This window comes from Streptosporangiales bacterium, from assembly GCA_009379955.1.
In the GTDB taxonomy this organism is placed as follows: Bacteria; Actinomycetota; Actinomycetes; order Streptosporangiales; family WHST01; genus WHST01.
This window is the reverse complement of record WHST01000030.1, coordinates 1-56,995: the sequence shown is the minus strand read 5'-3', so window position 1 is coordinate 56,995 and position 56,995 is coordinate 1. Positions and strand designations below refer to the sequence as shown.

The 56,995-nt window shown below is 70.1% G+C and carries 46 protein-coding genes, 4 pseudogenes and 1 riboswitch; of the genes and pseudogenes, 34 read left to right on the top strand and 16 right to left on the bottom strand.

Annotation, left to right across the window (positions count from 1 at the left end):
• Nucleotides 1-347 precede the first annotated feature (347 nt).
• Genes ilvD through GEV10_11720 form a run of 3 tightly spaced genes read left to right on the top strand, consistent with a single transcriptional unit; the run spans nucleotide 348 to nucleotide 3,590 of the window.
• Nucleotides 348-2,204: a dihydroxy-acid dehydratase gene (ilvD, locus tag GEV10_11730; GenBank protein ID MQA79125.1), complete on the top strand. Its 1,857-nt coding sequence runs from the start codon at nucleotides 348-350 to the stop codon at nucleotides 2,202-2,204.
• 4 nt (nucleotides 2,205-2,208) lie between these two features.
• Nucleotides 2,209-2,736, top strand: a complete 528-nt coding sequence (locus GEV10_11725) for a MarR family transcriptional regulator (protein ID MQA79124.1) — start codon at nucleotides 2,209-2,211, stop codon at nucleotides 2,734-2,736.
• 47 nt (nucleotides 2,737-2,783) lie between these two features.
• Nucleotides 2,784-3,590: a methyltransferase domain-containing protein gene (locus tag GEV10_11720; GenBank protein ID MQA79123.1), complete on the top strand. Its 807-nt coding sequence runs from the start codon at nucleotides 2,784-2,786 to the stop codon at nucleotides 3,588-3,590.
• Nucleotides 3,591-3,606: 16 nt separating this feature from the next.
• Here GEV10_11720 and GEV10_11715 read toward each other — a convergent pair whose 3' ends face one another.
• From GEV10_11715 to GEV10_11705, 3 genes are all read right to left on the bottom strand, one after another.
• Nucleotides 3,607-3,777, bottom strand: coding sequence for an HTH domain-containing protein (locus tag GEV10_11715; protein MQA79122.1), 171 nt, complete (start codon nucleotides 3,775-3,777; stop codon nucleotides 3,607-3,609).
• 250 nt (nucleotides 3,778-4,027) lie between these two features.
• Nucleotides 4,028-4,576 carry a hypothetical protein gene (locus tag GEV10_11710; GenBank protein ID MQA79121.1) on the bottom strand — a complete coding sequence of 183 codons (549 nt, stop codon included), beginning with the start codon at nucleotides 4,574-4,576 and terminating at the stop codon, nucleotides 4,028-4,030.
• A 98-nt stretch (nucleotides 4,577-4,674) separates the two neighbouring features.
• Complete coding sequence (locus GEV10_11705; GenBank protein ID MQA79120.1) at nucleotides 4,675-5,307, bottom strand: response regulator; 633 nt, start codon at nucleotides 5,305-5,307, stop codon at nucleotides 4,675-4,677.
• Between the two features lie 173 nt (nucleotides 5,308-5,480).
• A riboswitch (TPP riboswitch) is annotated at nucleotides 5,481-5,590 on the top strand.
• A 37-nt stretch (nucleotides 5,591-5,627) separates the two neighbouring features.
• On the opposite strand from GEV10_11705, the gene GEV10_11700 reads away from it, so the two are divergent.
• The 4 genes from GEV10_11700 to GEV10_11685 are packed head-to-tail and all read left to right on the top strand — an operon-like array spanning nucleotide 5,628 to nucleotide 9,260.
• A complete protein-coding gene (locus tag GEV10_11700; GenBank protein MQA79119.1) occupies nucleotides 5,628-6,233 on the top strand; it encodes a hypothetical protein in 606 nt (201 codons plus the stop codon).
• Nucleotides 6,230-6,817 carry a thiamine ABC transporter permease gene (locus GEV10_11695; GenBank protein ID MQA79118.1) on the top strand — a complete coding sequence of 196 codons (588 nt, stop codon included), beginning with the start codon at nucleotides 6,230-6,232 and terminating at the stop codon, nucleotides 6,815-6,817. The genes GEV10_11700 and GEV10_11695 overlap by 4 nt, the downstream gene beginning before the upstream one ends.
• Nucleotides 6,814-8,463 carry an ATP-binding cassette domain-containing protein gene (locus tag GEV10_11690; protein ID MQA79117.1) on the top strand — a complete coding sequence of 550 codons (1,650 nt, stop codon included), beginning with the start codon at nucleotides 6,814-6,816 and terminating at the stop codon, nucleotides 8,461-8,463. The genes GEV10_11695 and GEV10_11690 overlap by 4 nt, the downstream gene beginning before the upstream one ends.
• Nucleotides 8,394-9,260, top strand: a complete 867-nt coding sequence (locus tag GEV10_11685) for an energy-coupling factor transporter transmembrane protein EcfT (GenBank protein MQA79116.1) — start codon at nucleotides 8,394-8,396, stop codon at nucleotides 9,258-9,260. The genes GEV10_11690 and GEV10_11685 overlap by 70 nt, the downstream gene beginning before the upstream one ends.
• Nucleotides 9,261-9,277: 17 nt before the next feature.
• Here the strand turns inward: GEV10_11685 and GEV10_11680 are convergent, their stop codons facing one another.
• The gene (locus tag GEV10_11680) at nucleotides 9,278-9,703 is read right to left on the bottom strand and encodes a hypothetical protein (GenBank protein ID MQA79115.1); all 426 of its coding nucleotides are present in this window, start codon (nucleotides 9,701-9,703) and stop codon (nucleotides 9,278-9,280) included.
• A 236-nt stretch (nucleotides 9,704-9,939) separates the two neighbouring features.
• Here GEV10_11680 and GEV10_11675 point away from each other — a divergent pair, with 236 nt between their 5' ends.
• From GEV10_11675 to lysA, 3 genes are read left to right on the top strand one after another with little or no spacing between them, the layout of a single operon-like run.
• Entirely contained in the window at nucleotides 9,940-10,203 is a 264-nt protein-coding gene (locus tag GEV10_11675) for a hypothetical protein (GenBank protein ID MQA79114.1), read from the top strand.
• Entirely contained in the window at nucleotides 10,200-10,736 is a 537-nt protein-coding gene (locus GEV10_11670) for an AsnC family transcriptional regulator (protein MQA79113.1), read from the top strand. Before GEV10_11675 ends, GEV10_11670 begins: the two co-directional genes overlap by 4 nt.
• Nucleotides 10,733-12,076 carry a diaminopimelate decarboxylase gene (lysA, locus tag GEV10_11665; GenBank protein MQA79112.1) on the top strand — a complete coding sequence of 448 codons (1,344 nt, stop codon included), beginning with the start codon at nucleotides 10,733-10,735 and terminating at the stop codon, nucleotides 12,074-12,076. Before GEV10_11670 ends, lysA begins: the two co-directional genes overlap by 4 nt.
• 18 nt (nucleotides 12,077-12,094) lie before the next feature.
• On the opposite strand, the pseudogene GEV10_11660 reads toward lysA, so the two are convergent.
• A pseudogene (locus GEV10_11660) lies at nucleotides 12,095-14,668 on the bottom strand (DUF4118 domain-containing protein).
• 145 nt (nucleotides 14,669-14,813) lie between these two features.
• Between GEV10_11660 and GEV10_11655 the strand changes: the two are divergent.
• The 4 genes from GEV10_11655 (at nucleotide 14,814) to GEV10_11640 (ending at nucleotide 19,387) form a co-directional block, all read left to right on the top strand.
• On the top strand, nucleotides 14,814-16,199 hold the full coding sequence (locus GEV10_11655) for an MmgE/PrpD family protein (GenBank protein MQA79111.1): 1,386 nt from the start codon (nucleotides 14,814-14,816) through the stop codon (nucleotides 16,197-16,199).
• The gene (locus GEV10_11650; GenBank protein MQA79110.1) at nucleotides 16,196-16,672 is read left to right on the top strand and encodes a hypothetical protein; all 477 of its coding nucleotides are present in this window, start codon (nucleotides 16,196-16,198) and stop codon (nucleotides 16,670-16,672) included. Before GEV10_11655 ends, GEV10_11650 begins: the two co-directional genes overlap by 4 nt.
• Nucleotides 16,673-16,757: 85 nt before the next feature.
• On the top strand, nucleotides 16,758-18,338 hold the full coding sequence (locus GEV10_11645) for a tripartite tricarboxylate transporter permease (protein ID MQA79109.1): 1,581 nt from the start codon (nucleotides 16,758-16,760) through the stop codon (nucleotides 18,336-18,338).
• A gap of 35 nt (nucleotides 18,339-18,373) precedes the next feature.
• Nucleotides 18,374-19,387, top strand: coding sequence for a hypothetical protein (locus tag GEV10_11640; GenBank protein ID MQA79108.1), 1,014 nt, complete (start codon nucleotides 18,374-18,376; stop codon nucleotides 19,385-19,387).
• Nucleotides 19,388-19,396: 9 nt separating this feature from the next.
• On the opposite strand, the gene kdpC is transcribed toward GEV10_11640, so the two are convergent.
• From kdpC to kdpF, 4 genes are read right to left on the bottom strand one after another with little or no spacing between them, the layout of a single operon-like run.
• A complete protein-coding gene (gene kdpC / locus GEV10_11635) occupies nucleotides 19,397-19,990 on the bottom strand; it encodes a potassium-transporting ATPase subunit KdpC (GenBank protein MQA79107.1) in 594 nt (197 codons plus the stop codon).
• Nucleotides 19,987-22,083 (bottom strand): potassium-transporting ATPase subunit KdpB, encoded by a 2,097-nt coding sequence (gene kdpB / locus GEV10_11630; protein MQA79106.1) that lies wholly within the window; start codon nucleotides 22,081-22,083, stop codon nucleotides 19,987-19,989. The genes kdpC and kdpB overlap by 4 nt, the downstream gene beginning before the upstream one ends.
• A gap of 44 nt (nucleotides 22,084-22,127) precedes the next feature.
• On the bottom strand, nucleotides 22,128-23,783 hold the full coding sequence (gene kdpA, locus GEV10_11625) for a potassium-transporting ATPase subunit KdpA (GenBank protein MQA79105.1): 1,656 nt from the start codon (nucleotides 23,781-23,783) through the stop codon (nucleotides 22,128-22,130).
• Nucleotides 23,783-23,872, bottom strand: a complete 90-nt coding sequence (kdpF, locus tag GEV10_11620; GenBank protein ID MQA79104.1) for a K(+)-transporting ATPase subunit F — start codon at nucleotides 23,870-23,872, stop codon at nucleotides 23,783-23,785. Before kdpF ends, kdpA begins: the two co-directional genes overlap by 1 nt.
• A 342-nt stretch (nucleotides 23,873-24,214) precedes the next feature.
• Here kdpF and GEV10_11615 point away from each other — a divergent pair, with 342 nt between their 5' ends.
• From GEV10_11615 to GEV10_11550, 14 genes are all read left to right on the top strand, one after another.
• The gene (locus tag GEV10_11615; GenBank protein MQA79103.1) at nucleotides 24,215-24,925 is read left to right on the top strand and encodes an FCD domain-containing protein; all 711 of its coding nucleotides are present in this window, start codon (nucleotides 24,215-24,217) and stop codon (nucleotides 24,923-24,925) included.
• A 4-nt stretch (nucleotides 24,926-24,929) separates the two neighbouring features.
• Nucleotides 24,930-26,471: an aldehyde dehydrogenase family protein gene (locus GEV10_11610; GenBank protein ID MQA79102.1), complete on the top strand. Its 1,542-nt coding sequence runs from the start codon at nucleotides 24,930-24,932 to the stop codon at nucleotides 26,469-26,471.
• Nucleotides 26,472-26,667: 196 nt separating this feature from the next.
• Complete coding sequence (locus GEV10_11605) at nucleotides 26,668-27,312, top strand: hypothetical protein (GenBank protein MQA79101.1); 645 nt, start codon at nucleotides 26,668-26,670, stop codon at nucleotides 27,310-27,312.
• Between the two features lie 69 nt (nucleotides 27,313-27,381).
• Nucleotides 27,382-29,154, top strand: coding sequence for an ATP-binding cassette domain-containing protein (locus GEV10_11600; GenBank protein MQA79100.1), 1,773 nt, complete (start codon nucleotides 27,382-27,384; stop codon nucleotides 29,152-29,154).
• Nucleotides 29,129-29,953 carry a hypothetical protein gene (locus GEV10_11595; GenBank protein ID MQA79099.1) on the top strand — a complete coding sequence of 275 codons (825 nt, stop codon included), beginning with the start codon at nucleotides 29,129-29,131 and terminating at the stop codon, nucleotides 29,951-29,953. The genes GEV10_11600 and GEV10_11595 overlap by 26 nt, the downstream gene beginning before the upstream one ends.
• A gap of 38 nt (nucleotides 29,954-29,991) precedes the next feature.
• The gene (locus GEV10_11590; protein ID MQA79098.1) at nucleotides 29,992-30,429 is read left to right on the top strand and encodes a cupin domain-containing protein; all 438 of its coding nucleotides are present in this window, start codon (nucleotides 29,992-29,994) and stop codon (nucleotides 30,427-30,429) included.
• Between the two features lie 61 nt (nucleotides 30,430-30,490).
• The gene (locus GEV10_11585) at nucleotides 30,491-31,495 is read left to right on the top strand and encodes an amidohydrolase family protein (GenBank protein MQA79097.1); all 1,005 of its coding nucleotides are present in this window, start codon (nucleotides 30,491-30,493) and stop codon (nucleotides 31,493-31,495) included.
• Nucleotides 31,492-32,670 carry a monooxygenase gene (locus GEV10_11580; protein ID MQA79096.1) on the top strand — a complete coding sequence of 393 codons (1,179 nt, stop codon included), beginning with the start codon at nucleotides 31,492-31,494 and terminating at the stop codon, nucleotides 32,668-32,670. Before GEV10_11585 ends, GEV10_11580 begins: the two co-directional genes overlap by 4 nt.
• A gap of 223 nt (nucleotides 32,671-32,893) precedes the next feature.
• Nucleotides 32,894-34,246: an amino acid permease gene (locus GEV10_11575; protein ID MQA79095.1), complete on the top strand. Its 1,353-nt coding sequence runs from the start codon at nucleotides 32,894-32,896 to the stop codon at nucleotides 34,244-34,246.
• A gap of 45 nt (nucleotides 34,247-34,291) precedes the next feature.
• A complete protein-coding gene (locus GEV10_11570) occupies nucleotides 34,292-35,989 on the top strand; it encodes a methylmalonyl-CoA mutase (GenBank protein MQA79094.1) in 1,698 nt (565 codons plus the stop codon).
• A 64-nt stretch (nucleotides 35,990-36,053) separates the two neighbouring features.
• Nucleotides 36,054-36,977, top strand: a complete 924-nt coding sequence (locus GEV10_11565; protein ID MQA79093.1) for a tetratricopeptide repeat protein — start codon at nucleotides 36,054-36,056, stop codon at nucleotides 36,975-36,977.
• A gap of 103 nt (nucleotides 36,978-37,080) precedes the next feature.
• Nucleotides 37,081-37,806, top strand: coding sequence for an enterochelin esterase (locus GEV10_11560; protein MQA79092.1), 726 nt, complete (start codon nucleotides 37,081-37,083; stop codon nucleotides 37,804-37,806).
• A complete protein-coding gene (locus tag GEV10_11555; GenBank protein MQA79091.1) occupies nucleotides 37,796-38,539 on the top strand; it encodes an esterase in 744 nt (247 codons plus the stop codon). The genes GEV10_11560 and GEV10_11555 overlap by 11 nt, the downstream gene beginning before the upstream one ends.
• A gap of 10 nt (nucleotides 38,540-38,549) precedes the next feature.
• Nucleotides 38,550-39,815, top strand: coding sequence for a hypothetical protein (locus tag GEV10_11550; GenBank protein ID MQA79090.1), 1,266 nt, complete (start codon nucleotides 38,550-38,552; stop codon nucleotides 39,813-39,815).
• Nucleotides 39,816-40,151: 336 nt separating this feature from the next.
• Here the strand turns inward: GEV10_11550 and GEV10_11545 are convergent.
• Nucleotides 40,152-40,367: pseudogene (locus GEV10_11545) on the bottom strand (excalibur calcium-binding protein).
• A 298-nt stretch (nucleotides 40,368-40,665) separates the two neighbouring features.
• Between GEV10_11545 and GEV10_11540 the strand changes: the two are divergent.
• The 3 genes from GEV10_11540 to GEV10_11530 all read left to right on the top strand — a co-directional run bounded on the left by GEV10_11540 (nucleotide 40,666) and on the right by GEV10_11530 (nucleotide 44,059).
• Complete coding sequence (locus tag GEV10_11540) at nucleotides 40,666-42,105, top strand: aldehyde dehydrogenase family protein (protein ID MQA79089.1); 1,440 nt, start codon at nucleotides 40,666-40,668, stop codon at nucleotides 42,103-42,105.
• A 110-nt stretch (nucleotides 42,106-42,215) separates the two neighbouring features.
• Complete coding sequence (locus tag GEV10_11535) at nucleotides 42,216-43,280, top strand: isocitrate/isopropylmalate dehydrogenase family protein (protein MQA79088.1); 1,065 nt, start codon at nucleotides 42,216-42,218, stop codon at nucleotides 43,278-43,280.
• 68 nt (nucleotides 43,281-43,348) lie between these two features.
• Entirely contained in the window at nucleotides 43,349-44,059 is a 711-nt protein-coding gene (locus tag GEV10_11530; protein MQA79087.1) for a hypothetical protein, read from the top strand.
• A 147-nt stretch (nucleotides 44,060-44,206) separates the two neighbouring features.
• Here the strand turns inward: GEV10_11530 and GEV10_11525 are convergent, their stop codons facing one another.
• The gene (locus GEV10_11525; protein ID MQA79086.1) at nucleotides 44,207-44,788 is read right to left on the bottom strand and encodes a dihydrofolate reductase; all 582 of its coding nucleotides are present in this window, start codon (nucleotides 44,786-44,788) and stop codon (nucleotides 44,207-44,209) included.
• Between the two features lie 66 nt (nucleotides 44,789-44,854).
• Nucleotides 44,855-45,700: a helix-turn-helix domain-containing protein gene (locus tag GEV10_11520; GenBank protein ID MQA79085.1), complete on the bottom strand. Its 846-nt coding sequence runs from the start codon at nucleotides 45,698-45,700 to the stop codon at nucleotides 44,855-44,857.
• Nucleotides 45,701-46,002: 302 nt separating this feature from the next.
• Here GEV10_11520 and GEV10_11515 point away from each other — a divergent pair.
• Nucleotides 46,003-46,364: pseudogene (locus GEV10_11515) on the top strand (transposase).
• Nucleotides 46,289-46,629: pseudogene (locus GEV10_11510) on the top strand (hypothetical protein). The pseudogenes GEV10_11515 and GEV10_11510 overlap by 76 nt, the downstream one beginning before the upstream one ends.
• A gap of 172 nt (nucleotides 46,630-46,801) precedes the next feature.
• Here the strand turns inward: GEV10_11510 and glgB are convergent.
• The 4 genes from glgB to GEV10_11490 form a co-directional block, all read right to left on the bottom strand.
• On the bottom strand, nucleotides 46,802-48,994 hold the full coding sequence (glgB, locus tag GEV10_11505) for a 1,4-alpha-glucan branching protein GlgB (protein MQA79084.1): 2,193 nt from the start codon (nucleotides 48,992-48,994) through the stop codon (nucleotides 46,802-46,804).
• Nucleotides 48,994-50,343: an aminoglycoside phosphotransferase gene (locus tag GEV10_11500; protein ID MQA79083.1), complete on the bottom strand. Its 1,350-nt coding sequence runs from the start codon at nucleotides 50,341-50,343 to the stop codon at nucleotides 48,994-48,996. The genes glgB and GEV10_11500 overlap by 1 nt, the downstream gene beginning before the upstream one ends.
• Before the next feature lie 101 nt (nucleotides 50,344-50,444).
• Nucleotides 50,445-52,145, bottom strand: a complete 1,701-nt coding sequence (gene treS / locus GEV10_11495; protein ID MQA79082.1) for a maltose alpha-D-glucosyltransferase — start codon at nucleotides 52,143-52,145, stop codon at nucleotides 50,445-50,447.
• A 16-nt stretch (nucleotides 52,146-52,161) separates the two neighbouring features.
• Complete coding sequence (locus GEV10_11490; protein MQA79081.1) at nucleotides 52,162-54,189, bottom strand: DUF3416 domain-containing protein; 2,028 nt, start codon at nucleotides 54,187-54,189, stop codon at nucleotides 52,162-52,164.
• 65 nt (nucleotides 54,190-54,254) lie between these two features.
• Here GEV10_11490 and glgP point away from each other — a divergent pair, with 65 nt between their 5' ends.
• Entirely contained in the window at nucleotides 54,255-56,861 is a 2,607-nt protein-coding gene (glgP, locus tag GEV10_11485) for an alpha-glucan family phosphorylase (GenBank protein MQA79080.1), read from the top strand.
• Nucleotides 56,862-56,995 lie beyond the last annotated feature (134 nt).

Below are 56,995 nucleotides of genomic sequence, written 5' to 3'. Positions count from 1 at the left end.
GCGGCTCGACGACGGGAGCCGTGTGACGCGAGAGTGTCACGCACGGTTCTACGAGCGGCGGCGGGTGCAACTCCCGCCGCCGACTCACCACCGGCTCAAAGACGAGAACACCGGCTGGTCCCTGAAGGCCCACCCCGACGGATCGGTCACCTGGACCTCACCCGCGGGCCGCGAGTACACCCAACATCCCCACGACTATGGCGACACCTGACGCGGTGCCACCGCTCGTGTTGTCGGAGTCCGCGTACGTCGGGCTGCCGGTCTTGCGGGGATCGTCAACGGCTCCCGATCATCCGGAGTGCGAGAATGGCGTCTCAGGGTCCGGTCAACGTCAGAAGGGAACGACCTTGCCCCCGCTCCGCTCCCGCACGGTGACGCATGGACGCAACATGGCAGGCGCGCGTGCGCTGTGGCGCGCGACCGGCATGACGGACGACGACTTCGACCGTCCGATCGTCGCGATCGCCAACAGCTACACACAGTTCGTGCCCGGTCACGTGCACCTGCAGGCGGTCGGCGAGGTCGTCGCCGGTGCGGTGCGTGAGGCGGGCGGCGTGCCGCGGGAGTTCCATACGATCGCGGTCGACGACGGGATCGCCATGGGGCACGGCGGCATGCTGTACTCCCTGCCCAGTCGGGAGGTGATCGCCGACGCGGTCGAGTACATGGTCAATGCGCATTGCGCGGACGCCCTGGTGTGTATCTCGAACTGCGACAAGATCACGCCGGGCATGCTCATCGCGGCCATGCGGCTCGACGTCCCGACCGTGTTCGTGTCCGGCGGGCCGATGGAGGCGGGCAAGACCGTCACCGTGAACGGTCGTGCCACGCACAAGCTCGACCTGGTCGACGCGATGTCGGCGTCGGCCGATGCCGAGGTCAGCGACTCCGACCTGCGGCGTATCGAGGAGTCGGCGTGTCCGACGTGCGGGTCGTGCTCCGGAATGTTCACCGCGAACTCGATGAACTGCCTCACCGAGGCGCTCGGGCTGGCGCTGCCGGGCAACGGCACGACGCTCGCCACCCATGTCGCGCGACGCGCGCTGTACGAGGACGCCGGGCGTACCGTCGTGTCGCTGGCGCGGCGCTACTACGAGGACGACGACGCGACCGTGCTTCCGCGGGCGATCGCCACGCGTGAGGCGTTCGACAATGCGATGGCCCTCGACGTCGCCATGGGCGGGTCGACGAACACGGTGCTGCACCTGCTCGCCGCCGCGCACGAGGCGGGCGTCCACTACGCGTTGCCCGACATCGACGAGGTGTCGCGTCGCGTGCCGTGCGTGTGCAAGGTCGCGCCCAACTCGCAGAAGTACCACATCGAGGACGTCCATCGGGCGGGTGGCATCCCGGCGATCCTGGGTGAGCTGCGTCGCGCAGGCGTGCTGCACGACAAGGTGCACACCGTGCACGGCGCGTCGCTGGGGGAGTACCTCGACCGCTGGGACGTCCGGGCCGAGGAGCCGGCGCCCGAGGCCGTCGAGCTGTTCCACGCCGCGCCGGCCGGTGTGCGGACGACGGAGGGCATGAGCCAGGACGTCAGGTGGGGGTCGCTCGACCTCGATGCCGAGAACGGGTGCATCCGCGACGTCGCGCACGCGTACTCCGCCGACGGCGGTCTCGCGGTGCTGTGGGGCGACTTCGCCGAGGACGGCTGCGTCGTGAAGACCGCGGGCGTCGACGAGTCGCTGCTCACGTTCACCGGGCCGGCGAAGGTGTTCGAGAGCCAGGACGCCGCGGTCGAGGGCATCCTCGGTGGCCGGATCGAGCCTGGCGACGTGGTGGTCATCAGGTACGAGGGGCCGCGTGGCGGGCCAGGGATGCAGGAGATGCTCTACCCGACGGCGTTCCTCAAGGGCCGTGGGCTCGGCAAGACGTGCGCCCTCGTCACCGACGGCCGCTTCTCCGGCGGTACCTCGGGCCTGTCGTTCGGACACGTGTCGCCCGAGGCCGCGGCGGGCGGCGTCATCGCGCTCGTCCACGACGGGGACCTGATCACGTTCGACATCCCGCGACGCCGGGTCGCTCTCGACGTCGACGCCGCGGAGCTCGACCGCAGGCGCGAGCGGCTGCTCGCCGAGCTCGGCGGCTACCGCCCGCGTGACCGTGATCGCCCGGTGACGGCGGCGCTGCGCGCCTACGCTGCGTTGACCACGTCCGCGTCGACGGGGGCGGTCCGCGACGTCGCCCAGGTGGAGAGCTGACGCGATGGCGCGCAAGGAGCTCGGGCTTCCCTTCGACCCGATCGCCGTCGCCGGCGAGCACTGGCGGCACCACTTCGGACAGTCGAGCGCGATGCGCGTCGCGACGTCCATCATGCGGGCACAGCAGCTGCTGCTGACCAGGTACGACGAGCTGCTGCGGCCGTACAGCCTGACGTTCGCCCGCTACGAGGCACTCGTGCTGCTGGTGTTCAGCCGCACCGGCGAGCTGCCGATGCGCGTGATCGGTGAGCGGCTGATGGTGCACCCGACGAGCGCGACCAATATCATCGACCGGCTGGCGAAGCAGGGCTACGTCTCGCGCCGCCCCAACCCCGCGGACGGTCGCGGCGTGCTCGCGTCGGTGACGTCCGAGGGGCGCGACGTCGTCAGGCACGCCACCAAGGAGCTGATGGGCATCGACTTCGGCCTCGGCGCACTCGACGACACCCACCGCACCGAGGTCTTCGACGCCCTGCGTGTGCTCCGGGTCGACGCCGGTGACTTCCAGCCTCCCGCGGCGGCGTCCGAATAACGAGACGATCTCTCCCGAACTCTGAGACGTTGTCGTAGACTCCGGGCATGCCGCAGCATCAGGTCTACACACACGGTCATCACGAGTCGGTGCGTCGGTCGCACGAGTGGCGTACCGCGGCCAACTCGGCCGCCTACCTGACCGACCGGCTCCGGCCGGGGGCGTCGCTACTCGACGTGGGCTGCGGCTCGGGCACGATCACCGCGGACCTCGCGGCACTCGTCGCACCGGGCACGGTGACGGCGATCGACGCGTCCGCAGACATCCTCGAGGCGGCCGAGCGGGTGGCGGCCGGGCGCGGTCTCACGAACCTGCGCTTCGAGGTCGCCGACGTCCACGCCCTCCCGTACGCCGACGACGCCTTCGCCGTCGTCCACGCCCACCAGGTGCTGCAGCACCTCGCCGACCCGGTGGCCGCCCTGCGCGAGATGCGCCGCGTGGTCGCGGCGGACGGCGTCGTCGCGGCGCGCGACGCCGACTACGCGGCGATGACCTGGCACCCGGACGTGCCCGAGCTGGACGAGTGGCTCGCCCTGTACCACCGGGTCGCCACGCACAATCGCGGCGAGCCCGACGCCGGCCGCCGTCTCCAGGTGTGGGCGCGCGCGGCGGGCTTCACCGACGTCGCCTGCACGGCGTCGGCATGGTGCTACGCGAGCCCAGACGACCGGGCACGGTGGAGCGGCACCTGGGCGGAGCGCGTCACCCGTTCCGCGTTCGCGGAGCAGGCCGTCGGTTACGGGTACGCGACCGCGGCGGACCTCGACCGGATCGCGGCGGGCTGGCGTGTCTGGGGTGCGGAGCCGGACGGCTGGTTCGGCGTCCTGCACGGCGAGGTGCTCTGCCGCGGCTGAGTGGTCAGGGACCTGGTCACACCCGGATCCAGCCGTGCACGGCGGCGCGCGCGACGAGCTGGATCCTGTTGGCGGCGCCGAACCGGTCCTCGAGCTCCGCGACGCGCCTGCGCACCGTGCGCGAGCTCACGCCGAGCGTCCGCGCGATCGCATCGTCCTTGAGGCCGGCGCCGAGCAGCTCGAGCATGCGGCAGGCGGCGGCGTCGGGGCGGCCTGGCGTGGGTCCCGAGACGGGCCTCGACCAGGCGGCGTGCGGGCGTTCGAGTGCGGGTGCCGTGGTGGCGACGCTCGACGCGGTGATGGTCACGATGCTCTCCTCACGAAACCGTGGTGCCGTCCGGTGGGAGGGCCTCGTCCGAGGTGGCCCACCCACCGGTCAGCACGTTACGAGTCGGCCGCTAACCCGCCGCTAACTCGACTGTCGTGGAGGGAGGTCGTCAGCGTACCGGCCGCACCCCCGTCGCCGTCGCCCGCAGGTCGCCGGGGCCGAAGCGGTCGGGATCGGCGCTCACCCAGACGCCCACGCCGGGACGGACGAGCCAGAACACGTCGCCATCGCCCAGGTAGCCCGCATGACCCCCGACCCGGACCGGATCGAGCGGCCAGTCGGCACGCTCGAGATACGTGGTGAGGAAGCGACGCATCGCGGGGGCACTGGTGAGGGTGTCACCGCGCAGGACGTGGGCCGTGAGGTCGACGCGGTAGCCGCCGGACGGGTTCGCGGACTCCCAGACCTTGCTGCGCAAGCCGACCCCGCCCCACTCGTAGGAGAAGTCGGACACCTGCGGGCCGAGCCCCGGCGGCAGGTGGGTGAGGCGGAAGCCGTCGACGGTGGGCGCGGCGGCGCCGAGGGCGGGAACCATGGTCGGCCCGCGATCAACCGCGGCCCGGGCCTGGTGGGAGCTGTGGACGGCGTGGCCGGTCGCGGCGAGCACCGCGAGGGCCACCGCGACGGTGACGAGGGAACGGCGGGCGAGTGTGGTCATGCTGCCTCCGAGGTCGGATCGTTCGGTACGACCTGGATGTCGGCACGACGAGCCCGCTTCTCGACCCTCGAGGAGCAGATTGTGGACCGCGGGTGCGGTCAGGGCACGAGGCGATAGCCGATGCCCGGTTCGGTGATCAGGTGCCGCGGGCGGGAGGGGTCGGGCTCGAGCTTGCGGCGAAGCTGGGCCAGGTAGACGCGCAGGTACTGCGTCTCCTTCTCGTAGCCGGGACCCCACACCTCGGTCAGCAGTCGCTTCTGTTCGACGAGGCGACCCGCGTTGCGCGCCAGCGCCTCGATCAGCCGCCACTCCGTCGGGGTGAGGCGCACCGCGCGCCCGTCGCGGTCGACCTTGCCCGCGGCGAGGTCGACGGTGAACGACGCCGTCCGTACGACGGGCTCCTCGTCCCGCGCGCTCGCGGCCGACCGCCGCACCGTGGCGCGGAGCCTGGCGAGCAGCTCGTCCATGCCGAACGGCTTGGTGACGTAGTCGTCGGCCCCCGCGTCGAGCGCGTGTACCTTGTCCGTGGACGCGTGACGCGCCGACAGCACGATGATGGGCACGGCGGTCCAGCCGCGCAGGCCCTTGATGACGGTGACGCCGTCGAGATCGGGTAGGCCGAGGTCGAGGAGCACGACGTCGGGGTGGCTGCGCGCGGCGACGTCGAGGGCGCTCCTACCGTCGCGTGCGGTCACGACGTCGTAGCCGCGGGCGCGGAGGTTGATCCGCATGCTCACCAGGAGACCTGGCTCGTCGTCCACGACCAGGACCCTCGTCGCGACCCCACCCGCCGTGCGCTCGCCGGCGGGTGCCGACGGCGCCGTGTCCCCCAGTGCGTTCACTCTTGTCAGGCTCCTCACGTTTCCTACGCTCCGGTGCACCCATCAGCCTAGACTGCTGCGGACAGAAGCCCCCGGGGAGCGCACGAGCGCTGAGAACGTGGTGTACGAACCACGGACCCGTGGAACCTGACCCGGTTGACACCGGCGTAGGGAGCAGGGCGAACGCGGCATCTTCGCTCTCCGGGTGCGCCAGCGTCGAGAGGAACGCCATGGCCCAGGAGAGCTCTATCCCTTCACCGCATGAGTGGGGCGTCGGCTGCAGATTCTCGCTCTACCCGATGTGCGACGACTTCACCGGCGTGATCCTTGGTGCGTTACGCGAGGCCGACGGTACCGGCCTGGAGGTCGAGACCGACGACGTCAGCACGTACGTCGGCGGCGACGAGCGGGCGATCCTCCGGTACGTGTGCGACGTCGTCGCCGCCGCGTCGAGGCGCACCGGCCACGTCGTCGCGCACCTCCTGCTGTCGCGCGGCTGCCCCGGCGAGGTGACCTGCGAGCTCGGTGACGACGACGCGCCACCACCGGCATCCGCTCTCCCCGCGCTGCCGCCGACCGGCGTACGGGCCGCTGCGCACTGGTCGCTGTATCCCCTCGGCGTGACCGGGCACATGGACACGATCGCTGCCGCCGTCACCTCCGCGGACACGCTCACCGGCAGCGTGCACTACGCGAGCCGGCTCGACGGCGACCTGGCCGAGGTGTTGACGACGATCGGCGCCGGCTGGGTCGAGGCGGGCGCGCACGTCCGCCACGTCGTCACTCACGCGACCGTCTCGGTGGGCAGCCCGACCGTGCGGGAGGTACTGGCATGAGCACGGGATGGCGGTTGCGCGACATCGTCCTGCTTGCCGTGCTCGCGGTCGTGTTCGGCTTCCTCTACCGGCTGCTCGTCTTCGCCTGGGGTCCGCTGCAGATCGCGATGGGTCCGCTGGGCGACCTGGCGCAGAACGTCCTCATCGGCGGCTGGATGGTCGTCGCACCGCTCGCCCTGTACATCCTGCGGCGCCCGTTCGCGGGCATCGTGGCCGAGATGATCGCGGCGTTCATCGAGGTCGTCTTCCTCGGCTCGCCGATCGGTCCGCTCCTGCTGCTGACGGGCCTCGTGCAGGGCGTGGGCGCCGAGCTCGCGTTCGCCGCCACGAGGTACCGCTCGTACGGCTGGCCGGTCTTCCTCTGCTCGGGACTGCTCGCGGCGGCCTTCAGCTTCGGCTACGCCGCGATCAGGTTCGGCTGGTGGGGTCAGGACCTGTTCGCCGTGCGGCTCGGCATGCACCTCGCGAGCGGGCTGATCCTCACCGGCGTGCTCGCGAAGCTGATCGGTGACGCGCTCGCCCGTACCGGGGTGCTCGACGAGTACCCGCTCGGCCGTGCCAGGCGGCGCGTGGGCGCCGGGTGACGGTCGCCGTCCGCGGCCTGTCGGTCCGCTATCCCCACCGGGCCGACGCGTCCCTGCGCGACCTCGACCTCGAGCTGCGGCCGGGGGAGCGCGTCCTCGTCCTCGGACCGTCCGGCTCGGGGAAGAGCAGCCTGTTGCGGGTGCTCGCCGGAGTCGTGCCCCAGTCGGTCACGGCAGACGTCACCGGTTCGGTACGGGTCGCCGGCCGTGATGTGGCGGACGTGCCCGTGCCCGAGCTGAGCCGCGACGCCGGCCTGCTGCTGCAGGACCCGGCGAGCCAGCTGTGCCTGCCGCGGGTCGACGAGGAGGTGGCGTTCCCGCTGGAGAACCGGGCGGTCCCGCCGGCGGCGATCGGCTCCGGTGTCGGACGGGCGCTCGCGCGTTCGGGCGCCACGGGATTGCGCGAACGCCCGACGCTCGCCCTGTCCGGTGGCGAGCAGCAACGCGTCGCCCTCGCGGCGACGCTGGCGGCGGAACCCCCGCTGCTGCTGCTCGACGAGCCGACGGCACTGCTCGATCCGGCCGCCGCGGCGGGCCTCGGCGAGGTCCTGCTCGGCCGCTCCGAGGACGCGTACCGGCCCACGGTCGTCCTCGTCGAGCACCGCCTGGACGAACTGCCCGTGTTGCCGGAGCGGCTGCTCGTGCTCGACGGAGCGGGCCGCGTGACGGCGCAGGGCGGGACGCACGCGTTGCTGCGCGAGCACGCCACGGCACTCGCGGACGCGGGCGTGTGGCTGCCGCTGGGTACGGAGCTCGCCGTGGCGGCAGGACGTCACGAGGTCGCGACCGCGACGCCACGTACGGCGTTGGCGGATGCGGCGGTCGCCTCCAGCCTCCGCACGCTCGGCAGGCGGACGCCCCCGCCGCCGGCGGTACGCGGGACGGTCGCGCTGCATGCTCGCGACGCCGCCTTCGCGGTCGACGGGACGCGAGCGGGCTGTGCCGTGCGGACGGGTGCAGAGCTCGCACTGCGCGCCGGCGAGGTGACCGCGGTGATCGGGTGCAACGGGAGAGGCAAGACCACGCTGTTGCTCGGCCTCGCCGGCCTCACGCGGCGGGTGTCGGGTGCGGTCGAGGGCGGACCCGCGGGCATGGTCTTCCAGCAGCCGGAGCACCAGTTCCTCGGCCGGTCCGTGGTGGCCGAGATCGGTTACGGCCTCGACGGCTTCGGCGTGCACGGACAGCAGCGGCGCGCCCGCGTCGACGCCGCGCTGACGGAGTTCGGCCTCTCGCACCTCGCCGACGCCGACCCGTTCCGGCTCAGCGGGGGAGAGAAGCGCCGCCTCTCCGTCGCGGCGATGGCCGTGCTCGACCACCCGGTGCTGCTGCTCGACGAACCGACCTTCGGGCAGGACCGTGCACACGCCCTGACGCTCGCCGACCATCTGCGGGCGACGGCGGACGCCGGACGCGCCGTCGCGTTCGCCACGCACGACCTGCGCCTCGTCGGCCTGGTGGCCGACCGGGTGGTGGTCGTGCACGGCGGACGGGTCACCGCCGCGGGGCCCACGCACGAGATGCTGGCGGACGCACGGTTGCTCGCCGCCGCGGGACTCGTCCGTCCGCCGCTGCTCGACTGGTGGGCCGAGCAGTCCGGCGTCGGCCTGCGTCCCCTGCTCCAGGGGCTCCGCGAGGCGCTGACGTGAACACGCTCGTCCCCGGGGTGCGCGACGGCGACAGCTTCCTGCACCGGCGCAACCCGGTCGCGAAGTTCGTCGCCGTGTTCGCCGTCTCCGCCGCACTCCTCGGCGTCTTCGATCCCGCCACACCCGCGCTGCTCTACGCGCTCGCGCTCCTCGCCGTCGGCGTGCTCGGCCGGGTCGGGATGCGGGTGCTCGCCGCGGCGCAGCTGCCGTTCTTCGCGTTCGCGGTCAGCCTGCTCGCGGTGAACGCGGTGAGCCGCGGCGGCACCGTCATCGTCTCCGCGGGCTGGTTCAGCATCACCGACGACGGGCTCGCGGTCGGGACGTCGCTCGCGCTGCGGACCATGGTGATCGGCACGTGCTCCGTCGGGTTCGTGCTCACGACCGATCCGGTGCGCCTCCTCACCAGCATGCAGCGCCAGCTGCGGCTGCCTCCACAGGTGGCCTACGGCATGCTCGCCGGGTACCGGCTGCTCGGCATGCTCCCGGGGGAGTGGCGCTCCATCCGCCGCGCGCACGCCGTACGCCAACCGCGCACGCGGCACGGTCGCGCGCCGCGCACCCCGCGTGCGCTCGCCCGGGCGGCGATCACGTTGCTGGTGCTCGCGTTGCGGCGCGGTGAGCGGCTCGCGGTCGCCCTGGAGAGCAGGGGCCTCGGGGCAGGCGAGCGGACGGTGTGGCGTCCCGTCGTGGTGACCGGAGGCGACGTGGTGTTCCTCGTCGCGGTCGCCCTGGTCGTGGCGGGCACGTTCGCGGTCACGGCGTGGGCCGGGCTGCTCCGTGGGCCGGGAGCGCTGTGACGGCGGCGCCCTCGCCGTCACGTTCCTCGCCGTCCTCGACGGGTCTTGGCTGGATCGAGGTGGCGTGGATCCCGAGTTCTGTGTGGCCGGATACGCAGGAGGTGTCCGCAGAGCGCTCCGACGACGGCGGCACAGGCGAATACACCGACCCGCGTCGGTTCGGTGGTGGTCTGCCAGCCCAACTCGCCGAACTGGTGGATGATGAACCCGTTGGTGAACAGCCAGCCGAGCACGGCGAGCGGGATGGCGTCGCGGAGGCGGGCGTTTGCCGCGACGCCGGTCGTGATGCTGACCATGACCACGATTCGCTCCGGCTGGGAGTGCTCGGTCTGTCCGGTGAGCGCGGCCGCGGCAACCAGCAGTGCGGCAAACCCGATGGGCAGGGCGAACGGCGACGCGACTGGCCGGGCGCAGTGAGAATCCGCTGGTCGCGCGAGCATCATGTGGCCATTGCATGCACAACGCCCTATCTCCGCGCGGGATCTTGACGCGTTCTTGACAGCGGACCGGTTCGTCTTGACGCCTTCTCTACGACAGCCGGCGCTCCCGAGGTGTCAAGACTGCGTCAGGGCGCGTATGAAGGGCGCAAGCGGAGGTTCGTGCCCGTTCCCCGCGCTCGTAGGTTCGAGGTCGTGAGTATCTCGTCGGAGAGCGGGGAACGGGCAAGGTGCACAACTCGGTGAGTCACAGATGGATGCATGTACCCGTGCGTGGCACCGAGGTGCCCGCCGTCCGACTGGGTGTCGACCGCGTCGGTGAACGAGTGGGTCTCGCGTTCACGACCGAGGACCGCCTGCAGCTGGCGATGGGTGCCGAGCAGCACTGGATCACGTTGGACGAGTCGGCGCTGCGGGAGATGCTCCGAGCGCTGGGGATCAGCCGTATCTCCGTCGACCCCACGATGGTGCTGAGCCGTCCCCGCCTCCACGAGAAGTCGGCATGACGACCACGTCCAGACCGAGGCGAGGCGAAGCGATGACCGTGAAGACCCACACCGATGCTGACAGTGCCGCATACCTCGACGAAATCGACCGCTGCATCCTGCGCCACCTCGCCGACGACGGCCGCGTCCGACTACGCACGCTCGCGTCGTCGACAGGGCTCAGCGAGTCCGCCGTGTCGACGAGGATCCACCGACTGCAGGCGAACGGCATGGTGGTCGGCTATCACGCTCGGCTCGATCCCACCCGGCTGGGTCGGCCGGTCCAAGCGGTCGTCAGGTTGCGCCTGACCGCAGGCGTCGAGCCGAGCGCGTTCGAGGATCTCCTGCGCTCCCTGCCGACCGTCGTCAACGCGTGGCAGATCGCCGGCGACGCCGACTACGAGGTCTGGCTCGCCTGCCGCGACGTACCGAATCTCCACGCCACCCTCGTCGCGCTCCACGGCGGCGGCTCCACGGACCGGGTCACCAACCTCGTCCTGAACCAGGTCCCCGGCTTGACGGGATCGCGCCTGGTGGAAGCACCCGCACCATGACCGCTCAGCTCTCGGCCCGACCCGTCTCCACGGTCCCACCGGATGACGCTGTGTGGCCACTGACCAGCCAGACCACCGAGGACGGCGACCTCACCGTCGGCGGTGTCCGGCTCACCGACGTGGTCACCCGCTACGGAACCCCCGCATACGTCATCGACGAGTACGACGTGCGCACGCGCTGCCGCCGGTTCAGGCGCGCGTTCCCCGACGCCGAGATCGCCTACGCCGGCAAGGCGTTCCTGTGCAGAGCAATGGCACGGTGGGTCGCTGACGAAGGTCTGTCTCTCGACGTCGTGTCCGCCGGAGAGCTCGCGATCGCCCGATCGGTCGGGTTCCCCGCGGAACGGATCCTGCTGCACGGCAACGCAAAGTCGCCACAGGACCTGCGCGCTGCTCTCGACTACGGCGTGGGCAGGATCGTGGTCGACTCCGCGACCGAGGTGGCACGGCTCGCCGCCGCGACCGGCGGTCGTCACCGCCAGCCCGTGCTCCTGCGCGTCATCCCTGGCGTCGACGCCGGAACGCACCAGGCTCTGACGACAGGTGTCGAGGAGCAGAAGTTCGGCCTGTCGCTCGACTCCGGTGCGGCCGAGGACGTCGTCCGCCGCATCCTCGGGCAACCCGACCTCGAGCTCGTCGGACTGCACTGCCACGTCGGCTCACAGGTCACCCGACCGGACGCCCACGCGACCGCCGCACGTCGCCTGGTGACCGGACTCGCGCGGATCCGCACCGAACACGACATCACCCTGCGTCAGCTCGACCTGGGCGGCGGCTTCCCCGTTCCCTACACCTCCGCCGAGCCCTCCTTCGACCTACCCGGCCACGCCCGCGAGCTGCGAGCCGCGGTTGCCCGTACATGCGCGCTGCACCGTTACCCGACGCCGAAGCTCACCATCGAACCCGGCCGCGGCATCGCGGCCACCGCCGGCATCACCGCCTACCACGTCCTCGCCGTCAAGCACACCAGCGCCGGAAACACCTACGTCGCGGTCGACGGAGGTATGGGCGACAACCCCCGGTGCAGCCTCTACGGCGCGCGTTACACCGTCCGGCTCGTCGGCCGACGAGCCAAGACCCGCGAGACCCGACCGACCACGGTCGTCGGACGCTTCTGCGAAACCGGTGACATCATCGCCGTGGACGCCCCACTACCGGCCGACCTCCACCCAGGCGACGTCCTCGTGGTCGCCGTCACAGGCGCCTACCACCACTCGATGGCGTCGAACTACAACGCCATCGCCCGACCACCCGTCATCGCCGTGCGCGACGGCAGAGCCCGCCTGCTCATCCGCCGCGAAGCAGACGCCGACATCAACACCCGCGACGTCGGCTTGTGAACGAGCCGGCCCTCGCGCTCACGGCGTGAGCAGGGCTGCTCCGGAGGTCGGAAGAGCTGTGACGTCCTCGTCCGGCGGCTCCCCGTCGTCCCGTGCGGGAACGTGGACGGGGATCGTGAGCACCATCGTCAGCCCGCCGCCGGGGGTGTGCTCGGCGGTCAGGTCGCCGCCGACCGCCCGGGCGAAGCCGCGCGCGACCGCGAGACCGAGCCCGACGCCGTCGCCTCCCGGCACGTCGCCGAGACGCTGGAACGGCTCGAAAATCTCCTCGATCTGGTCGTCCGGGACGCCGCGACCGCGGTCGACGACCCTGATCTCCACGCGCTCGGCGTGGGTGCTGGCCGCGACGGTCACCGGCGCGTCGGGAGGTGAGTGACGCAGCGCGTTCTCGACGACGTTCGCCAGCGCGCGTTCGAGCAGGCCGGGGTCGGTGTGCAGGAGCGGGAGACCGGGCGTGACCTCCCATCGGACGGCGCCGACCTCCGCGGGCACCACGGCCGAGAGCAGCTCCTCGACCGATGCGGCGCGGTGCAACGGCGTGACCGCGCCGGTGCGCAGGCGGCTCATGTCGAGCAGGTTGGCCACCACGCGGTCGAGCCGGTCGGTGGCCTCGGCGACGGTGGACAACAACGTGTGGCGGTCCTCGGCCGAGAAGTCCACGTCGCCGGCGAGCAGGCTCGACACGTTCGCCTTGATCGTCGCCAGCGGCGTCCGCAGGTCGTGGCTGACGGCGGCCAGCAGCGTCGTGCGCATGGCGTTGCCCTCGGCGCGCCTGGTGGCCTCGGCGGCCTCGGCGCGCAGCCCGGCGCGTTCGACGAGCACCGCGACCTGCGCGGCGTACGCATTGAGGACGCGGACCTCCTCGGCGGGCAGCGGACGTCCGCGCAGCGCGATCGCCAGCCGGTCCGTGACCGACACCTCGGCCTCGGCCTCCTCCGGCCTGCGGCACGGGTCGTCGCCGGACGCCGCCACGAGCCGCCACGGCGACCGATCGTCGTCGCGCTCGAGCAACGCCGCGCTCGTCACGCCGAACGTCTCGCGTAACCGCGCCAGCATCGCCTCGACGGTGTCCTCGCCGCGCAGCACCGCCCCACTCAGCAGGAACAGCGTGTCGGCCTCGCGGCGGGCGGCCGCGGCCAGCTTGGCGCGCCGCGCGGCACGGTCGACGACGGTTGCCACCGCCACACCGACGAGCACGAACACCACGACCGCGAATGCGTTCTCCGGTTCGGCGATGGTCAGGGTGTACAGGGGCGGTGTGAAGAAGTAGTTCACGATGAGACTGCCCAATGCGGCCGTCACGATCGCGGGCCGCATCCCGCCGACGAGGCCGACGACGACCGTCAGCGCGAGGAACATCATCAGCTCGGTGGGCAGGCTGTGCAGGTCCCGGGTGTGGGCGAAGCCCCAGGCGAGGAGCCATGGTCCGAGCACGGCGAGCGCCCATCCCGCGGCGAGCCGGCGGCGTCCGAGTAGGAGCCGCGACGGCCTGCGTGCGTGTCCTCCGGTCTGCTCGTGGGTGACGACGAGCACGTCGATGTCGCCCGAATCGCGGATGATCGTGGCGCCGACGCCGCGGGACAGGAACCGCGAGAACCGCCCGCGCCGGCTCTCGCCGATGACCACCTGGGACGCGTTGACGCCGTGGGCGAACTCGAGGATCGCCTTGGAGACGTCGTCAGCGACGACGTTGTGGAAGGTGCCGCCGAGGCTCTCGGCGAGGTGCCGCTGCTCCTCGAGCCGCCGTGGGTTTCGCGCCGGTGAGATCGTCGCCGCGCGCGACGGAGAGCGCCAACAGCTCGGTGCCTGCGCCCCTCGCCGAGATGCGCGCGGCCCTGCGGATCAGCGTCTCGCCCTCCGGCCCGCCGGTGAGAGCGACGACGATCCGCTCCCTTGCCGGCCAGGTCCGCGCGATGCCGTGCTGCTCCCGGTAGTCCTCCAGGTGCTCGTCGACACGGTCGGCCAGCCAGAGCAGGGCGAGCTCGCGTAACGCGGCGAGGTTGCCGACCCTGAAGTAGTGCGACAGCGCCGCGTCGACCTTCTCCGGTGGATACACGTTGCCGTGCGCCATGCGCCATGCGCCGCCGCAGGGCGTCGGGGGACATGTCGACCAGCTCGATCTGGTCTGCCCTGCGGACGACGGAGTCGGGGATCTTCTCGCGCTGGTCGACGCCGGTGATCGCCTCGACGACGTCGTGCAGTGACTCGAGATGCTGGATGTTGACGGTGGAGATGACGTTGACGCCGGCGGCGAGCAGCTCGTCGACGTCCTGCCAGCGCTTCTCGTTGCGCGAGCCAGGCACGTTGGTGTGGGCGAGCTCGTCGACGAGTGCGTACGCCGGTTTGCGTGCGAGTACCGCGTCGAGGTCCATCTCGGCGAACTCGACGCCGCGGTAGGCGAGCGTCCGCAGTGGGGACGGCGGGGAGGCCTTCGAGTAGCGCCGCGGTCTTGGCCCTGCCGTGCGTCTCGGCGAACGCGACCACGACGTCGGTGCCCCGGTCGAGCCGGCGGTGACCCTCGCCGAGCATGGCGTACGTCTTGCCGACGCCGGGTGCGGCGCCGAGGTAGACGATGAGCTTGCCTCGGTTCACGGTTCCATCATGGCGCGCACAGATGGTGGCGAGTCGGCAATTCCCGGCGATCCCTTGACAGTGCGTGCCGACCCTCGTAGCTTGTCCGCAAAACGAGAAGCCATCCCGTATTGCGGGAAGCTTCCAGGAACGGACGAGTGTCGCGATGTCGCTGACGGAAGACGTAGCAGACTTCACGGTCGGCCTGCGGTTCGACGACATACCCGACGCAGTACACCGGACCGCGATCGAGCACGTCCTCGACGGGTACGGCCTCGCCCTCAGCGGCGCCGCCGAGGAGAGCCATCGGATCATGCGGCGGTACGTCGAGAAGGTCGCGTGCGCCGACGAGGTCGCCGTGCTCGGCACGTCGCTGCGGACCTCCGCCGAGCTCGCGGCCCTGACCAACGGCCTCGCCATCCACGCGATGGACTACGACGACACTCAGCTGTCCACCAACCCGGAGAGCGTGTACGGCCTGCTGACGCATCCCACCGCTCCCGTGCTCGGTGCGACCGCCGCGATGGCGGAGCTCATCGGCGCGAGCGGGCGTGACCTGCTGACGGCCTACGTGACGGGAGTGGAGGTCGCGTGCCGCACCGCGGACGCGTCGAACCCGCGCCACTACCAGAAGGGCTTCCACTCGACAGGGACTTTCGGGGCGATCGGAGCGGTCGCGGGCGCGGGCAAGCTCCTGGGGCTGTCGAAGGAGCAACTCCTGTACGCGTTCGGTGTCGCGGCGGCACTGTCCGGTGGCTACCGGGAGAACTTCGGGACCATGACCAAGCCGCTGCACGCCGGGAAGGCAGCCGAAGCAGGCGTCTTCGCCGCACGCCTCGCAGGTGACGGTTTCACGGCGGCGACGAACATCCTCGAGGCCAAGCGAGGGATGTACGCGGCGTCGAGCGACGGCTATGAGCCGTCGCGCATCCAGGGCAGGCTCGGCTCGCCGTTCTTCTTCGAGGACCCCGGCGTCTCCATCAAGCCCTATCCGTCCGGTTCGTTGTCGCACCCGGGACAGGACGCCGTTCTCGATCTCGTGCGAGAGCACGACATCGCGCCCGACGAGGTCGAGGAGGCGATCGCCGGCACGAACTCGGCGATGCCGAACGCACTCATCTACCGCACGCCGACGACGGCACTGGAGGCGAAGTTCTCGTTCCCCTTCTTCCTGGCGATCGCGATACTGCGGCGCAAGGTCGGGATCGAGGAGTTCCACGACGACGTCGTTCGCAGTCCCGAGGTGCAGGACATGCTGAAACGCTGCCACCACGTGGTGGACGAAGAGATGGACGCAAGGGGATTCCAGCACATGAACACCCGCGTCACCATTCGCCTGAAGGACGGCCGTGTCTTCGAGCGAGTCGAGGCCTTCGCGACCGGCCATCCCGAGAAGCCGATGTCGCGCGAGCAGTTGGAGGCGAAGTTCTTCGAATGCGCTGATCCGGCGATCGGCCGAGACCGGGCGCGGCAGGCGGCGGACATCATCTGGGACCTCGATGAGCTCGACGATGTCGCGACGTTGCACAGGTCGCTGGATGGTTCGCCGTGAGCAGGCCGTCCGCGCTCCGGCAGGTCGACGTCCTCATCGGCGCCGCCCTCGTCGTTCTCGGCGTCTTCGCGTTGTTCCAGAGTCTTCAGCTGGACTTCTACGATGGCGAGGTTCCCGGGCCGGGCTTCTTCCCCAGTCTTGTCGGGATCGCATTGATCCTCTCGGGCGTCGCAGTCGCCCTGATCCGGCTGAGGACTTCGAAGGGCGTCGGTGGCGAGTTCGAGCCGCCGAGCCGACAGCAGGCGATGCGGTCGCTCGGACTGTGGGCCGCGGTCTTCGTGGCCGCGCTCGCGGTGGGTTTCCTGGGCTTTCCCCTGACGATGCTCCTGCTTGTCGCGGTGATCCTCTTCGTCATCGAGGGGCGCCGTAGCGTCGGGGCCGTGATCGCGACCATCGTGATCCCGTTGGTCACCTGGATGCTGTTCGCGTTGCTGTTACAAGTTCCCCTTCCCACCGGACCGTTCGGGTCCTGAGCGCGTTCTTGGAGTTGGCGACAGTGGCGGGCACGGTCAGAACACGACGGAGGCGATGGCTGTGACCGAGGCACTCCAAGGTCTCATGGGCGGCTTCGCCGCCGCGCTCACCCTGACGAACCTCTTCTGGGTGATCTTCGGGGTGACCGCGGGCACTCTCATCGGTGTGCTTCCCGGGCTCGGCACGCCCGCGACGATCGCGATCCTGCTCCCCCTCTCGGTCAACCTGGATCCCGCGACCGGGCTCATCATGATGGCGGGCATCTACTACGGCTCGAAGTACGGCGGTTCCACCACCTCGATCCTGCTCAACATCCCGGGCGAGGACGCCTCGGTCGTCACCGCGATCGACGGCTATCAGATGGCCAGACAGGGGCGCGCCGGTCCGGCACTCGGCATCGCGGCGATCGGGTCGTTCATCGCCGGAACCGTCGGCCTGATCGGGTTGACTTTCCTGGCTCCGGCCGTGGCTCAGGTCGCCGTCATCTTCGGCCCGCCCGAGTACTCCGCGCTCATGGCACTCGGGCTCAGCATGGTGCTTCTCCTGGCCGGGCGCTCGAAGGTCAAGGCACTCGTCTCCGCGCTGGCCGGATTCCTCCTCTCGACCATCGGCATCGATCTCTTCTCCGGGTCGGCACGCTTCACCATGGGACAGATTCAGCTCGCCAATGGGGTCGAGTTCGTCGCACTCTGCATCGGCCTGTTCGCCATCGCCGAGGTGATGATCAACACCGAGGACAGGTCGGGCCACTCGCTCTTCAAGGTCCCCAGCAAGCTCAGGGAGCTCTTCCCGACCAGGAAGGACCTCGTGGAGTCATCGGGGGCGATCGGTCAGGGCTCGATCGTCGGGTTCTTCGTCGGCGTGTTGCCCGGAGCGGGCTCGACCGTCGCCTCGTTCGTCTGCTACACGCTCGCCAAGCGGTTGTCCCGGCACCCCGAACGCTTCGGCAAGGGAGCCATCGCCGGGGTCGCGGCGCCCGAAGCGGGGAACAACTCGGCGACCGCCGGATCGTTCGTGCCGCTCCTCACCCTCGGAATCCCCGGATCGGCGAGCACGGCCATCATGCTCGGCGCTCTGTTCATCTACGGGCTCCAGCCCGGGCCCCTGTTCTTCACCGAGAACTCCGACGTCGTATGGCCCATCATCGCCAGCATGTACATCGGCAACCTGGTGCTGGTGGTGCTGAACCTTCCCCTCGTGCCGGTCTTCGCGAGCATTCTGCGGATCCCGTACCACTACCTCTATCCAGGCATCATCGTGGTCTCGATCGTCGGCGTGTACAGCATCAACAGGTCGTTGTTCGACGTCGTGATGCTCGCCGTCTTCGGTCTGCTGGGCTACGTTATGCGTAAGGCCCATTTCCCGGCCGCGCCGATGGTGCTGGCGTTCGTACTCGGTCCACTCTTCGAACAATCCGTCCGCCGGTCACTCGTGATCTCTCAGGGGGACCCGACGATCTTCGTCACGCGCCCCTGGGCCGTCGTCTTCCTGGTGCTCACCGTGCTGCTCTTCGTCGGCCCGGCGATCTCTCGCCGGAGGAGGCCAGGAGCGGCCGACTCGGCTCCGGTGCCGACACCGGAGTCCCCCCCGGGGCCGGAGGCGCAGCCGGAGCGGAAAGAGGCCGACATCGTCGATGCCGTCGTCGAGGAGCGGAACGAGCGGTGATCGGCACAGTCAACGGGGATCCAAAGGAGGATGCCATGTCCGGCAATCGATTGGTACGCGCCCTGGCGTCGTGCGTGCTCGTGACACTCGTCGTCGCCGCCTGTGGCCTGAATACGGGTTCGTCAGGCTCGGGGAGCGGAGACGAGGACTTCGAACCCAAGAGCCCCGAGTTCCTCGTCCACACCGGACCGGGTGGCGGGAGCGACCTCTTCGTGCGCGACGTCATCGCGATGATGCGCAAGGAGAAGCTCATCTCGTCGAACTGGCCGGTTCGCAACGAGAAGGCCGGTGAGGGTTCGGGCGCGATGTCGTACCTCGTGAGCAAGAAGGGCGACACCGACACCATCTCGGCGATGACCACGACGTGGTTGACGACTCCGCTGACGATCGAGGGAGCGACCGTCACCACCAATGACCTCACGGCGGTCGCCGGCCTCATCATCGAGCCGGAGGTCATGGCCGTGAAGGCCGACTCTCCGTACGAGTCGCTGACCGACTTCGTCGAGGATGCCAAGAAGAAGCCCGGCAAGCTCGTGCAGACCGGAGGGTCGACGACCGAGGTCGGAGCGCTCAACGGCAAGGCGCTCCAGACCGAGGCGGGCACGAGCTGGAAGTTTCTCTCCTTCGAGGAGGTGGGACAGCGCCTCACGTCCCTGCTCAACGGCGACGCGGACATGATGTTCGGCAGCGCGTCGGACTTCGCCGCACAGGAGAGGGCCGGAAAGCTCAAGATCATCGGCAGCATCAGCCCGAAGACCTCGCCCATCTATCCTGATGCGCCCACCACGAAGGACGAAGGGTTCAAGACCGAGCTCGTCTCGCAGGTGCGGGGAATCATGGCCCCACCGGGCATGCCAGAGAACGCCCTCACGTACTACCAGGACACGTTCAAGAAGCTGCTGGAGACCGACTCCTGGAAGCAGTACGCGAAGAAGAACGGCGTCGTGACCCAGTTGCTCGTCGGTGAGGAGTGGGAGAAGTATCTCGCCGAGCAGAACGCCCTGGTGAAGAAGTCCCTGAAGGACTCGAACCTGCTGAAGGGCAGCTGATCTCCCGAGTCACGATGCTCGCTCCAGGGCGAGGTTGAGCTCCAGGACGTTGACGCGGGACTCGCCGAGGAAGCCGAGGATCCGGCCCTGGGTGTGCTCGTCGACGAGCGTGCGTACTTCGGCGTCGGTCATGTCCCGCGCGGTGGCGACCCGGTGGACCTGCAGGTCCGCGTACGCCGGGCTGATGTGCGGGTCGAGGCCGCTGCCCGACGCTGTGACGGCGTCCGGCGGGACGCTCTTCGGCGGCACGCCGTTGTCCTTCGCGACCTGGGCGCGCAGCTCCTTCACGGACCTGACCCGGTCGGGGTTCTCCGGGCCGAGGTTGCTCGCGGACGACGACTGGGCGTCGTAGCCGTCGTCGCCGCCGGCGGACGGCCTGCCCTGGAACCAGTCGCTCGCGGTGAACTTCTGGCCGATGAGCGACGAGCCGACGACACGGCCGTTGGCGTCGCGGACGAGCGAGCCGTTCGCCTGGTCCCGTGCGACGACCTGTCCCACGCCCCAGACGGCCGCGGGATAGGCGAGGCCGAGCACGAGGGTGAAGAGCAGGAGGATGCGCAGGCTCGCGAAGAGCTGGCGCGCGATGGCGTTCAACGAGGTCACCCGATTCCAGGGATGAGCGAGACGAGCAGGTCGATCAGCTTGATGCCGACGAACGGGGCGACGATGCCGCCGAGCCCGTACACGAGCAGGTTGCGACGGAGCAGCGAAGCCGCGTTCGACGGCCGGTAACGCACCCCGCGCAGGGCGAGCGGGATGAGCAGCACGATGACGGCCGCGTTGAAGATGACGGCCGAGACGATGGCCGACTCCGGTGTGGCGAGACGCATGACGTTGAGCGCGTCGAGCTGCGGGAAGACGCCCATGAACATCGCCGGGACGATGGCGAAGTACTTGGCGACGTCGTTCGCGATCGAGAACGTCGTCAGGGCACCACGGGTGATGAGCAGCTGCTTGCCGATCTCCACGATCTCGATGAGCTTCGTGGGGTTGGAGTCGAGGTCGACCATGTTGCCGGCCTCCTTCGCGGCGGAGGTGCCGGTGTTCATCGCGACACCGACGTCCGCCTGGGCGAGCGCCGGGGCGTCGTTGGTGCCGTCACCTGTCATCGCGACGAGGTTGCCGCCCTCCTGCTCCTTCCTGATGAGCGCCATCTTGTCCTCGGGCCTGGCCTCGGCGAGGAAGTCGTCGACGCCCGCCTCGTCGGCGATGGCCTTGGCGGTGAGCGGGTTGTCGCCGGTGATCATCACCGTCCTGATGCCCATCCTGCGCAGCTCGGCGAACCGCTCGCGCATGCCGTGCTTGACGACGTCCTTGAGGTGGACGACGCCGAGGGTGCGGCTCGCACCGTCCTCGGAGCGCTCGGCGACGACGAGCGGGGTGCCGCCGGACGAGCTGACCGCCTCGATGTCCGCGGTGATGCCGGGAGTCGGGGTGCCGTCGTTGCGGCGTACCCAGTCGAGCACCGCGCTCGCGGCGCCCTTGCGTACCTGGCGCCCGCCGTCCATGTCGACGCCGCTCATCCGCGTCTCCGCGGTGAACGGCACGAAGTGGACGTGCGGCATGACGCCCTCGTCCCTCGCCCGCAGGCCGAACACCCGCTTGGCGAGCACGACGATCGACCGACCCTCGGGAGTCTCGTCGGCGAGGCTGGCAAGCTGTGCCGCCTCGGCGAGCTCGGCCTCGTCCACCCCGGCGACCGGGCGGAACTCGGTCGCCTGGCGGTCGCCGAGGGTGACCGTGCCGGTCTTGTCGAGCAGCAGGACGCCCACGTCACCGGCCGCCTCGACGGCACGTCCGGACATCGCCAGCACGTTGCGCTGGACGAGCCGGTCCATGCCGGCGATGCCGATCGCGGAGAGCAGTGCGCCGATGGTCGTCGGGATCAGGCACACGAGCAGGGCAACCAGCACGATGACCGATTGCTTGCCGCCCGAGTACGCCGCGAACGGCTGCAGGGTGACGACCGCGAGCAGGAAGATGATCGTCAGGCTGGCGAGCAGGATGTTGAGGGCGATCTCGTTCGGCGTCTTCTGCCGTGACGCCCCCTCGACGAGCGCGATCATCCGGGACAGGAAGCTCTCGCCCGCACGCGCGGTGATCTTGACGACGATCCGGTCGGACAGCACCTGCGTGCCGCCGGTGACCGCCGACCGGTCTCCGCCGGACTCGCGGATCACCGGAGCCGACTCGCCGGTGATCGCCGACTCGTCGACGCTGGCGATGCCGTCGACGACGTCACCGTCACCGGGGATGACCTGGCCCGCCTCGACGACGACGAGGTCGTCGACGTCGAGCAGCGTGCCCGCCACGGGCTCCTCGCTGCCGTCGTCACGGAGCCTCCTGGCGACGGTCTCCTGCTGTGTCTTGCGCAGGCTGGCGGCCTGTGCGCGTCCGCGGCCCTCGGCGACGGCCTCGGCGAGGTTGGCGAAGAGGACGGTCGCCCACAGCCACGCGGTCACCGTGATCGAGAACACGGACGGGTCGATCACGGCGAAGACCGTGGTAACGGCGGACCCGACCTCGACCACGAACATGACCGGGTTGCGCATCAGGTGCCGCGGGTCGAGCTTGCGGAACGCGTCCGGCAGTGACCGGCCGAGCTGCCGCGGGTCGAACAGACCCGCGCCGACGCGGCCGCCCGTCGTCCCCTCGGGAACGGACGTGACGGGTGTGGTGGGCTCTTCCGGCGCCACGACGGTACGCGGGCTCAGTGCATCCACGCGCCCGCTTCCTGCGCTCACTGCAGTGCCTCCACGATCGGTCCGAGAGCGAGCGCCGGGAAGAAGGTCAGGCCCGCGACGATGACGACGACGCCGGTGACGAGACCGGCGAAGAGCGGTCCGTGTGTCGGCAGGGTGCCGACGCTCGCCCGCACCGGCTTCTGCTCGGCGAGGGCACCGGCCAGCCGGAGGACGAACACGATGGGCAGGAAGCGTCCGAGGAGCATCGCGAGTCCGAGCGCCAGGTCGTAGAACCAGGTGTTCACGGTCAGACCGGCGAACGCGCTTCCGTTGTTGTTCGACGCCGAGGCGAAGGCGTAGAGCACCTCGGACAGGCCGTGCGGTCCCGCGTTCGCCATCGCCTCACGGGTTTCGGGGAACGACACGGCGAGGGCCGCGCCGACGAGCAGCGCGAACGGCATCGCGAGCACGTAGAGCGCGACGAGGGTGATCTCGCGACGGCCGATCTTCTTGCCGAGGAACTCGGGCGTGCGGCCGACCATCAGGCCGGCGAGGAAGACGGCGAGCACGGCGATGATCAGCAGGCAGTAGAGACCCGATCCCACCCCGCCGGGGGACGCCTCGCCCAGCATCATGTTGACGAGCGTGACGCCGCCGGCGGCCGTGTACGAGTCGTGGAACGAGTTCACTGCGCCCGTGGACGTCCCGGTGGTGGAGGCGGCGAAGAGCGTCGAGGCCCAGACGCCGAAGCGTGTCTCCTTGCCCTCCATCGAGGCGCCGGCGAGCTGCGCGGCCGTGCCGTGGTTGGCCACCTCGGCGGCCGTCACCGCCACGACCGAGGCGAGCCAGAGAACGCCCATGACGGCGAGAATCGCGAGGCCCTGCTTGCGGTTGCCGAGCAGCGTGCCGAGCGCGCGCGGCATGACGCTAGGGATGAGGAGCAGCAGGAAGACCTCGAAGAGGCTGCTCAGCGCGTGAGGATTCTCGAAGGGATGCGCGGAGTTGGCGTTGTAGAAGCCGCCGCCGTTGGTGCCCAGCTCCTTGATCGCCTCCTGGCTGGCCACGGGGCCGCCGGGGAGCGTCTGCGTGCCGCCGCCGAGCGCGGCGACGTCCGTTCCTCCGGAGAAGTTCTGCACCACGCCGGCGACGATGAGGAGGACCGCCGCGACGAACGCGAGCGGGAGCAGGATGCGGATCGTGCCGCGGGTCAGATCGACCCAGAAGTTGCCGATCTCGCCGGTCTGCCTGCGGGTGAACCCGCGGACCAGGGCGACGACGACCGCGATGCCGACCGCGGCGGAGAGGAAGTTCTGCACCGTGAGTCCGGCCATCTGGGTGAGGTGGCCGATCGTCTCGCCGGAGTACGACTGCCAGTTGGCGTTGGTGACGAACGACACCGCGGTGTTGACGGCCTGGTGCGCGCTGATCTCGTCGGTGCCGTTCGACAGCGGCAGCAGGTGCTGGAACCGCTGGAGCAGGTAGAGGAAGACCAGCGAGACCGCAGAGAAGGAGAGCAACGAGAGGACGTACGTGCTCCACGGCTGCTCGGTGTCGGGGTTCACTCCACCGAGGCGGTACCCCACCCGCTCGACGGCGAGGTGGCGGGTGGAGGTGAAGACCCTGGCGACGTAGTCGCCGAGGGGCTTGTGGACGAGGGCGAGCGCGGCGACGAGCGCCGCGATCTGCAGGACCCCCGCGGTGGTGGTCGACATCAGAACCTTTCCGGGAACAGCAGCGCGACGAACAGGTAGACCGCCAGCGCGATGCCGAGGACGAGACCGACGACGTCGGCGACGCTCATCTGCTCCTCACCTCTCTTGTCGGGTGTCCGGTGCGTCCGGGAGGCGACGTCATCGGCGCTCCAGCCCGCGAGCGAGGATCGTCAGGACGACGAAGAACGTCACGACGATCGCGACGCAGACGACGTCGGCCACGGGGCCCTCCTCCATGGATGTGCGCGTGGATGTGCTCACGTCCGAGTGAAGTCCGCGGACCGGCGAGTGCCCAGCGCTCTTGACGCACCCCTGACGCCCGCCGGGGCCGTCTTAGCGCGTCCTTGACGGGCGGCCGCCGAGCGAGCCTCACTGATGGATACACGGAAGCGCTATTGACAGTGCAAATGCAGATTCTGTATACAAGCGTCATGAGTGCGGTCGAGCTCGTCGTCGAGCGGTTGCGGGAGGCGATCCTGTCGCACGAGATCGCGCCCGGCACCCGGCTGACCCAGACCGAGGTCGCGACCAGGTTCGGCGTCAGCCGCATCCCGGTGCGCGACGCGCTGACCGAGCTGGCCGCGGAGGGTCTCGTCGTGTTGTCGGGTCGCAGCGGAGCGGTCGTCGCCGGCCTCTCGCTCGACGACCTGCAGGAGCTGTACGAGCTGCGCGGCTCGGTCGAGCCGCTGGCGAGCCGGCTCGCGGTGCCCAACGTCGGGCGCGCGCAGATCATGCGCATGCACGAGTGTTTCCGGCGGATGGAGCAGACCGACGAGCGGCGGGTCTGGCTGGCGGCCAACGCCGAGTTCCACGCCCAGGTCTACGGGCAGTCGGGCCGACCGCGCATGATCACGCTGATCGAGACCCTGCGCAAGCAGACCGACAGGTACGTCTGGGTCCATCTCGAACGGCTCGACGCACTGGAGCACTGCCGGGTGGAGCACGGCGAGATCCTGGCGGCCGCCGAGCGGCAGGACGCCGAGGGCGTGGAGCGTGCGACGCGGAAGCATCTCGAGACCTCGCACGAGATGATCCTCCAGCAGCTGCTCGAGAAGGAGTTCGCCGCGGCCGACCCGGCGTCGGACGGCCGCGCCGTCGCCCGCCCCAAGAAGGTCGCCCGCCCCAAGAAGGCGGCCGGGTAGCACCATGTCCTCCACGAGCCCGGTCAGGTCGTACGGCGACGCGGTGCCCGCACGCGCCCGCGGGCTGATCATCGACGGCGCGGAGGTCGACGCCGCCTCCGGCGAGACCCTGCCGGTCGTCAACCCCGCCACGGGGGAGGAGGTCGCGCGGGTCGCGGCGGCCGGGCCCGGCGACGTCGACCGCGCGGTGCGGGCGGCGCTCACCGCGTTCCGTTCCGGCGCCTGGAGCGAGCTCCCGATCGCCGAACGGTCACGCGTGCTGCACCGGTTCGCCGACGCGCTGGAGGACCGGCTCGACCTGCTGTACGAGATGGAGACGCTGTACAACGGGCGCCCGGTCACCGAGACCCGTGCGCAGATCGCGCGGCTGCCCGAGTGGTACAGGTACAACGCGGCGCTGCTGATCGCCGACCGCACCGACGTCGTCCCCATGCCGGGGCCGTACCACTCCTACACGCGGCGCTTCCCCCTCGGCGTCGTCGGCATCCTCTCGTCGTTCAACCACCCGCTGATGATCGGCTCCAAGAGCGTGGCCCCGGCGCTCGCGGCGGGCAACAGCGTGGTCCTCAAGCCGTCGGAGCAGACGCCCATGACGAGCATCGCCCTCGCGGAGATCGCGGCGGGCGCGGGTCTCCCGCCGGGCGTGCTCAACGTCGTCCAGGGCGCGGGTCCGGTCGCCGGTGCGGCGCTCGCCGAGCATCCCGACGTCGCCAAGGTCACGTTCACCGGCGGCACCGAGGCCGGACGGTCCGTCGCGACGGCCGCGGCGCGCCGCTTCGCCAAGCACACGGTCGAGCTCGGCGGCAAGAGCCCGGTGCTGGTCTTCGCCGACTCCCCGGTCGCCGAGGCCGCGCGCGGCGTGGCGTTCAGCGGTTTCGTGGGCGCAGGGCAGACCTGCATCGCGGGCACGCGCGTGCTCGTCGAGCGGACCGTCCACGACGAGTTCGTGGCGGCGCTCGTCGAGCAGGCCGAGCGGATCCGCATCGGCGACCCGCGCCAGCCCGAGACCCAGCTGGGTCCGGTAATCAGCGCGCGGGCGCGCGACCGCGTCGCCGACTACGTGCGGCTGGGGATCGACGAGGGCGCCCACCTCGCGACCGGAGGCGACCGGCCGGCGGTACCCGGCTGCGAGGGCGGCTTCTTCGTCAGCCCGACCGTCTTCACCGAGGCACGCAACGACATGCGCATCGCCCGCGAGGAGATCTTCGGTCCGGTGCTCGTCGTCATCGCGGTGGACGACGAGGCCGACGCGATCGCGCAGGCCAACGACTCGCCGTACGGTCTCGGCTCGGCGATCTGGACCCGCGACGTCGCGCGGGCGCACCGGGTGGCCGACTCCCTCACCCACGGCATCGTCTGGGTCAACGACCACCACCGCCTCGACCCCGCCTCGCCGTGGGGCGGCGTCCGCGACAGCGGCGTCGGCAGGGAGGGCGGCTGGGAGTCGTTCCACGACTTCACGCACCTGCGGGCGGTGACCATCCGTACCGCGTCCGACAGCGTCGACTGGTACGGCGGCGGCAGCGGAGCACGACGTCTGAACTGACGGCGGCAGGAGAGGTGGCGGTCAACGGTGACCGAACACGATCGAGCACCCGGACGGTGTCACACCCGTCCCCGGGTCGTCACTCGTGCGAGTCACTCCGGTGGAAGGAGTGGGCGCACTCCCGGTTCCCCGTGAATCGCCAAATCGGGGGAGACCACTGAATCCGGGGGGACGAGTCTCATGATCGAGGTGTGGCATGACAGCAGCAGACGCGACGCCGACACGGCGGCGCTACCGCTACCTGGAGGACCTGAAGCTCAATACGCTCGACATCGTCGTCGCGGTGATGCTGGGCATCATCGAGGCGGTCATCGAGATCGTCGGCGCGCTCGGTTTCCTCGAGCGCACGGTCTGGCTCGGCGGCTCGGCCGGGTTCGCGTTCTACGCCCTCTACAACGGCGTCACCTGGCTGCTGTACTTCGCCGGCGCGTACCTGCGCAAGCGTGCCGGGGTCATCCTGCTCGCCGCGATCGTGACCGCGATCGTCCGCTGGTTCTTCGGCGACCCCGACGGGCCGATCCTGCTCTTCTACGGGATCTTCCCGGCCGTCGGCGCCCTCGTCGTCTTCGCGCTGCTGCGCTGGCGCGGCCGCAAGTCGCTGTTCGCCCTGTCGAGCGCGGCGGCGAGCGGTCTCAACCAGGTCGCGCTGTTCACGATCCTCGGTGGCTTCGGCCTCGCCGGTGGCGTGATGTGGGGTCTCATCTCCGTGGGTGTCGGTGCCATCGGCGGTCTCGTCTGGGGCATCGCGGCTCTCTACCTCGGCAAGGGTCTGCAGAAGGCCGGTGTGCCGACCGTCGAGGAACCTCCGACCCGGCAGGGAGAGATCTCCGAGCACGCCTGAGCCCGACCACGAAGACACGCCTTCGGCTCGGCCGTCCGCGGCCGGGCCGAAGGGGAAGGGACCCGACCGATGCCAGCTCCGGCGATCCTCGTCGAGGACTACAGCTTCTGGTACCAGTCCACGGAGGCGGACGCGACCGCCGACCTGCACGACGTCTCGTTCGCGGTGGAGCGCGGCGAGTTCGTCCTCATCCTCGGGATGAGCGGGTCGGGCAAGAGCACGCTCGCCCTCAACCTGGTCGGCATCTACCCCGACTTCTTCGGCGGGCGCAACAAGGGACGCGTCCTCGTCGACCACCAGGGCTTGGGTCTGGTCAACCGGCGGGAGTTGACGGCCGCGGAACGCTTCCAGTGCGTCAACATGCTCTTCCAGAACCCCGAGGACCAGATCGTCACCCTCACCGTCGAGGAGGAGATCGGCTTCGCGCTGGAGAACTACCTGACCCCCACGTCCGAGATCGACGCGCGGATCGACCGGTCCCTCGACCTGGTCGGGCTCAAGGGATTCAGGAGCCGTTCCACGACGAAGCTCTCGGGCGGGGAGAAGCAGCGCGTGGCGCTCGCCGCGATGCTCGCGATGCAGCCACGCGTGCTCATCCTCGACGAGCCGACCTCGAACCTCGACCCGGTCGGCACCGACGAGGTGCTCACCGCCGTCGACCGCATCAGGGAGCAGGGCGACACCACCCTGATGGTGGTCGAGCACGAGGTCGACGCCGTCTTCAGCCAGGTCGACAAGGTCCTCCTCGTCGACGGCAACACCGTGCACGGACCCGCCGAGCCGCGCGCGTTCCTCACCGAGCACGGCATCGACGTGCGCGACCGCCTGGGTCTGTGGATCCCCCAGGCGAGCGAGGTCGGGCTCGAGCTGCGCGGTGCCGGCGTGCCGCTCCCGCGCGTGCCCCTCGACGGCCGCGAGCTCGTCGAGGACGTTCGCGACCTGCTGCCCGTGGACATCCGCGAGCGCACCCCCGCACCCGCGGCGGTCACGACGACGCCGGCACCTCGCGCGGGTGCGGTCGCGCTGGAGATGCGCGACGTGCATTTCTCCTACCCGTCCAAGCCCGACGTGCTGCGCGGCATCGACCTGGAGGTGCGTCGCGGCGAGCTGCTGGCGATCGTCGGGCAGAACGGGTCGGGCAAGTCGACGCTCGCCGCGCACTTCAACGGGCTGCTGAAGCCGAGCCGCGGCGAGGTGGTCGTCGACGGGAAGCCGGCGAAGGCGTACAAGTTCGCCGACCTCGTGCGTCGCGTGGCGTACATCTTCCAGCTGCCGGACAAGCAGTTCGTCCGCAACACCGTGCGGCACGAGATGTCGCACGGGCTCGAGGCGATGAAGATGCCGAAGGCGGAGATCGACGAGCGCGTCGAACGGTTCCTGGAGAGCGTGCGGCTCCTCGAACGCGAGGACGCCAGCCCGTACATCCTCAGCCACGGCCAGAAGCGCCGCCTGTCGGTCGCCTGCATGGTCATCACCGAGCCCGACGTCATCGTCCTCGACGAGCCGACGTTCGGACAGGACTACCAGCAGGCGCAGCGGTTGATGCGGCTGCTGCGGTCGCTCGCCGACGGCGGTGCCGCCGTCACGTTCATCACCCACGACATGCGCCTCGTCGCCGAGTACGCCGACCGGTGCGTCGCGATGTGCGAGGGCGAGGCGATCTTCGAGGGCACTGCGTTCGAGCTGTTCGACCGCCCGGACGTCCTCGACCGGGCGCGGCTCAAGCGGCCCGCGGTCTACGACATCTCGCAGCAACTACTCGGCACGCCGTTGCTCGACGTCGCGCCGCTGCTGGCAACGGTGAAGGAGGCTGTCGGTGACCGATCTCGAACTGTCCTATAGGCACGCCGACTCGGTGTTCCACCGGATGGACCCGGTGTCGAAGACCCTGTTCGTCCTCGGGGTGTCGTTCGTGGCCATCTTCAACTCGAGCCTCTACGTCGGCCTCACGCTGGCACTGTTCAGCCTGTTCTGCGCGGCGTTCCTCACCGGAGTCTCGCTGCGCACGTACTGGATCTTCGGCCGTGTACTGCTGCCGTTCATCCTGATCCTGACGCTCGTCTTCCCGTTCTTCCATGCGGGTCAGGTGAGCGCCGGATCGGCCGAGATCGCGATCCACACGCCGATCAAGGACCTGACGTGGGGAGCGCTCGGGTTCGGGGCGCTGCTCGCGCTGCGGTTCGTCGCCATCGGGCTGTCCGGGCTGATCTTCGCGTTCACCACGCACCCCACCGACCTCGTGCAGAGCTTCTCCAGGCGCGGGCTCAACTACCGGTTCGTGCACGCACCGGTGCTCGGGCTCGTGCTCTTCCCCGCGTTCCTCCAGCTGGGCAAGGACATCTCCACGACCCAACGCATTCGCGACCTCGGGCACGACGTCAACTTCGTGGTGCGCCGTTATCGACGGATGAAGCACCTGGCGTTCGCCATGATCGTGCTCGGCCTGCGCAACGGCCAGACCCAGGCGATGGCGCTCGACATCCGCGGCTACGGCGCCCACAAGACGCGCACGTACATGCGGCCCATGCCGTCGAGCACCGGCGGCAGGATCTTCGCCTGGACGTTCTTCGCGATCTCGCTCGCGTACCTCGCACTGCAGCTCACCAGCCTCTCCGGCGCCATGCCGTGGGACCTGGGCTGACGGATGTCACCCGCACTCGAAGGAAGGGAAACCGAACCATGGCGGAACCCCGGGTCAGGATCGTGTCCGCGGGGGAGCGTTCGACGGACACCCCGCAGACCCCAGGGCTGCTGCGCGAGGTCGCGTTCGACGGACGCAACCCCGACGCGCGCAAACTGAGCGGCTTCCTCAGCACGGTCGACCCCGGTGCCGCGACGGGCGCGCACCACCACGGCGACCAGGAGACGATCCTGTACGTGCTCTCCGGCACCGCACGGTACCGCTGGGGTCCCCGGCTCGAGCACGTCGTCGAGGCCGGACCGGGGGACTTCGTCCTCATCCCCGCGGAGATCGTCCACCAGGAGATCAACGCGTCGACCGAGGAGGCGACGGTCTGGGTCGTCGTCAGGTCCGACCCGAACCCGATCGTCGTCAACCTGCCCGAGCTCGACCACCTCGCCGAGCAGCCGGTCACCGGCGCGGCGCCCGCCGAGTGACGGCGGGGAGCCGCATGACGGCGAGGGACGAGAACACCGCCACAGGACTCCGGAGGGTTTCATGAACGCGCAGGTCGTCGACGTCCACAACCACTTCATCCCGCCGGAGCTCGTCGCCGACGCACGCAAGGGTCCCGTGCTCGACGGCATCACGGTCGACCTCGCGGACGGCATGGAGTGGGTGGTCCACCCGCAGGGCTTCCGCTACCCGCTGACGCCCGGCTTCTACGACCTCGAGTCGCGGCTGGACGAGATGGACGCGCTCGGCACCGACATCCAGGTGGTCTCCATCGCGCCGCCGATGTTCGTCTACTGGGCCGACGCGTCGATCGCGGTCGACTTCGCGCGGATGGCGAACGACTCCCTGGCACGGCTCGCCCGCGAGTCGGACGGGCGCATCGTGCCGGTCGCGACGCTGCCGATGCAGGACCCGGACGCGGCGGTGACCGAGCTGGTCAGGGCGGTCGAGACGCTCGGCATGCGCGGAGCCCAGATCGCCCCGGTCATCGAGCGCACGCCTCTCGACGACGCCGCGGTCGTGCCGGTGCTCGAGACGGCGCAGCGGCTCGGCGTGCCGCTCATCCTGCATCCGACGTACGTCGGGGCGAAGCCCGGCCTCGAGGACTTCTACCTGACGAACCTCATCGGCAACCCGCTCGACACGTGCGTGTCCGCGGCCAGGCTGATCTTCAGCGGCGTGCTCGACCGGCTGGACGGGCTCGACCTCGTGCTCATGCACGGCGGCGGGTTCCTGCCGTACCAGATCGGCCGGCTCGACCACGGCTACCGGGTGCGGCCGGAGTCGAAGGGCTGCGCGAAGGAGCCGTCCAGCTACCTCACCAGGTTCACGTTCGACACCGTCACGCACGACCCGCGCGCGCTCGACTTCCTCGTCGGTCTCGTCGGCGCGCGGCACGTCGCGTACGGCACGGACTACCCGTTCGACATGGCGGGCGGCTCGCTGCCCAGCCAGCTCGGCGGCATCGACCTGCCCACGGCCGAGCACGCGGCGGTCGCCGGCGGCAACGCGGCCCGGCTGTTCGGGATCGGCGGCGAGGGGAGCTGAGCCCGCGGGTAGGGGTCGTCGGGGGCTCGCTCGGCGGGCTGAGCGTCGCGCTGCTGCTGCGCGACGCCGGCTGCGACGTCCACGTGTACGAGCGGTCGCGGGCCAAGCTGAGCAGCCGCGGTGCCGGCATCGTGCTGCACGAGATGACGGTCAGGTACCTCGTCGAGCACGACCTGCTCGACCTCGACGACGTCAGCGTGCCCGCACGGTGGTGGCGCTACGTCGACGCGAGCGGCGAGGTCGTGCACCGCGAGCCGTGCCGGCACCGCTTCACGTCGTGGAACACGCTGTACCGGGCGATGCTCGACCACCTCGACGACACGCGGTACCACCTGGGACGCGGGGTCGCCGGCTTCGAGCAACGCGCCGACCGCGTCGAGGTCGCATTCGAGGACGGCGGTGCCGACACCGTCGACCTGCTGGTGTGCGCCGACGGCGCCGCGTCGGCGTCACGGGAGCACCTGCAGCCGGCCGTCGCGGCGCGGTACGCCGGCTACACCGGCTGGCGTGGCACGGCGGAGGAGTCCGCGCTCCGTGACGACACGCTGGCCGAGCTCGCCGACACCATCACGTACCACGTGACGAAGGACGGCCACCTCCTCACGTACCCGATCCCGGGTCTCGACGGGGAGCGCGAGCCGGGCCGGCGGCTGATGAACTTCGTCTGGTACCGCAACGCGACCGCGGGCGGCGACTTCGACGCGCTGATGACGGACCGGCAGGGCACCTACCGGCCGCTGTCGGTGCCGCCTGGCATGCTCCGCGAGGAGTACGTGAGCGAGCTGCGCGAGGCGGCCGACGAGCTGCCGCCCGTGTTCGCCGACGTGGTGCGCACGACCGCCGAGCCGTTCGTCCAGGGCATCTTCGACGTGGCTGTCGAGCGGATGGCGTTCGGCCGGGTCTGTCTGGTGGGCGATGCGGCATTCTGCGCGCGGCCGCACGCCGCCGCGGGCACGGCGAAGGCCGCCGCGGACGCCTGGGCCCTCGCGGACGCGCTGCGCGAGCATGCCGGCGACGTGCCGTCCGCGCTGCGTGGCTGGGAGCCCGCGCAGCTCGACCTCGGCCGCCGCCTCGTCGAGCGCACGCGGGAGATGGGGGAGCGCAGCCAGTTCCTCCACACCTGGCATCCGGGCGACCCGTCACTCGCCTTCGGCCTGCACGGCCCCGGCGACTGACCCCTCACCGTGTGGGGGCACGGTGAGGGTGCCGTTCACGGGTTTCAGCGCAGGCTTCTCGGTCACTCCGTGCGCGTCGGGGTCGACGTCCTTGACTCGGCACCCGGGGTACATCACAGTTTCCCCGACCGATCACTGCGATCTCGGGGAGCGTGGGATGGCGACGACGACACCACCACCGGCGGCAACGGCGCCTCCGGAGCGTACGGAGCTCAAGCGCGTCATGGGGCCGGGACTGCTGCTGCTGTTCGTGGTCGGCGACATCCTGGGCACCGGCGTGTACGCCCTGACCGGCAAGGTCGCCGCCGAGGTCGGCGGCGCCGTGTGGCTGCCGTTCCTGCTCGCCTTCGTCGTCGCCCTGCTCACCGCGTTCAGCTACCTGGAGCTGGTGACGAAGTACCCACGCGCCGCCGGCGCCGCGCTCTACACGCACAAGGCGTTCGGTATCCACATCGTGACGTTCATGGTCGCGTTCGCCGTCATGTGCTCGGGTCTGACGTCGGCGTCGAGCGCGTCGAAGGCGTTCGCGGGCAACTTCGCCGCCGCTCTCGGCCTGACGGTCGAGGAGGGCATGGGCCTGGTCTTCCTGTCGCTCGCGTTCATCACGATCATCGCGATCGTCAACCTGCGTGGCGTGGGCGAGAGCGTCTGGGCCAACGTCGTCCTGACCTGCATCGAGCTGTCCGGCCTGCTCATCATCATCGCCATCGGCGCGTGGGCGATCACCAACGGCGACGGCGACACCTCACGGCTCACCGAGTTCAACGTCCCCGAGGGGGAGTCGCCGTTCTTCGCGGTGACATCGGCGACCGCGCTCGCGTTCTTCGCGATGGTCGGGTTCGAGGACTCCGTCAACATGGCCGAGGAGACGAAGGACCCGGTCAAGATCTTCCCGAAGATCATGTTCATCGGACTGTGCGTCACCGGCCTGATCTACGTGCTGGTGTCGATCTCGGCGATCTCCCTGGTGTCCGTGGCAGACCTCAGCGAGGGCGACACCCCGTTGCTGAAGGTGGTCGAGGCGGGCGCGCCCGGCTTCCCGCTGGGGCTCTTCGCGTGGGTGACGATGTTCGCCGTCGCCAACTCGGCGTTGATCAACATGCTGATGGCGAGCAGGCTCGTCTACGGCATGTCGCGCGAACGCGTCCTGCCGCAGCCGCTCGGCCGGGTGCTGCCGTCTCGCCGCACCCCGTGGGTCGCGATCGTGTTCACGACGCTGCTGGCCGTCATCCTGATCAGCTTCGCCGACCTCACCGCCCTGGGCGGCACGACGTCGCTGCTGCTGCTCTGCGTCTTCACCGTGGTCAACATCGCGGTGCTCGTGCTGCGCAGGAGCCCGGTCGAGCACAAGCACTTCAAGGCGCCGACCGCCATCCCGATCATCGGTGCCGTGCTCTGCGCCTACCTGGTGAGCCCGCTGTCCGGCCGCGCCACGGCCGACTACGCGATCGCGGGCATCCTCATGGTCGTGGGCCTGGTCCTGTGGCTGATCACGTTCCTGCTGAACAAGTTCGTCTTCCACACCGAGGCGCGGTTCAACCCGGAGAACCTCGACAACGACGACGACTTCGTCTGAGCGGAGGGGTCGCCAGAATTTAGTTGGACGTCCTACAATCGGGGTATGGACGCACACGAGATCGAGGCGGGGCGCGAGCGCTGGCGCAAGCGGTATGCCGCTCGACCCCCTCGTGACCAGGACTTCGGCACCCTGTCCGGCGTCGAGGTCGACCCCGTCTACGGGCCGCCGGAGGGCGCCGACGCCCCCGGCTTCGAGCGGGTCGGCTGGCCGGGGGAGTTCCCGTTCACCCGCGGCCTCTACGCGTCCGGCTACCGGGGCAGGCCGTGGACGATCAGGCAGTTCGCCGGCTTCGGCAACGCGCACCAGACCAACGAGCGCTACAAGATGATCCTGCGCTCGGGCGGCGGCGGGCTGTCCGTCGCGTTCGACATGCCCACCCTGATGGGCCGCGACTCCGACGACCCGCGCTCGCTCGGCGAGGTCGGCCACTGCGGTGTGGCGATCGACTCCGCGGCCGACATGGACATCCTTTTCGACGGCATCCCGCTCGGCGACGTCACGACGTCGATGACCATCAGTGGCCCTGCCGTGCCGATCTTCTGCATGTACGTCGTCGCGGCCGAGCGGCAGGGGGCCGACGTCCACGCGCTCGACGGCACGCTGCAGACCGACATCTTCAAGGAGTACATCGCGCAGAAGGAGTGGCTCTTCCCGCCCGAGCCGCACCTGCGCCTCATCGGCGACCTGATGGAGTACTGCGGCACCGAGATCCCGCGCTACAAGCCGCTCTCGGTGTCGGGCTACCACATCCGCGAGGCCGGCTCGACCGCCGCGCAGGAGCTCGCGTTCACCCTGGCCGACGGCTTCGGCTACGTCGAGCTCGGCCTGTCGCGCGGGCTCGACATCGAGCGGTTCGCCCCCGGCCTGTCGTTCTTCTTCGACAGCCACCTCGACTTCTTCGAGGAGATCGCGAAGTTCCGCGCCGCCCGCAGGATCTGGGCGCGCTGGATGCGCGACGTCTACGGCGCCACCACCGAGCGCGCGCAGTGGCTGCGGTTCCACACCCAGACCGCGGGGGTGTCGCTCACGGCGCAGCAGCCGTACAACAACGTGGTCAGGACCGCCGTCGAGGCGCTGGCCGCGGTGCTCGGCGGCACCAACTCGCTGCACACCAACGCCCTCGACGAGACACTCGCGCTGCCCACCGAACAGGCCGCCGAGATCGCGCTGCGCACCCAGCAGGTCATCCAGGAGGAGACCGAGGTCACCAACGTCGTCGACCCGCTCGGCGGCTCCTGGTACGTCGAGGCGCTCACCGACGAGATGGAGCGGCAGGCCGAGGCGATCTTCACCAGGATCAAGGAGATGGGCGCGTCCAACCGCGAGGTCGCGGCGAACGTGGGGGAGATGACGGCCGGCATCCTGCGCGGCATCGAGGACGGCTGGTTCATGAGCGAGATCGCCGACTCGGCGTTCGAGTACCAGCAGAAGCTCGAGAAGGGCGACAAGCGGATCGTCGGGGTCAACTGCCACCCCGACTCGATCACGCCGCCGCTGGAGGTCCTCAGGATCAGCCACGAGGTCGAGGTCGACCAGAACCGCGCCCTGGCGAAGCGGCGCGCCGAGCGCGACGACGACGCGGCCCGCGCGGCGGTCGCACGCATGGTCGAGGTCGCGCGCGGCGACGGGAACGTGATCCCGGCGATGCTCGAGGCCGCCCGCGCCGAGGCCACCCTCGGTGAGATCTGCGGCGCGCTCAAGATCGAGTGGGGCGAGTACCGTGAGCAGGCCAGGTTCTAGGGCACTTGGGCGTCCGACGGGTGGTCCGTTGGCCGCTCGGACGTCCACGCGGCAGGATAGGGGTATGAGCTCGCAGAACTTCTCGACCGCCGGCGCCGTCGACCTGTCCGCGCTGGCCAACCGTTCCCAGGCGCCCGCCCCGCCGGCCGGCGGGGCGCCCACCTCGGCGCTCGTGATCGACGTCTCCGAGGAGGCGTTCGAGACCGACGTGCTGCAGCGCTCCATGTCCGTGCCGGTCGTCATCGACTTCTGGGCCGAGTGGTGCCAGCCGTGCAAGTCACTCAGCCCCATCCTGGAGCAGCTCACCGCGGAGTACGCGGGACGCTTCGTGCTGGCCAAGGTCGACATCGAGGCCAACCAGCAGCTCGCCCAGGCCGCCCAGGTGCAGAGCATCCCGATGGTCGTGGGCGTGCTGAAGGGCCAGGTCGTGCCGCTGTTCATGGGTGGGCTGCCCGAGGACGAGGTGCGGCGTTACCTCGACGAGCTGCTCAAGGTAGCCGCCGCCAACGGCGTGACCGGCACGGTCACGCCCGACGACGGGCCTGCCGAGGAGGAGGTGGCCCCCGAGCCCGCCGTCGACCCGCGCTTCGCGGCGGCCGACGAGGCGCTGGGGCGCGGCGACGTCGACGCCGCGGTGGCCGCGTACGAGAAGGTGCTCGCCACCGAGCCAGCCGACGAGACCGCCACGATCGGCCTGGCCAGGGCGAAGCTGCTCGGCCGCACCAAAGACCTCGACGTCGCGCAGGTGCGCGCCGCCGCGGCGGCCGACCCGACCGACGTCTCGGCCCAGCTCCGCGCCGCCGACGTCGACGTGTACGCGGGCAACGTCGACGACGCGTTCAACCGGCTCGTGGCGACCGTGAAGAAGGTCTCCGGCGACGAGCGCGACACCGTGCGCCAGCACCTGCTCGACCTCTTCGCGGCGGTCGGCCCGAAGGACCCGCGGGTGGCCAACGCCAGGCGCGCCCTGGCCAACGCGTTGTTCTGATCGCGCTCCGTCGCGCGCGGCGACGCGAGACCTTGCGTGGCGGTAGGTTGCGCGCGTGGGCTTCCCCCAGCATCGCTCGCCACCGTGGGCGGACGCGCCGTGGATCGACGGCAGTGTCCGCGAGGTGCGCGTGCCCGTCCGCGGGCTCGGGTCGGCCGTGTCCGCGCGCGTCTGGTCGCCGGCCGACGCGTCCGACGACGAACCGCTACCGCTCCTGCTCGCCCACGACGGACCCGAGTACGACGAGCGGGCCGATCTCACCGCGTACGCGGCTGCGATGGTCGCGGCGGGCCGGCTCCCGCGACACCGGATCGCGCTCCTCGCCCCCGGTGACCGCAACGCGTGGTACTCGGCGAACACGGCGTATGCCGCCGGCCTATGCCTCGCCGTGGTCCCCGCCCTGTCGGCCGAGTTCGCGGTGCGCGGCCGGCCCGCGGGCATGGGCGCGAGCCTCGGCGCGCTCGCGATGCTGCACGCGCAGCGTCGTTACCCCGGGACGTTCGGCGGCCTGTTCCTGCAGTCGGGCAGCTACTTCGTGCCCGTCTACGACCACATGGAGGCGGGCTTCGACCGGTTCGGGCGCATCGTGCGGTGGGTGTCCGCGACCCGGCGGGCGACGCACGCGGCGGAGACGGTGCCCGTCGTACTGACCTGCGGCACGTTCGAGGAGAACCTGCGCAACAACCGGCTGATGGGCAGGGCGCTCACCCGCCAGCGGTATCCCGTCCGGCTCGTCGAGGCGGCGGGCGTCCACGATTGGAGCTCCTGGCGGAGCTGCTTCGACCCGTACCTCACCGACCTGCTCGCCGAGGCCTGGCGTGCGGCGTGACCAGGTCGTGCTGCCGGCGCCCGCGGTCGGCGGCTCGGGCACGGTCGTGGTCCACGGGCACTGGGGGCGTCCGGTCCTCGTGTTCCCCTCCGAGCAGGGCAGCGCGTCCGACTTCGAGGACAACGGCATGGTCGCCGCCGTCGCCGACCTCGTCGACGGCGGCAAGGTGAAGCTCTACTGCGTCGACAGCCACGACGCCGCGACCTGGTCCGACCGCTCCCAGCCGCTGGAGGAACGCGCGCGCCGGCACGCGGCGTACGAGTCCTGGATCCTCGACCAGGTGGTGCCGTTCGTCCACGACGACTGCGGCGGACCGCGGGAGATCGCGACCCTCGGCTGCAGCCTCGGGGCGTACCACGCCCTGAACTTCGCTCTCAGGCGTGCCGACGTCTTCCCGCTCGCGCTGTGTCTCTCCGGCAGCTACGATCCGGCGGCCTGGCACGGATGGGGCCAGCGCGGCGACCAGGCGTACTTCCACAACCCGGTCGACTACGTGCCGCACCTCGGCGGTGACCACCTCGACTGGCTGCGCTCGCACGTCTCCGTCCTCCTCGTCTGCGGTCGCGGCCGGTGGGAGGACACGACCGGGTCGCTGCCGGGCACGCTGACCATGGCCGCGGCGCTGCGGGAGCAGGGGCTCCGCTGCGAGCTCGACCTCTGGGGCGAGGAGTGGCCGCACGACTGGCCGTCGTGGCGGGCCCAGCTCGCCGCGCATCTGCCGAGGTTCTGCTGAGGAGGGTCACATGGCGACAGCGGCGACATCGCATCTGCTCGGGATGCTGCTCGGCACCGAGGAGGACTGGCCGCGGGCGCTGGAGGCCCTGACCGCGCGACTCGGCACCGTCACCGCGCCGGACGGCAGCCGGCACGACGTACGCACAGAACGCATCACGATCGAGCCGTTCGACCTGCGGTCGAAGCCGCGCTACGACCTCGTCATCGACCGGCTCGCCTACTGGTACTACGTCCCCCGCGAGTGGCTGAAGAAGGTCGCGCTGATGGACGACGTGTACCTGCTCAACAGCCCGTTCACGTTCCAGTCGATGGAGAAGCACTCGGCGTACTGTGCGCTGATCCGGCTCGGGTTCAAGGTCCCGAAGACGGTGCTCGTGCCGTACAAGAACCCCGTCGACAACGTCCGCTGGGCGTACACCGCCGCGAAGTACAACCAGTCGTTCGACCTCGCCGAGATCGCGGGCGACGTCGGCTACCCGCTCTTCATGAAGCCGTTCGACGGCGGCGGCTGGCGTGGTGTGTCGCGCATCCGCGACGAGCGCGAGCTGCACGCCGCGTACGACGACTCCGGCCAGATGCTGATGCACCTGCAGGAGTCGGTCGAGGGGTACGACGTGTTCTGCCGCGCACTGTCGATCGGCGCCGAGACGATGGTGATGAAGTTCCGTCCCGAGCTGCCGATGCACGAGCGCTACGCGGTCGAACACGACTTCCTCGACGAGGACCTCGGCTTCGAGGCCGTGACCGTGAGCCGGCTCGTCAACTCGTTGTTCCGCTGGGAGTTCAACTCCGCGGAGATGCTCGTCAAGGGCTCCGAGGTCTACCCGATCGACTACGCCAACGCGTGCCCAGACGTCGCGGTCACGAGCCTGCACTACTACTTCCCGTGGGCGATGAAGGCGTTGCTGCGCTGGTCGGTCTTCTGCCTCGCCACCGGACGCGAGTGCCGGTCGGTGAGCATGGACATGGCGTCGTACGTCGCCGTCGGCGACGACCCCGACCTCTCGTACGAGGAGAAGCTGCGGGCGTACCGCAGGCTCGCCGACGCGTACTTCGACACCGAGCGCTATACGGAGTTCTGCGCGTCCGCACTCGCTCACGTCGACGAGCTGGTGCTGGAGTGGGTCACCGGTGCCGACTTCGACCGGCTGCTGGTCGACACCGTGCGCGCCACGTATCCCGCGCACGAGCACGAGCGCTTCCTCGCCCACTTCCGCGGCCTCGTCGACCTCTGGGTGACAGACGAGAACCGCGCGCTGGGCGCTGACCGTTGAGGCGAGTTGTCAGTGGCAGGCGTCGTTATAGCCACGCCTGGCACTGAATCGTCATTAGGCTCGCCGCCCGCACCGGTTGATCACGTGCACGTGATCAACGTGGACTTCACCTCGTGCCGGGACGAGGTGAAGTCCATGTCGGTGAGGTGAAGCTCCGCCGATGACCCTCGGAGCGCACCCGTGAACGGCACCCTCACCATGCCCCGGCACGGTGAGGGTGCCGTTCACGTGTTGCGGCCGCGAGGTGACCGGCACCACGACCGAGTCCACCCTTGTCACCCGCCCGGGGTCGCCGCACCAGCGGCGATGGACGACTGACAACTCGGCCCGCGCCGGCTATCCGGTGACGGGGTGGGCGGTGGTGACCGGCGTGGGCGTCGGCGCGCCTCCGTCGTCATCGTCGTCGCCGTTGTCATCGTCATCGCCGCCGGAGGGCAGCGTCTCGCAGGCGACTCCGTCGTTGTCCCGGTCCAGGTCGTTCGGGTCGCTGGTGTCCTCGTTGTAGACGGCCTGCGCCTCCTCCTGGGTGTCGAAGTCGTCGCAGTTGAGGTCGGCTGCCGCCTTGTTCGGCTGGTCGGTGGACGTCGCGGTCGCGGATGTCCGGGTGGCTGGCTTGTCGTCGGCGGCCGCGGCGCTGGCGAAGCCGACGAGGGCGAGGGCCGCGGTCACCACGGCGAGGGACACAGTGGGCAGGTACTTCCTCATGAAGACCTGTTTCCCTTCTTTGTCTGGATTGCGTGGAAGCGACCGGTCGCCGGGTATGGCTGGTTAACGTGCAATGCCCGGATAGGTGACGGCCGCGGAGGGGGTGCGATTGAATGCGTGGAGGATTCGATCGAGGAGGTCTGGGTTGGCCGGCACAGTGGGGACGTTGCAGAACTTCGTCGGCGGGCGGTACGTCGACGCGACCGAGGGTCGGCTCGCCGACATCGTCGACCCGAGCACCGGTGAGGTGTTCACGCGGGCGCAGGTGTCGGGCGAGGCCGATGTCGACCGGGCGTTCCGCGCCGCGGCGGACGCGTTCGAGGGCTGGCGCGACACCACGCCCGCCGAGCGGAGCCTCGCGCTGTTCCGCATCGCCGATGCCGTCGAGGCGCGGGCCGACGAGCTCGCCGCGTTCGAGAGCCAGAACACGGGTAAGCCGCTCGCGCCGACGCGTACCGAGGAGATCTGGCAGGTGACCGACGCGCTGCGCTTCTTCGCGAGCGCGGCGCGGATCCTCGAGGGCAGGGCGAGCGCGGAGTACCTCGCTGACCACACGTCATGGATCCGGCGCGAGCCGATCGGCGTCGTCGGACAGGTGACGCCGTGGAACTACCCCATGGCGATGGCGACGTGGAAGTTCGCGCCGGGGATCGCGGCGGGCAACACGACGGTGCTCAAACCGTCTGATACGACGCCGGTGACCACGCTGCTGCTCGCCGAGATCGCGGCGGAGTTCCTGCCGCCCGGCGTGCTCAACGTCGTCACCGGCGACCGCGACACCGGTCGCGCCCTCGTCGACCACCCGATCCCGCAGCTCATCTCCGTCACCGGCAGCGTCCGCGCCGGCATGGAGGTCGCCAGGGCCGCGTCCGGCGACCTCAAGCGCCTGCACCTCGAGCTCGGCGGCAAGGCGCCGGTGATCGTGTACGACGACGCCGACATCGAGAAGACCGCGAAGGGCATCGCCGAGGCCGCGTACTTCAATGCCGGCCAGGACTGCACCGCGGCGACCCGGGTCCTGGTCGCCCCGGCGGTCCACGACGACTTCGTCGCCGCGATCACCGACGCCGCGCGCGGCACCACCGTCGGCGGCATCGACGTCGCCGACGCCGACTTCGGTCCGCTCAACAACCCCGACCAGCTCGCGCGGGTCAAGGGCTTCCTCGACCGCGTCCCCGGCCACGCCGAGGTCACGACCGGTGGCACGCAGGTGGGGGAGCGCGGCTACCTCTTCGCGCCCACCGTGGTCGCCGACCTGCGGCAGGACGACGAGATGGTGCAGGACGAGATCTTCGGTCCCGTCGTCACCGTGCAGCGCTTCGGCGACGAGGACGAGGCGATCGCGTGGGCCAACGGCGTCCGCTACGGCCTTGCGTCGAGCGTCTGGACGAGGGACCACAAGCGCGCTCTGCGCGCGGCGAAGCGGCTCGACTTCGGCTGCGTCTGGATCAACACACACATCCCGATCGTCGGCGAGATGCCGCACGGCGGCTTCAAGCACTCCGGCTACGGCAAGGACCTCTCGATGTACTCCTTCGAGGAGTACACCAGGGTCAAGCACGTGATGAGCTACCTCGGCGACTGACGCCGTTGACAGAGGGAAGGCGCACTCCTTAACGTGTCCGTATCGCAAGAAGTCGTTCTGCGATACGGAAAGTACGGAGGGTTTCGCCGGTGGGATACGAGATCGGCGTGATGGACGGCGACGACATCGGCCTCGAGATCGTGCCGGAGGCCGTCCGGGTCCTGCAGGCCGCGATCGCACGCGAGGCCGGGCTCGAGGTGGCCTTCCGCCCGTTCCCGGTCGGCTGGTCGAGCTATCTGGAGCATGGGCACACCCTGCCGCGGCAGACGCTCGACGGGCTCGAGCGGATGCACGGCCTCATCCTCGGTCCGATCGGGCACGCGGCCTACCCGAAGGACCGCGCCGAGTGCGTGAACCCGCATCCGATCATCCGCCGGCACTTCGACCTGTTCGCCAACCTGCGCCCGGCGAGGTCCTATCCCGCCGTGGAAGCACTTCATCGCGACGTCGACCTGCTCGTCGTGCGCGAGAACAACGAGGGCTTCCAGCCCGACCGGAACATGCTGGCGGGCTGCGGTGAGTTCCAGCCGAACGAGCACAACGCGTTCAGCATCCGGGTGATCTCCCGGCAGCAGTCGCGGCGAATCGCACGGGAGGCGTTCGAGGCCGCGCGGCGACGCGACGGCATGCGACGCGTGACGGCGATCCACAAGCGCACCGTGTTCAAGCTGACCGACGGGTTGTTCATGGACACGGTGCAGGAGGTCGCGAAGGACTACCCCGATGTTGCGCTCGACGACTACCAGGTCGACTCCGCCGCCCTGCACCTGGTGATGCGTCCGCAGCGTTTCGACGTCGTGCTCTGCTCGAACATGTTCGGCGACATCCTCTCCGACCTCACGGCAGGACTCGTCGGCGGACTGGGGATGGCACCGGGACTCAACGCGGGTGACGACCAGGCGATGGCACAGGCGACCCACGGCTCGGCCCCGGACATCAGCGGGAAGGGCCTGGCCAACCCTTATGCGATGATCATGTCGGGCACGATGCTGCTCGACTGGCTCGGTGCACGACACGGCGACGACCGGTTGGCCTCCGCGGCACGACGAGTCCAGGCCGCGGTCGAGAGCGTCATCGCACAGCGCACGCGAGTGACCAGGGACCTCGGCGGTGACGCGTCAACCCGCCAGATGGGGGCCGCGATCGCCGAGGCGTGCGGCGTCGTTCCTCAGTGAAGGGAGTGGGTGTGATGGACCCGGCACGTATCCGTGTCTACACCAAGCCTGGTTGAAGCAGCTGTGCGATGACGAAGGCAATGCTTTCGCGTCGCGGCGTCGAGTTCGACGACTTCAACGTGGAGGCCGATCCGTCGGCCATGGAAGAGCTCCGTACGCGCGGGATCATGACTGTCCCCGCCGTCATCGTCGGCGACGAGTTCGTCAGCGGCTGGAATCCCACCAGGCTTGCCGAGCTGGTCGGGATCAGGCACGAGGAGCCGCCCGTCCCACCGGACGAGCTGGTCAGGACCGTTCGGCTCGTGCTCGACGCCGCGATCCGAGCGGCACGGCAGGTGCCGGATGATCTCTGGGAGATGACTCACCCACGGCGCAACCGTCCGTTGCGCGAGCTGGTGCGTCACCTCTTCCACGTGGTCGACGTGAGCGTGGACGCCGACGTGCTGGGCGAGTTTCCCGCGAGGAAGTGGCTGCATCAGCGCGACATACCGCATATGGCCGGCGGATCCCGGCTCGTCCGCTACGGCGAGGCGGTCCGGCTCAGGTTCGAGACCTGGTACGCGGTGGTCGACACCGACGCGTTCGAGCGAACCATCGACGCGGACGTCGGACCGCGCACGCTCGGTCAGGTCCTCGAACGGACCCGGCTCCATGCCGGGCAGCATCTGCGCCAGGTGTACGCGTTCCTCGAGACCGGTGGCGTCACTCCCGACGCCCCGGTCACGGAGGCCGAGCTGCGCCGCCTCGGCTTCCATCAGCTTCCCGACGAGGTGTTTTAGCTTGGCGTTTAACCTCGTTTCGAGCCCCCGTCTGGCCACGACTTCACACCGACCGAGAAACGGCCTCCGGCCTGCGCAAACGCAGCCGGAGGTCCGATCTGGTGTCACTGTCCGCAGTAGACTTCTTCGCGTACCCGCTCAGATCGGTCAACGGCGCACCCGATAGCGCAGGTGAAGCACCCGGTTGCCCTGAATCACCACGTCAGGATCCTCCAACAGGTGCTGTGCGTGGACCGACCCGAAGTAGCGCTTGCCGGACCCGAACACGACGGGTACGACGTCCATGCGCACCTCGTCGATCAGGCCCGCGGCAAGCACCTGGCCACCGACGTCGCCAGCGGCGACCTCGACCATGCGGTCACCCGCAAGCTCCTGCGCCTTGGCCACGGCTGCCTCGACGCCGTCGACGAAGTGAAACGGCGCCTCGGGGTCCCAGCCCTCGGGCTCCGGCCGGTGCGTCACGACGACCACGTGGTCGATCCCGCCCGGAGGCTTCCCGTCCCAGCCGTCCGTCATGTCGAAGACGTGGCGGCCGACGAGTGTCGCCCCGATCTGGTCCCAGTACGGCCGGGTGTAGTCGTAGGACGTCTGCGACACCTTCACCTCGCCGCTCTCGTCCAACGGGACGTCACCGTTGGACAACCAGTCGAACAGCGGTCCGGGCTGGTCATTCTCGTCCGCGACGAAGCCGTCCACCGACACCGAGCTGTACATGACCACCTTGCCCACGGGGCTCTCCTCTGCTTTGGGGTGCCCCCAAATTAGCGTGTCGTGAGCTGTCGCTCTTGTAAGAAATCAATCGGCCGGCAGCGGCCCGACGTCCAGCGCGTGGCCGGGATGTTCGCGCAGGAACCGCCGCCGGACTTCGACGTACCGGGTCGGCGTGAGCCCGGTGAACGCCCGGAACTCGTGGCCGAAGTGGGCCTGGTCGAAGTAGCCTGCGCCACCGGCGAGGTCGCCCCAGTCGATCGGTCCGGCGGGGTTGATCGCGAACACGGTGGCGGCGAAGCGGTAGGTGCGGGCCAGCCGCTTCGGCGTGACGCCGATGAGCTCCTTGAACCGCTGTGCCAGATGAGTGCTGCTGACACCGGCTGCCACGCTCAGGTCGCCGATCGCCACCGCCCCGCTGGCCGCCGCGATGACGCTGCTCATATGGCGGACCAGCCCCAGGCCGGCGGTCTCGCACAGCCGTCGCGTCAGCTCCTCCTCGAGCAGCGTCAGCATCTCGTGCGGTCCGGGCGCCGTGGCCAGCCGGTCTCGCAGCTCAGCAACGGCGGGCCGGCCCCAAACCTGCTCTACCGTCACCGGCCGGTCACACAGCTCGGCCGCGGGCATCGGCAGGAACGGCGCCGGCCCCCACGGCTTGAAGTGCACGCCGACGGACCGGGTCCGGAGTGGGTAGCCGAACTCCCACGCGCGGGTGGGCATGGTGACCACGCAGCCGTCGGCGTACTCGGCCGTCTCGATGTCGGTGCCGGCGCGGATGCGGAACGGCGCCCCGAGGTTGACGATGAGCAACGCCGACGGCGCCGGCGGCAGCGTCAGCCGGGCGTACGGCGGCGCACCCTCCAGGTAGTAAAGGTCGTCGATCAGCCCGTCCAGCGGCGGTCGCGGCACTCTGGACACGTACTCCACGCGCACAGCATCGCCGACGCCCCGCCGGCATCGCGCGCGGGGATGCGGCGCCGACACCGCGTGAACAGCTTCGTGGCGTCGACAACAAGATCTCCACACTCCAGAAAGCTCGGTCCGTGCTCGCTGGTCTTCTCGCCGCCACAGAACGCCCGGTCAATTGGCGATCAACCGCATAACGGGATTCCTGCTCCACGCGGAGGGAATGGTCGCTAGCGAAGGCTGACCCCAGTTGATCATGAGCGCAGCCCTTGGTCGATGCTTCCTCTTGCGACAGAAGGAAGTTCGACCCAAGGGCTGCGGGGGTTAGTGTGCATGATGGCGGGCGCGAAGGCGCGCTCGGAGAGCTGGCGGCGTTTCGTCAGGAGTTGTATCACTGCCTCACCGCGCGGGCGGATGCGTTGTTCGAGCTGGCCGACGCGGTGCTGTGCACCGACGGCCGGTCTGGTCACTGGTCGGGTTGTCGCTGGCGCCCGAGCACCGGCGCGGACATGGCGCTCTCTACGACGCGGTGAACTGCGGCCGGATCGATTTCGCCCGGCTGCGGACTGCGCTCGCGGGTTTGTCGCTGCCCCGCGCCGCTGATGGCCGGTTGGTCCTCGCTGTCGATGTGTCAGCGTGGCTGCGGCCAGACGGTGCTACCTGCCCGGATCGCTCGTTCTGTCATACCTGGCCCGGCCCTTGGCCGCCGACCTGCGCCGCCCGTGGGAGAAACCCTTGCCAGCCAATAAACTCACCCCCGCAAGGGTCCGCCGCGGGTTCCGGAACATCCGCGCCACAACCCCATCACCAGCTCGCGCACAGGCCCCGGACGACCCACCGGCTCCAAGAACCGGCACCCCGCCACCCGCCACGACGTCGGGCGAGTCCTCGCCACAGGCGAGCCATACACCCGACCCGCCCACCACAAAGGCACCAAACCCAGGCGAAAGGTCTAATTACAAGTTTAGGGCGTGTCTCCTTATGACTGTCCGGGCTACGCGACGCCCAGGACGGCCACTGGCGGCGTTGTCGGAGCTCGCAAGTACGCCCAAGTACGAGCTCGTCCTCCGCCACCGCCATTGACCACCCTGGACGCCGCTCGCCTCGAACGCCGTTTGGAGACGCGCCCTAGCTCTCTTCCGCCGCGGTCTCCGGGACCAGCCAGAGGGCGCCCAGCGGTGGGACGGACAACGTCGTCGACGCGGGCTGGCCGTGCCAGGACTTCGCGACCGCCTCGACGGCGCCGAGGTTGCCGACGCCGCTGCCGCCGTACGTCGCGGCGTCGGTGTTGAGGCGCTCGACCCAGCGGCCGGCGGAGGGCAGGCCGAGCCGGTAGCCGAGGTGGGGTGTCGCCGAGAAGTTCACGACGCACGCCACGACCGAGCCGTCGTGCGCCCAGCGCAGGAACGACAGCACGTTGCCGGTCGAGTCGTCGGCGTCGATCCAGGCGAAGCCCTCCGGGTCGTGGTCGCGCTGCCACAGCGCGGGCAGTGACGCGTAGAGGCCATTGAGATCGCGGACCAGTGCGTGCATGCCGCGGCGGTCGGGCTCGTCGAGGTGGTGCCAGGACAGGCCGTCCTGCTCGGACCACTCGGTGTCCTGCGCGAACTCGCCGCCCATGAACAGCAGCTGCTTGCCCGGGTGGGCCCACATGTACGCGTACAGCGTGCGCAGGCCGGCGAGCTTGCGCCAGTGGTCGCCAGGCATCTTCCGGTAGAGCGAGCCCTTGCCGTGCACCACCTCGTCGTGGGAGAGCGGCAGCACGAAGTTCTCGGTGTACGCGTACATCATCGAGAACGTGAGCTCGTGGTGGTGGTACTGCCGGTGGATGGGGTCGCGGGCGAGGTAGCCGAGCGTGTCGTGCATCCAGCCCATGTTCCACTTGAAGCCGAACCCGAGGCCGCCGAGATAGGTGGGCCGCGAGACGCCGGGCCACGACGTCGACTCCTCGGCCAGCGTGCTCACGCCGGGCACGCGCTTGTCGATCGTGGCGTTGGTCTCCTGCAGGAACGCGATCGCGTCGAGGTTCTCCCGGCCGCCGTGCTCGTTGGGCAGCCACTCGCCCTCCTTGCGCGAGTAGTCGAGGTAGAGCATCGACGCGACGGCGTCGACGCGCAGGCCGTCGACGTGGAACTCCTCGAGCCAGTACAGCGCGTTCGCCACCAGGAAGTTGCGCACCTCGTGGCGCCCGAGGTCGAAGATGAGCGTGCCCCAGTCCGGGTGCTCGCCGAGGCGCGGGTCGGCGTGCTCGTACAGGGCGGTGCCGTCGAAGCGCGCGAGCGCCCACGCGTCGCGCGGAAAGTGTGCGGGCACCCAGTCGACGAGCACCCCGATGCCCGCCTGGTGCATGCGGTCGACGAGATGACGGAAGTCGTCGGGGCTGCCGAACCGCGACGTCGGCGCGTAGTACGACGTGACCTGGTAGCCCCACGAGCCGCCGTACGGGTGCTCCGCCACCGGCAGGAACTCGACGTGGGTGAAGCCCATGTCGCGGACGTACTCGACGAGCTGGTCGGCCAGCTCGCGGTAGCCGAGACCGGAGCGCCAGGAGCCGAGGTGCACCTCGTACACCGCCATCGGCGACCTGGCGGCGTCGGTCGTGGCGCGGCGCTCGAGCCAGGCGGCGTCGTTCCACTCGTACGCGGACTCGAACACCACGGATGCGGTCGCGGGCGGATGCTCGGTGGCGAACGCCATCGGGTCGGCCTTCTGCCGCCAGACCCAGTCGGCGCCGAGCACGGCGAACTTGTACTTCGCGCCCGTGCCGACGCCGGGCACGAACAGCTCCCACACGCCGCTGCTGCCCATCATCCGCATCGGGTGTGCGTAGCCGTCCCACCGGTTGAAGTCGCCGACCACGCGGACGCCGCGGGCGTTCGGTGCCCATACCGCGAACGACGTGCCCGACACCTCGCCGGACGCGGTCGCGTACGTGCGCGGGTGCGCGCCGAGCGCCTGCCAGAGCTCCTCGTGCCGACCCTCGCCGATCAGGTGCAGGTCGAACTCGCCGAGGGTGGGAAGGAAGCGGTACGGGTCGTCGGTGACGACAGTGACGTCGTCGTACGTCACCTCGAGGCGGTAGTCCACGATCCCTGACGTCGGCAGCACGCCGGCGAACACGCCGTGGTGCTCGTGGGTGAGCGGCACCCGCCGCCCGTCGCCGAGCACTGCGGTCACGGCGGTGGCGGACGGGCGCAGCGTGCGGACGGTCACGCCGTCGTCGCCCGGATGCGCGCCGAGCAGGCTGTGCGGGTCGTGGTGCGTGCCGTCGGCGAGCCGTTGCAGCTCGCTCGCGTACGTGTCCTTCGACTGCGCGTTCATCACGCCCGCTCGGCAATCCGGTCCAGATAGCCCAGCGGGATCTTCATCCAGCTCGGCCGGTGCCGCGCCTCGTACACGACCTCGTAGACGGCCTTGTCGAGCTCGAACGCGTGCAGGAGCGCTGCCGACGACCGGGGATCGGTGCCGGTCTCGGCCGCGTAGCCCGCGCAGAACGCGGCACGGTTGTGGTCGATCCACTCCTGCGCGCGGGTCTCGCGCTGCGCGTCGTCGTAGTGCTCGACGAGCAGGTGCCGCGCGGCGTAGTCGTACGACCGCAGCATGCCGGCGACGTCCTTGAGCGTCGACGTCATCGCCTGGCGCGCCTCGAGCGGATGCTCCGGCTCGCCCTCGAAGTCGAGCAGCGCCCAGCCGTCGGTGGTGCGCATCACCTGGCCGAGGTGGTAGTCGCCGTGCACGCGTTGTGCGGTGAAGGAGTCGACCTCTCGCGGCAGGGCCGCGAAGACCGCGTCGATCGCCGGCACCTGTTCGGCGAGGCTCGGCACCTCGCCCTGGGCCTCGACGAGGTGCCGCCGCATGCCCGCCGCGAGTGCCTCGACCTCGGCGGGTCCCGCCGGGACCACGCCGAGCGTCGTGGCGAGGTCACGGTGCACCGCGGCGGTGGCCGCGCCGAGCCGTTCGGACTCGCCGGCGAAGTCGCCGCCGACCTCGTCGGGGTGCAGGTCTCCCTCGGCGTAGAGGTCGCGCACGCTGCCGGTCGCGAGCAGCCAGCCGTCGGTGCCGGAGCGGAGGTACCGCTGCAGCATCGCGAGCGTCGTGGTCGTGTCGTCGACGTCGGTCTCGGCCCAGCCCAGCGGCTCGGCGATGTGCTGCGAGCCGGCGTGGGCGAGCGCCAGGGTCACCTCGAGGTCGGGGTTGGTGCCGATGACGAGCCTGCGGAACGTCTTGAGGATCGACTCCTCGCCGAACACCAGGGAGGTGTTGGTCTGCTCGTGGGGGATGGCGAGGCTGTGCAGGGTGACGTCGAGTGGCGGCGCGCCGGGGACGGACCGGAACCGGACCGGGCCCACGTCGGCGTTGCCCGCGATGAGCTCGAGGAGCCGGTGCGTCACCTCGGAGTCGTGGGCGGCGTCGTACCACGACACGCCGTCGCCGTCGCCGATGTGGACGTGCTCGAGACGGTCAGGCAGCTCGGACCGCTCGCCGAGCAGCAGCTGGTACGTGTCGGTGCCCCCGTCGTGGTCGACGGTGAGGAGCAGCAGGCTCATCGCCGGGTCGCCGGTGACGAGCTCGGTACGCGCCGCGACCTCCACGCGCCGGATCGCCCGCGAACCGCCCGCGTACCACCGCTGGGTGGGCAGCCAGTCGACCAGTCGCTTCCGCAGCGTCATGACCGCCTGTCCTTCCCACACCAGTGGGTGGCGAAACGGGCGTCGTGCGCTGGAAGCGTCATACGCGCTGCGTCACATCCTCGTGCTCGTCGGTCAGATGGCTAGCCGTACATTCTCGCGTGCGAGGCGTCGTCGGCGCGAGTCGGCAGCTCGAACCAGTAGAAGCCGTGACCCGGGAGCGTGAGCAGGTACGGTAGCTCGCCGATCGGGGGGAACTGCACGCTCCCCGTGCACTCCATCGGCACGGTGCCCTCGTACCTGCGCAGGTCGAGCTCCACCGGCTGCGGGAACCTCGACAGGTTGTTCACGCAGAGCACCCGGTCGTCGCCCATCTCGCGCACGAAGGCGAACACGCTGGGGTTGCTGCTGCCGAGCTCCTCGAACGCGCCGAGCCCGAACGCGGGGTGCCGCTTGCGGATCTCGATCATCCGGCGGGTCCAGTGCAGCAGGGAGCCGGTGTCGCGGGTCTGCGCCTCGACGTTGAGTGCCTGGTAGCCGTAGACGGGGTCCATGATGACCGGTAGGTACAGCCGCTGCGGGTCGCACATGGAGAAGCCGGCGTTGCGGTCGGGGGTCCACTGCATCGGCGTCCGGACGCTGTCGCGGTCACCGAGCCAGATGTTGTCGCCCATGCCGATCTCGTCGCCGTAGTACAGGACGGGCGAGCCGGGCAGCGACATCAGCAGTGCGGTGAACAGCTCCTGCTGGTTGGGGTCGTTCTCCAGCAGCGGAGCGAGTCGCCTGCGGATCCCGATGTTCGCGCGCATGCGCGGGTCCTTGGCGTACTCGGAGTACATGTAGTCGCGCTCTTCGTCGGTCACCATCTCGAGCGTGAGCTCGTCGTGGTTGCGCAGGAAGATGCCCCACTGGCAGCCGTCGGGGATCTCCGGCGTGCTGGCCATGATCTCCGAGAGCGGGTAGCGCTGCTCGCGGCGGACGGCCATGAAGATGCGCGGCATCAGCGGGAAGTGGAACGCCATGTGGCATTCGTCGCCGCCGACCTTGGGATCACCGAAGTACTCGACGACGTCCTCGGGCCACTGGTTGGCCTCGGCGAGGAGCACCCGGTCGGAGTAGATGCGGTCGACCTCGGCCCGCACCTTCCTGAGGAAGGCGTGCGTGGGGTCGAGGTTCTCGCAGTTGGTGCCCTCCTGCTCGTAGAGGTACGGCACGGCGTCGAGGCGGAAGCCGTCGATGCCGAGGTCGAGCCAGAACCGCAGCACCTCGAGCATGGCGTCCCACACGGCCGGGTTCTCGTAGTTGAGGTCCGGCTGGTGGCTGTAGAAGCGGTGCCAGAAGTACTGTCCCCGCACGGGATCGTGGGTCCAGTTCGACGTCTCGGTGTCGACGAAGATGATGCGTGCGTCGGAGTACGGCTCGTCGGTGTCTGACCACACGTAGAAGTCGCCGTAGGGGCCGTCCGGCTCGGACCTCGACGCCTGGAACCACGGGTGCTGGTCGCTCGTGTGGTTCATGACGAGGTCGGTGATGATCCTGATGCCGCGCTTGTGCGACTCGTCGATCAGCTCGACGAGGTCGCCGAGGGTGCCGAACTCCGGCAGGATCTTCACGTAGTCGCTGATGTCGTAGCCGCCGTCGCGCAGCGGCGACTCGTACATCGGGAGCAGCCAGATGCAGTCGATGCCGAGCCACGACAGGTAGTCGAGGCGGCTGGTGAGGCCCTTGATGTCACCGACGCCGTCGTCGTTGCTGTCGTGGAACCCGCGGATCAGCACCTCGTAGAAGACCGCGCGCTTGTACCAGTCCGGGTCGGTCGGGGCGTCGAGTTCGGGCGAGGTCACTCGACGTCTCGCGGGTTCATTCCTCGTACCTCCGTACGGCGAACACGTGGGCGGGATCGGGCCAGGGTTCGAGGCGGACGTAGTTGTGCCGCCCCCACAGGTACTCGGCCCCCGTCATCAGGTCGTGGACGAGGAACGACGCGTTCTCGTCGAGCCCGAGTGCGGGTAGGTCGAGCTCGACGGACGCCTCGCGAGCGTTGTGAGGGTCGAGGTTACAGACCACCAGCACGACGTCGCCGAGGCCTCCGTGCTCCGGGCCGGGAGCGCGCTTGGAGTAGCAGATGAGGTGGGGCTGGGCCTGGGTGACGGTGTGGAACGTGAGGTTGCGCAGGGAGTGCAGCGCCGGGTGTGCGCGCCTGATCTCGTTCAGCCGGGTGAGGTACGGGGCGAGCGAGCGACCCTCCCGCTCGGCGGTGTCCCACTCCCGCGGCCGGTACTGGTACTTCTCGGAGTCGAGGTACTCCTCGCTGCCGGGACGCACCGCGACGTTCTCGCACAGCTCGTACCCGCTGTAGACGCCCCAGCTGGGGGACAGGGTCGACGCGAGCGCCGCCCTGATGCGGAAGGCCGGCGGACCGCCGTGCTGCAGGTACTCGTGCAGGATGTCCGGGGTGTTGACGAAGAAGTTCGGGCGCATGAACGCGGCCGTCTCCGTGGACAGCTCCGTGAGGTACTCCTCGAGCTCCGCCTTGGTGTTGCGCCACGTGAAGTACGTGTACGACTGCTGGAACCCGACCTTGCCGAGCGTGTGCATCATCGGTGCGCGGGTGAACGCCTCGGCGAGGAAGATGACGTCGGGGTCGGTCTCGCGCACCGCGGTGAGCAGGCGTTCCCAGAACGCCACCGGCTTGGTGTGCGGGTTGTCGACCCGGAAGATCCGTACCCCGTGCTCCATCCAGTGCCGCACGAGGCGAAGCACCTCGGTGAACAGGCCCTCGGGATCGGTGTCGAAGTTGACCGGGTAGATGTCCTGGTACTTCTTCGGCGGGTTCTCCGCGTACGCGATCGAGCCGTCGGCGCGGATCCTGAACCACTCCGGGTGCTCGGTCACCCAGGGATGGTCGGGCGACGCCTGCAGGGCGAGGTCGAGCGCGACCTCCAGTCCGAGCGTCCGCGCCTGGGCCACGAAGTCGTCGAAGTCGTCGATCGTGCCGAGATCGGGGTGAACGGCGTCGTGCCCGCCGTCGGGCGAGCCGATCGCCCACGGCACGCCGGGGTCACCGGGACCGGGGACGAGCGTGTTGTTGGCACCCTTGCGATTCGTGGTGCCGACCGGGTGGATCGGCGGGAGGTACACGACGTCGAAGCCCATCGCGGCGATCTTCGGCAGCCGCTTCGCCGCGGTGGCGAAGGTGCCCGACCGCGGCACGGGGTCGAGGACGGCGCCCTCCGAGCGGGGGAAGAACTCGTACCACGAGCCGTACAGCGCGCGCGTGCGCTCGACCCGGACGGCGTAGTGCGGGCTCGCGGTGACCTGCTCGCGCAACGGGTAGGCGTCGAGCAGTGCCGTGACGTGCGGTGCGGTCGCTGCGGCGAGCCGATCGTCGGGTGGCGTGCCGGTGTCGCGGAGCAGCGGCACGAGCTCCTTCACCGCGGTCCGGTACGGCTGTGGCACGCGCCGCGCCGCCCGGTCGAGGAGCCGGGCGCCCTCCTCGAGCATGAGCTCGACGTCGAGTCCGAGCGGCACCTTGATGCCGGCGTCGTGCCGCCAGCTGGCGAGCGGGTCTCCCCAGGCCTCGACGCGGAACGACCAGTCGCCCTCGGTGGGCACGGTGACGTCGGCGACCCAGCGGTCGAGCCAGGGCACGTCGAGACGCATCGCGACCGGCGGCACCCGCCGACCGCTCGGCTCGCGGAGCACGACGGTGGCCGCGACGGCGTCGTGGCCCTCGCGGAACACGGTCGCGGACACACGGAAGGACTCGCCGGCCACCGCCTGCGCCGGCCAGCGGCCACCGTCGACGGTCGGCTGGACGTCAAGGATGGGGAAGCGTCCGAGCGTCATCGCGCCCGACGATAGCGGCGACCTGTCCGGTATGCACATGGACGCACCCGGGAGAGGGGGCGGGGGATCCCGGTAGGGGGCACGTCCTACTAGGCTTCCCGCCCGTGAAAGCTATCCGCCGGATGAACGTCCGAACCTCGCTGCCCGAGCGGCTCAGTGCCCTCGGCGAGCTGATGACCAACCTGCGCTGGTCGTGGCACCCCCCCACGCGCGCGCTGTTCGCCTCGGTCGACCCGACGGCGTGGGAAGAGGTCAGGCACGACCCGTCCGCCCTGCTCGCGGAGGTGTCGGCGGAACGGCTCGCCGCCCTCGCGGACGACGAGGACTTCCTCCGCAGGCTCGCCGAGACCCACCGCGACCTGCGCGAGTACGTCTCCGGCGCGCGCTGGTTCCAGTCGCTCTCCGACGCGCCCCGCGCGATCGGGTACTTCTCGCCGGAGTTCGGGCTCACCGAGGTCCTGCCGCAGTACTCGGGCGGGCTCGGCATCCTCGCCGGCGACCACCTGAAGGCGGCGAGCGACCTCGGCGTGCCGATCATCGGCCTCGGCCTGCTCTACCGGCACGGGTACTTCCGGCAGTCGCTCTCGCACGAGGGTTGGCAGCAGGAGCGCTACCCGGCGGTCGACCCGGACGGCCTGCCGCTCACGCTCGTGCGGACCGGCGACGGCGCCCCGGTGCAGATCGCGGTCGAGCTGCCGGGCGGGCGCACGTTGCTGGCGCAGATCTGGCAGGCCCACGTCGGGCGGGTGCCGCTGCTGCTGCTCGACTCCGACATCGAGGGCAACGCGCCGGCCGAGCGCGAGGTGACCGACCGGCTGTACGGCGGCAGCACCGAGCACCGGTTGCTGCAGGAGATGCTGCTCGGCATCGGCGGTGTCCGGGCCATCAGGGCCTGGTGCGCGGTCACCGGCCACCCCGCCCCTGAGGTCTTCCACACCAACGAGGGTCACGCGGGGTTCCTCGGGCTCGAGCGGATCCGCGAGCTCGTCGCCGACCGCGGGCTGGCGTTCGACGAAGCCCTCGAGGCCGTCCGCGCGGGCACGGTCTTCACCACGCACACGCCGGTGCCCGCCGGCATCGACAGGTTCCCGCGCGACCTGGTCGAGTCGCACTTCGGCGCCGACAACGGCTGCGAGGGCATGCCCGTCGAGCAGATCCTCGAGCTCGGCGCCGAGACGTACACCGGCGGCGATCCCGACGTCTTCAACATGGCGGTCATGGGCCTGCGGCTCGGCCAGCGCGCCAACGGCGTGAGCCTGCTCCACGGCGAGGTCAGCCGCACGATGTTCGGCGGCCTCTGGCCCGGGTTCGACGTCCACGAGGTGCCGATCACCTCGGTGACCAACGGCGTGCACGAGCGCACCTGGGCCGCCGACGACGTCCTCGCGCTGCTGCACCCGGACGGCCTCGACAGCCAGCGCGAGTTCCAGCCGGAGGCGTGGCGTCCGGTCGTCGACGCCATCGACGACGCGACGATCTGGCGGCTGCGCGCGACGCTGCGCGAGCGGCTCGTCCACGAGGCACGGCGCCGGATCAGGCTGTCCGCGATCCAGCGCGGCGCGAGCGAGGCCGAGCTGAGCTGGGTCGACGACGCGCTCGACCCGGAGGTGCTCACCGTCGGCTTCGCCCGCCGCGTCCCTTCGTACAAGCGGCTGACGTTGATGCTGCGCGAACCGGAACGGCTCAGGGAGCTGCTGTTCCACCCGGAGCGCCCGATCCAGATCGTGATCGCGGGCAAGGCACACCCGGCCGACGACGGCGGCAAGAAGCTGATCCAGGAGATCGTGCGGTTCGCCGACGACGCGCAGATGCGGCACCGGATCGTGTTCCTGCCCGACTACGACATGGAGCTGGCGCGCTTCCTCGTGGCGGGCTGTGACGTCTGGCTCAACAACCCGCTGCGGCCGCTCGAGGCCTGTGGCACGTCGGGGATGAAGTCCGCGCTCAACGGCGGTCTCAACCTCTCGATCCGCGACGGCTGGTGGGACGAGTGGTTCGACGGCGAGAACGGCTGGCCGATCCCGAGCGCCGACACGCACCCCGACCCGGAGCGTCGTGACGACCTCGAGGCAGGCGCGCTGTACGACCTGATCGACGAGCAGGTCGCGCCGCGGTTCTACGACCGCGACGAGCAGGGCCTGCCCGGTCGCTGGATCGAGATGGTGCGGCACACGCTGGCCGAGCTGAGCCCGCGCGCGTCCGCCAACCGCATGCTCGTCGAGTACGTCACCCGCCTCTACGCGCCGGCGGCCCTCAGCTCCGCGCACGTCGCGGCCGACGACTTCGCCGGCGCCCGGCGCCTGGCGAAGTGGAAGGGCAGGGTCCGCAAGGCGTGGCCGTCCGTCCTCGTCGAGCACGTCGAGTCGACGGGCGCGGTCGACGTGACCGAGCTCGGGGGAGCGGTGCCGATCCGCTCGATCGTCAGCCTCGGCGAGCTCGAGCCGGGCGACGTCGACGTGCAGGTCGTGTACGGCCGCCTCGGCGAGTCCGACGAGATCGTGTCACCGTCGACGGTCTCGCTGGCCGCGGCAGGGCGCCTCGACGACGGTCGCCTGCGCTACGAGGGCCGGGTGCCGCTCGACCGCACCGGTGCCTTCGGCTACACGGTGCGCGTGCTGCCGCACCACGAGCTGCTCGCCGACGCGACCGAGCTCGGCCTGGTGGTCCTGCCGGACGCCCCGGCCGGCATGACCAACGGCACCTTCCGCTAGATGAGTGATTCCTTGAAGGGCCTGGGCGCGTCGTGGCCGTGGATGTGGGGGAGGGTGTTCATGTTCGATGTGTGAGCAAAGATCTGAACACCCTCCTGACCGCACTGTACGTGTTGATCGACGATCACGTGGTT

Coding starts and splice junctions, on each gene's coding strand:
- GEV10_11725 (MQA79124.1), top strand. CDS start 2,209: ATGGCGCGCAAGGAGCTCGGGCTTCCCTTCGACCCGATCGCCGTCGCC.
- GEV10_11720 (MQA79123.1), top strand. CDS start 2,784: ATGCCGCAGCATCAGGTCTACACACACGGTCATCACGAGTCGGTGCGT.
- GEV10_11715 (MQA79122.1), bottom strand. CDS start 3,777: ATGCTCGAGCTGCTCGGCGCCGGCCTCAAGGACGATGCGATCGCGCGG.
- GEV10_11710 (MQA79121.1), bottom strand. CDS start 4,576: ATGACCACACTCGCCCGCCGTTCCCTCGTCACCGTCGCGGTGGCCCTC.
- GEV10_11705 (MQA79120.1), bottom strand. CDS start 5,307: ATGCGGATCAACCTCCGCGCCCGCGGCTACGACGTCGTGACCGCACGC.
- GEV10_11700 (MQA79119.1), top strand. CDS start 5,628: ATGGCCCAGGAGAGCTCTATCCCTTCACCGCATGAGTGGGGCGTCGGC.
- GEV10_11695 (MQA79118.1), top strand. CDS start 6,230: ATGAGCACGGGATGGCGGTTGCGCGACATCGTCCTGCTTGCCGTGCTC.
- GEV10_11680 (MQA79115.1), bottom strand. CDS start 9,703: ATGATGCTCGCGCGACCAGCGGATTCTCACTGCGCCCGGCCAGTCGCG.
- GEV10_11670 (MQA79113.1), top strand. CDS start 10,200: ATGACGACCACGTCCAGACCGAGGCGAGGCGAAGCGATGACCGTGAAG.
- lysA (MQA79112.1), top strand. CDS start 10,733: ATGACCGCTCAGCTCTCGGCCCGACCCGTCTCCACGGTCCCACCGGAT.
- GEV10_11655 (MQA79111.1), top strand. CDS start 14,814: ATGTCGCTGACGGAAGACGTAGCAGACTTCACGGTCGGCCTGCGGTTC.
- GEV10_11645 (MQA79109.1), top strand. CDS start 16,758: ATGGGCGGCTTCGCCGCCGCGCTCACCCTGACGAACCTCTTCTGGGTG.
- GEV10_11640 (MQA79108.1), top strand. CDS start 18,374: ATGTCCGGCAATCGATTGGTACGCGCCCTGGCGTCGTGCGTGCTCGTG.
- kdpA (MQA79105.1), bottom strand. CDS start 23,783: ATGTCGACCACCACCGCGGGGGTCCTGCAGATCGCGGCGCTCGTCGCC.
- kdpF (MQA79104.1), bottom strand. CDS start 23,872: ATGAGCGTCGCCGACGTCGTCGGTCTCGTCCTCGGCATCGCGCTGGCG.
- GEV10_11615 (MQA79103.1), top strand. CDS start 24,215: ATGAGTGCGGTCGAGCTCGTCGTCGAGCGGTTGCGGGAGGCGATCCTG.
- GEV10_11610 (MQA79102.1), top strand. CDS start 24,930: ATGTCCTCCACGAGCCCGGTCAGGTCGTACGGCGACGCGGTGCCCGCA.
- GEV10_11605 (MQA79101.1), top strand. CDS start 26,668: ATGACAGCAGCAGACGCGACGCCGACACGGCGGCGCTACCGCTACCTG.
- GEV10_11600 (MQA79100.1), top strand. CDS start 27,382: ATGCCAGCTCCGGCGATCCTCGTCGAGGACTACAGCTTCTGGTACCAG.
- GEV10_11590 (MQA79098.1), top strand. CDS start 29,992: ATGGCGGAACCCCGGGTCAGGATCGTGTCCGCGGGGGAGCGTTCGACG.
- GEV10_11585 (MQA79097.1), top strand. CDS start 30,491: ATGAACGCGCAGGTCGTCGACGTCCACAACCACTTCATCCCGCCGGAG.
- GEV10_11575 (MQA79095.1), top strand. CDS start 32,894: ATGGGGCCGGGACTGCTGCTGCTGTTCGTGGTCGGCGACATCCTGGGC.
- GEV10_11570 (MQA79094.1), top strand. CDS start 34,292: ATGGACGCACACGAGATCGAGGCGGGGCGCGAGCGCTGGCGCAAGCGG.
- GEV10_11565 (MQA79093.1), top strand. CDS start 36,054: ATGAGCTCGCAGAACTTCTCGACCGCCGGCGCCGTCGACCTGTCCGCG.
- GEV10_11550 (MQA79090.1), top strand. CDS start 38,550: ATGGCGACAGCGGCGACATCGCATCTGCTCGGGATGCTGCTCGGCACC.
- GEV10_11535 (MQA79088.1), top strand. CDS start 42,216: ATGGACGGCGACGACATCGGCCTCGAGATCGTGCCGGAGGCCGTCCGG.
- GEV10_11530 (MQA79087.1), top strand. CDS start 43,349: ATGACGAAGGCAATGCTTTCGCGTCGCGGCGTCGAGTTCGACGACTTC.
- glgB (MQA79084.1), bottom strand. CDS start 48,994: ATGAACGCGCAGTCGAAGGACACGTACGCGAGCGAGCTGCAACGGCTC.
- GEV10_11500 (MQA79083.1), bottom strand. CDS start 50,343: ATGACGCTGCGGAAGCGACTGGTCGACTGGCTGCCCACCCAGCGGTGG.
- GEV10_11490 (MQA79081.1), bottom strand. CDS start 54,189: ATGTGCATACCGGACAGGTCGCCGCTATCGTCGGGCGCGATGACGCTC.